52 protein-coding genes and 1 other RNA gene (2 of these 53 only partly in view) are annotated in these 57,671 nt (G+C 61.2%); 30 read left to right on the top strand and 23 right to left on the bottom strand.

Annotation, left to right across the window (positions count from 1 at the left end):
* From CAG46_RS04660 to CAG46_RS27715, 6 genes are all read left to right on the top strand, one after another.
* On the top strand, positions 1–82 hold the end of the coding sequence (locus tag CAG46_RS04660; protein ID WP_085614489.1) for a hypothetical protein. It extends 143 nt beyond the left edge of the window; only the last 82 of its 225 coding nucleotides appear in the window; its start codon lies beyond the left edge, outside the window; its stop codon occupies positions 80–82.
* Between the two features lie 238 nt (positions 83–320).
* Positions 321–896 (top strand): recombinase family protein, encoded by a 576-nt coding sequence (locus CAG46_RS04655; protein ID WP_085614490.1) that lies wholly within the window; start codon positions 321–323, stop codon positions 894–896.
* A 354-nt stretch (positions 897–1,250) separates the two neighbouring features.
* Positions 1,251–1,448 carry a hypothetical protein gene (locus CAG46_RS04650; RefSeq protein WP_085614491.1) on the top strand — a complete coding sequence of 66 codons (198 nt, stop codon included), beginning with the start codon at positions 1,251–1,253 and terminating at the stop codon, positions 1,446–1,448.
* Positions 1,449–1,501: 53 nt separating this feature from the next.
* Positions 1,502–2,230 carry a hypothetical protein gene (locus tag CAG46_RS04645; protein ID WP_085614492.1) on the top strand — a complete coding sequence of 243 codons (729 nt, stop codon included), beginning with the start codon at positions 1,502–1,504 and terminating at the stop codon, positions 2,228–2,230.
* A 237-nt stretch (positions 2,231–2,467) separates the two neighbouring features.
* Positions 2,468–4,708 carry an NACHT domain-containing NTPase gene (locus tag CAG46_RS27720; protein WP_143493347.1) on the top strand — a complete coding sequence of 747 codons (2,241 nt, stop codon included), beginning with the start codon at positions 2,468–2,470 and terminating at the stop codon, positions 4,706–4,708.
* A 54-nt stretch (positions 4,709–4,762) separates the two neighbouring features.
* Positions 4,763–4,996, top strand: coding sequence for a hypothetical protein (locus tag CAG46_RS27715; RefSeq protein ID WP_256575049.1), 234 nt, complete (start codon positions 4,763–4,765; stop codon positions 4,994–4,996).
* A 211-nt stretch (positions 4,997–5,207) separates the two neighbouring features.
* On the opposite strand, the gene CAG46_RS04635 is transcribed toward CAG46_RS27715, so the two are convergent.
* From CAG46_RS04635 to CAG46_RS04605, 7 genes are all read right to left on the bottom strand, one after another.
* The gene (locus CAG46_RS04635) at positions 5,208–5,924 is read right to left on the bottom strand and encodes an HNH endonuclease (RefSeq protein WP_085614494.1); all 717 of its coding nucleotides are present in this window, start codon (positions 5,922–5,924) and stop codon (positions 5,208–5,210) included.
* Between the two features lie 110 nt (positions 5,925–6,034).
* Positions 6,035–6,586 (bottom strand): hypothetical protein, encoded by a 552-nt coding sequence (locus CAG46_RS04630; protein WP_085614495.1) that lies wholly within the window; start codon positions 6,584–6,586, stop codon positions 6,035–6,037.
* Between the two features lie 249 nt (positions 6,587–6,835).
* Positions 6,836–6,932: signal recognition particle sRNA small type (ffs, locus tag CAG46_RS04625), an RNA gene on the bottom strand.
* A 329-nt stretch (positions 6,933–7,261) separates the two neighbouring features.
* Entirely contained in the window at positions 7,262–9,592 is a 2,331-nt protein-coding gene (gene ligA / locus CAG46_RS04620) for an NAD-dependent DNA ligase LigA (protein WP_025340021.1), read from the bottom strand.
* Positions 9,593–9,831: 239 nt separating this feature from the next.
* Positions 9,832–10,722, bottom strand: a complete 891-nt coding sequence (zipA, locus tag CAG46_RS04615; RefSeq protein ID WP_015271153.1) for a cell division protein ZipA — start codon at positions 10,720–10,722, stop codon at positions 9,832–9,834.
* Positions 10,723–10,927: 205 nt separating this feature from the next.
* Complete coding sequence (gene smc / locus CAG46_RS04610) at positions 10,928–14,416, bottom strand: chromosome segregation protein SMC (RefSeq protein WP_085614496.1); 3,489 nt, start codon at positions 14,414–14,416, stop codon at positions 10,928–10,930.
* Between the two features lie 3 nt (positions 14,417–14,419).
* Positions 14,420–15,079, bottom strand: coding sequence for a GntR family transcriptional regulator (locus tag CAG46_RS04605; protein ID WP_015271155.1), 660 nt, complete (start codon positions 15,077–15,079; stop codon positions 14,420–14,422).
* A gap of 268 nt (positions 15,080–15,347) precedes the next feature.
* On the opposite strand from CAG46_RS04605, the gene xdhA reads away from it, so the two are divergent.
* The 4 genes from xdhA (at position 15,348) to guaD (ending at position 21,525) form a co-directional block, all read left to right on the top strand.
* Complete coding sequence (gene xdhA, locus CAG46_RS04600) at positions 15,348–16,802, top strand: xanthine dehydrogenase small subunit (protein WP_025340024.1); 1,455 nt, start codon at positions 15,348–15,350, stop codon at positions 16,800–16,802.
* Positions 16,795–19,194 carry a xanthine dehydrogenase molybdopterin binding subunit gene (gene xdhB / locus CAG46_RS04595; protein ID WP_085614497.1) on the top strand — a complete coding sequence of 800 codons (2,400 nt, stop codon included), beginning with the start codon at positions 16,795–16,797 and terminating at the stop codon, positions 19,192–19,194. Before xdhA ends, xdhB begins: the two co-directional genes overlap by 8 nt.
* A gap of 170 nt (positions 19,195–19,364) precedes the next feature.
* Complete coding sequence (gene xdhC / locus CAG46_RS04590) at positions 19,365–20,210, top strand: xanthine dehydrogenase accessory protein XdhC (RefSeq protein WP_085614498.1); 846 nt, start codon at positions 19,365–19,367, stop codon at positions 20,208–20,210.
* A gap of 10 nt (positions 20,211–20,220) precedes the next feature.
* Positions 20,221–21,525 carry a guanine deaminase gene (guaD, locus tag CAG46_RS04585; RefSeq protein WP_085614499.1) on the top strand — a complete coding sequence of 435 codons (1,305 nt, stop codon included), beginning with the start codon at positions 20,221–20,223 and terminating at the stop codon, positions 21,523–21,525.
* Here guaD and aqpZ read toward each other — a convergent pair.
* Complete coding sequence (gene aqpZ / locus CAG46_RS04580) at positions 21,522–22,220, bottom strand: aquaporin Z (protein ID WP_025340028.1); 699 nt, start codon at positions 22,218–22,220, stop codon at positions 21,522–21,524. The two genes, guaD and aqpZ, sit on opposite strands and share 4 nt — an antisense overlap.
* Before the next feature lie 232 nt (positions 22,221–22,452).
* The gene (locus CAG46_RS04570; protein ID WP_003259493.1) at positions 22,453–23,208 is read right to left on the bottom strand and encodes a GntR family transcriptional regulator; all 756 of its coding nucleotides are present in this window, start codon (positions 23,206–23,208) and stop codon (positions 22,453–22,455) included.
* Positions 23,209–23,490: 282 nt separating this feature from the next.
* Between CAG46_RS04570 and CAG46_RS04565 the strand changes: the two genes are divergently transcribed.
* The gene (locus CAG46_RS04565; RefSeq protein ID WP_013973528.1) at positions 23,491–24,840 is read left to right on the top strand and encodes an NCS2 family permease; all 1,350 of its coding nucleotides are present in this window, start codon (positions 23,491–23,493) and stop codon (positions 24,838–24,840) included.
* 244 nt (positions 24,841–25,084) lie between these two features.
* On the opposite strand, the gene uraH is transcribed toward CAG46_RS04565, so the two are convergent.
* On the bottom strand, positions 25,085–25,438 hold the full coding sequence (gene uraH / locus CAG46_RS04555) for a hydroxyisourate hydrolase (RefSeq protein ID WP_003259496.1): 354 nt from the start codon (positions 25,436–25,438) through the stop codon (positions 25,085–25,087).
* Between the two features lie 399 nt (positions 25,439–25,837).
* Between uraH and puuE the strand changes: the two genes are divergently transcribed.
* The 7 genes from puuE to CAG46_RS04520 all read left to right on the top strand — a co-directional run bounded on the left by puuE (position 25,838) and on the right by CAG46_RS04520 (position 32,849).
* On the top strand, positions 25,838–26,764 hold the full coding sequence (gene puuE / locus CAG46_RS04550) for an allantoinase PuuE (protein WP_025340029.1): 927 nt from the start codon (positions 25,838–25,840) through the stop codon (positions 26,762–26,764).
* Positions 26,764–27,279 carry a 2-oxo-4-hydroxy-4-carboxy-5-ureidoimidazoline decarboxylase gene (gene uraD, locus CAG46_RS04545; RefSeq protein ID WP_025340030.1) on the top strand — a complete coding sequence of 172 codons (516 nt, stop codon included), beginning with the start codon at positions 26,764–26,766 and terminating at the stop codon, positions 27,277–27,279. Before puuE ends, uraD begins: the two co-directional genes overlap by 1 nt.
* A 56-nt stretch (positions 27,280–27,335) precedes the next feature.
* A complete protein-coding gene (locus tag CAG46_RS04540) occupies positions 27,336–27,839 on the top strand; it encodes an ureidoglycolate lyase (protein ID WP_085614501.1) in 504 nt (167 codons plus the stop codon).
* Positions 27,840–27,898: 59 nt separating this feature from the next.
* Positions 27,899–29,227, top strand: coding sequence for a urate hydroxylase PuuD (locus CAG46_RS04535; protein ID WP_013973534.1), 1,329 nt, complete (start codon positions 27,899–27,901; stop codon positions 29,225–29,227).
* A 209-nt stretch (positions 29,228–29,436) separates the two neighbouring features.
* Positions 29,437–30,792 (top strand): nucleobase:cation symporter-2 family protein, encoded by a 1,356-nt coding sequence (locus tag CAG46_RS04530; RefSeq protein WP_085593158.1) that lies wholly within the window; start codon positions 29,437–29,439, stop codon positions 30,790–30,792.
* A 136-nt stretch (positions 30,793–30,928) separates the two neighbouring features.
* Positions 30,929–31,714, top strand: a complete 786-nt coding sequence (locus CAG46_RS04525) for an outer membrane protein OmpK (protein ID WP_025340032.1) — start codon at positions 30,929–30,931, stop codon at positions 31,712–31,714.
* Positions 31,715–32,066: 352 nt separating this feature from the next.
* Positions 32,067–32,849, top strand: coding sequence for an outer membrane protein OmpK (locus CAG46_RS04520; protein WP_025340033.1), 783 nt, complete (start codon positions 32,067–32,069; stop codon positions 32,847–32,849).
* Between the two features lie 137 nt (positions 32,850–32,986).
* On the opposite strand, the gene CAG46_RS04515 is transcribed toward CAG46_RS04520, so the two are convergent.
* Complete coding sequence (locus CAG46_RS04515) at positions 32,987–33,901, bottom strand: DUF808 domain-containing protein (protein WP_085614502.1); 915 nt, start codon at positions 33,899–33,901, stop codon at positions 32,987–32,989.
* Positions 33,902–34,033: 132 nt separating this feature from the next.
* Here CAG46_RS04515 and CAG46_RS04510 point away from each other — a divergent pair, with 132 nt between their 5' ends.
* Positions 34,034–34,645 (top strand): TetR/AcrR family transcriptional regulator, encoded by a 612-nt coding sequence (locus tag CAG46_RS04510; protein WP_015271167.1) that lies wholly within the window; start codon positions 34,034–34,036, stop codon positions 34,643–34,645.
* A 128-nt stretch (positions 34,646–34,773) separates the two neighbouring features.
* Here the strand turns inward: CAG46_RS04510 and CAG46_RS04505 are convergent, their stop codons facing one another.
* Entirely contained in the window at positions 34,774–35,214 is a 441-nt protein-coding gene (locus CAG46_RS04505; protein WP_013973539.1) for a heme-binding protein, read from the bottom strand.
* Positions 35,215–35,471: 257 nt separating this feature from the next.
* On the opposite strand from CAG46_RS04505, the gene gcl reads away from it, so the two are divergent.
* From gcl to CAG46_RS04475, 6 genes are all read left to right on the top strand, one after another.
* A complete protein-coding gene (gene gcl, locus CAG46_RS04500; RefSeq protein ID WP_015271168.1) occupies positions 35,472–37,247 on the top strand; it encodes a glyoxylate carboligase in 1,776 nt (591 codons plus the stop codon).
* Positions 37,248–37,315: 68 nt separating this feature from the next.
* On the top strand, positions 37,316–38,098 hold the full coding sequence (gene hyi, locus CAG46_RS04495; RefSeq protein ID WP_085614503.1) for a hydroxypyruvate isomerase: 783 nt from the start codon (positions 37,316–37,318) through the stop codon (positions 38,096–38,098).
* Positions 38,099–38,269: 171 nt separating this feature from the next.
* Entirely contained in the window at positions 38,270–39,163 is an 894-nt protein-coding gene (locus CAG46_RS04490) for a 2-hydroxy-3-oxopropionate reductase (RefSeq protein WP_025340037.1), read from the top strand.
* 243 nt (positions 39,164–39,406) lie between these two features.
* Positions 39,407–40,681, top strand: a complete 1,275-nt coding sequence (locus tag CAG46_RS04485; RefSeq protein WP_025340038.1) for a glycerate kinase — start codon at positions 39,407–39,409, stop codon at positions 40,679–40,681.
* Positions 40,678–42,093, top strand: coding sequence for a pyruvate kinase (gene pyk, locus CAG46_RS04480; protein WP_025340039.1), 1,416 nt, complete (start codon positions 40,678–40,680; stop codon positions 42,091–42,093). Before CAG46_RS04485 ends, pyk begins: the two co-directional genes overlap by 4 nt.
* Before the next feature lie 187 nt (positions 42,094–42,280).
* A complete protein-coding gene (locus CAG46_RS04475; protein WP_085614504.1) occupies positions 42,281–43,156 on the top strand; it encodes an urea transporter in 876 nt (291 codons plus the stop codon).
* A 26-nt stretch (positions 43,157–43,182) separates the two neighbouring features.
* Here the strand turns inward: CAG46_RS04475 and CAG46_RS04470 are convergent, their stop codons facing one another.
* Both CAG46_RS04470 and CAG46_RS29280 read right to left on the bottom strand, forming a co-directional pair.
* On the bottom strand, positions 43,183–43,878 hold the full coding sequence (locus CAG46_RS04470; RefSeq protein ID WP_085614505.1) for an RHS repeat-associated core domain-containing protein: 696 nt from the start codon (positions 43,876–43,878) through the stop codon (positions 43,183–43,185).
* A 167-nt stretch (positions 43,879–44,045) separates the two neighbouring features.
* On the bottom strand, positions 44,046–44,738 hold the full coding sequence (locus CAG46_RS29280; RefSeq protein ID WP_371917535.1) for an RHS repeat-associated core domain-containing protein: 693 nt from the start codon (positions 44,736–44,738) through the stop codon (positions 44,046–44,048).
* 175 nt (positions 44,739–44,913) lie between these two features.
* On the opposite strand from CAG46_RS29280, the gene CAG46_RS04460 reads away from it, so the two are divergent.
* Both CAG46_RS04460 and CAG46_RS04455 read left to right on the top strand, forming a co-directional pair.
* Positions 44,914–45,735: an ion transporter gene (locus CAG46_RS04460; protein ID WP_085614507.1), complete on the top strand. Its 822-nt coding sequence runs from the start codon at positions 44,914–44,916 to the stop codon at positions 45,733–45,735.
* Positions 45,736–45,951: 216 nt separating this feature from the next.
* A complete protein-coding gene (locus CAG46_RS04455; RefSeq protein ID WP_015271174.1) occupies positions 45,952–46,953 on the top strand; it encodes a sulfate ABC transporter substrate-binding protein in 1,002 nt (333 codons plus the stop codon).
* Between the two features lie 124 nt (positions 46,954–47,077).
* On the opposite strand, the gene CAG46_RS04450 is transcribed toward CAG46_RS04455, so the two are convergent.
* Together CAG46_RS04450 and CAG46_RS04445 are read right to left on the bottom strand one after the other, a co-directional pair.
* Entirely contained in the window at positions 47,078–48,004 is a 927-nt protein-coding gene (locus CAG46_RS04450; RefSeq protein ID WP_085593517.1) for a class I SAM-dependent methyltransferase, read from the bottom strand.
* Between the two features lie 145 nt (positions 48,005–48,149).
* Positions 48,150–49,046 (bottom strand): DMT family transporter, encoded by an 897-nt coding sequence (locus CAG46_RS04445; RefSeq protein ID WP_024087447.1) that lies wholly within the window; start codon positions 49,044–49,046, stop codon positions 48,150–48,152.
* A 134-nt stretch (positions 49,047–49,180) separates the two neighbouring features.
* On the opposite strand from CAG46_RS04445, the gene CAG46_RS04440 reads away from it, so the two are divergent.
* From CAG46_RS04440 to CAG46_RS04430, 3 genes are all read left to right on the top strand, one after another.
* Positions 49,181–49,618, top strand: a complete 438-nt coding sequence (locus CAG46_RS04440; RefSeq protein WP_075047026.1) for an Lrp/AsnC family transcriptional regulator — start codon at positions 49,181–49,183, stop codon at positions 49,616–49,618.
* A 558-nt stretch (positions 49,619–50,176) separates the two neighbouring features.
* Complete coding sequence (locus CAG46_RS04435; RefSeq protein ID WP_085614508.1) at positions 50,177–51,709, top strand: NCS1 family nucleobase:cation symporter-1; 1,533 nt, start codon at positions 50,177–50,179, stop codon at positions 51,707–51,709.
* A 16-nt stretch (positions 51,710–51,725) separates the two neighbouring features.
* Positions 51,726–52,454, top strand: a complete 729-nt coding sequence (locus CAG46_RS04430) for an aspartate/glutamate racemase family protein (RefSeq protein ID WP_085614509.1) — start codon at positions 51,726–51,728, stop codon at positions 52,452–52,454.
* A 204-nt stretch (positions 52,455–52,658) separates the two neighbouring features.
* Here CAG46_RS04430 and CAG46_RS04420 read toward each other — a convergent pair whose 3' ends face one another.
* From CAG46_RS04420 to ccmI, 7 genes are all read right to left on the bottom strand, one after another.
* Positions 52,659–53,321, bottom strand: a complete 663-nt coding sequence (locus tag CAG46_RS04420; RefSeq protein ID WP_075045897.1) for a histidine phosphatase family protein — start codon at positions 53,319–53,321, stop codon at positions 52,659–52,661.
* 239 nt (positions 53,322–53,560) lie between these two features.
* A complete protein-coding gene (locus tag CAG46_RS04415) occupies positions 53,561–53,899 on the bottom strand; it encodes an FKBP-type peptidyl-prolyl cis-trans isomerase (protein ID WP_085614511.1) in 339 nt (112 codons plus the stop codon).
* Positions 53,900–54,011: 112 nt separating this feature from the next.
* Entirely contained in the window at positions 54,012–54,419 is a 408-nt protein-coding gene (locus CAG46_RS04410) for a GFA family protein (RefSeq protein WP_085614512.1), read from the bottom strand.
* A 181-nt stretch (positions 54,420–54,600) separates the two neighbouring features.
* Positions 54,601–55,389, bottom strand: coding sequence for a PhzF family phenazine biosynthesis protein (locus CAG46_RS04405; RefSeq protein ID WP_085614513.1), 789 nt, complete (start codon positions 55,387–55,389; stop codon positions 54,601–54,603).
* A gap of 50 nt (positions 55,390–55,439) precedes the next feature.
* Positions 55,440–56,378, bottom strand: coding sequence for a 2-hydroxyacid dehydrogenase (locus CAG46_RS04400; RefSeq protein ID WP_085614514.1), 939 nt, complete (start codon positions 56,376–56,378; stop codon positions 55,440–55,442).
* Positions 56,379–56,590: 212 nt separating this feature from the next.
* Positions 56,591–57,007 (bottom strand): hypothetical protein, encoded by a 417-nt coding sequence (locus tag CAG46_RS04395; protein ID WP_025340051.1) that lies wholly within the window; start codon positions 57,005–57,007, stop codon positions 56,591–56,593.
* A 12-nt stretch (positions 57,008–57,019) separates the two neighbouring features.
* Positions 57,020–57,671, bottom strand: the 3' portion of a protein-coding gene (gene ccmI, locus CAG46_RS04390) for a c-type cytochrome biogenesis protein CcmI (RefSeq protein ID WP_085614515.1). Its footprint extends 539 nt past the window's final position; the window shows 652 of its 1,191 coding nt (coding positions 540–1,191); its start codon lies beyond the right edge, outside the window — the gene reads right to left on this strand; the stop codon is at positions 57,020–57,022.

Below are 57,671 nucleotides of genomic sequence, written 5' to 3'. Positions count from 1 at the left end.
CATGCACACCCTCGACACCAATGCCGAAGCCATCGCCTCAGGCATCGAGTCTCTACGCTCTACAGATATGCGGCCAGAGTGATTCGCTACGTCATCCATGACCTTTCAATGTTGCGACTGGAAAGAAGGCATCAGGAGCAGATGGTGGTTTACAAGGTCGTGGTTCTAAAGCAGATAGAGCAAACCTGCTAGCTCATTAAACGGACGTTTTACGACCCTAGCGGTAAGTGGGCTCATAAGGTATCAACAAATATGATTTTCTTTTTATGATACCACTGATATTATGACACCACACTAAGTGACCCTACCGAGCACGCCCAATGTCCCGCACCTTCGTTTATGCCCGCGTCTCCACCAACGATCAAACTACAGACAACCAACTGCTTGAGGTGAAGGGGGCAGGTTTCCATGTAGAGCCACACCGTGTCATAACCGAGACAATCAGCGGCAGCACACAAGCAAGCGACCGTCCGGGCTTCCAGAAGCTGCTAGAGCGAATGGAAAAAGGTGATGTGTTGATCGTCACCAAGCTTGACCGTCTTGGTCGTAACGCAATGGATGTACGCACCACTGTAGAGAAGCTGGATTCCGCAGGCATCAAGGTGCACTGCATCGCCCTTGGTGGTGTAGACCTCACCAGTGCAGCAGGCAAGATGACAATGCAGGTGCTGAGTGCTGTGGCAGAGTTTGAGCGTGACCTGCTGATCGAACGCACCCATGCAGGCATCAACCGTGCAAAAAACGAAGGCAAGAAACTGGGCCGTCCCGAAGCGGTGGGTACTACCAAGGATGTGCAGGAATGCAAAGCGGATGGTCTGAGCCAAAGCCAAACGGCTGAGAAGCTTGGTATCAGCCTGGCCACCATCAAGCGTCATTGGAACAAGTCAGCAGCGTGAAGAGAGCAGCAATAGGGAGCTTCACCTATCAACCTATAGCCACCAATACAAACCACTCAATCGCCTTGCTATGGCTCTCTCAGGGGCTGTAGTGCGGCGTTTTTGTTACTAGCTACGATGCCTGAGCATCACAGCTTATTTTCAACAATAAACGGTTTTCATTCCCCTCCTCTCGCGTCCTGCCAAGAAGCCCGGGCAATCCACCAGATTATTTTGCCAGCCTGATTTTCAAATCACTCTCAGAGCGCTCAGGAAATTTTCGACGGGGATAGTTTTTCTGACATTCGCCCTCTAGAAATGCAGGTATAGGATGATGGTACAGTGGTAGCTCCTTCACCGCGGAGCGTTGAAACCATGCCCATCCGTAGAACAGGAAATCTCGATCTAGGTGTCGAAGTTGTAAAACTCACGCAAGACAGGCTAGCAGGCTTCCTCAGTGAAGAGGAGCTAGCTCAGACGAAAGTAAAAATTGTGGATGGCAAGCTTTCATTCACCGCACCCGAATCGGTGCTCAAGAGAATTATACAAAATTTCGGCCAACCCGCTGGTTGACGTATAGGTGATATGCCCATGCTGACGCGTGGGCATTGTTGAGGGGAAGTTAAGTGGGAGAGACGGATACACCAGACTTCAACAAAGCAAGAAGCTACCTGATAGGCTTTTCCACTGTCGTGCTTCTGCTGTGGTATTTCGGTACAGACCTTTCGACCTTCAAGCTGCTCGGGAACGAGATCAAGCTCAAGGAAAATGTGCAAAACGTTTGGATGGTTCTGGCAGGGATCAACACCTACCTATGGGTGAGGCTATATCAGCGAACCCCCGAGGGTAGCTTTCGGTTTGATCTTGCAATGCACGAACTGTACGACAAAACACTTGTCGCGGTAATGAGGCGACTACAGAAGAAGCAGATGCGAAGCCATGCTATGAAGCTCATCACTAGGACGCCCGGCACTGTTGAAGGTAAGGTCAACCTTCTGAGCTTCAATCCGAAAGGCAAGATGACCTACGCGGATAGACAGCCGCCTCCCGGGGCAGAACCGCCAGATAAGCTGACCGTGATTCGAAAGCTAGATAGCAACACGAGAAACGAGATTCGCTATACCTTTTACATTCACTACACCGTGGGCAATAGCGACCATCATCAGCACGGCGGTGAGGCCTTCACCACAACGCCTTCCGGTCTCGTTGCAAGACTCGTCAAATGGTACGTTTTTGCTAGAGGAGCGATTGTCTCCCCTTGGTTCTTCGATCATGTCACCCCTTTCTTATTGGGCTGCATGAGCATAGGTGTAGCTCTGTTCAACTGGTATCAGATCAATTTTCCACACGCATAAACGCATGCTCAAGGGAGGCCGCTCGGGATAGGTTAAGGCCCGAGGTTCTGACACGCATGCCCACAAAGCAAGGCACTTTACGACTTTTGAATCCTGCTCTGTAGCCGATCACCTAACTCGATGATATCATTTCAGCATCACTCGGACCTGACACACGGTAACCAATACCGCATGCTTTCTGCCGAACATCTTGACATTCAGCCAAGATTAAAATGCGGTATCTGATAGGAAGTTTAGATGAAAAGCTGGAAGCAACTCGAAGAGCACACGCGAAATCTGGCATCAATAATATGGAAAAGGCAAGCCATACCCGAAAGAATACATGGCGTTAACTTTGATGCAGTTTTGCGTATTTCGGAAGAAGAAATAGTTTTAATTGAGATCACGGAAGAATCTAACTTAGAAAAAGTTAGAACCGACATCGCGAAAATCGCTGCCGTGAAATTAAATTTCATGATTGAAGGCGTACTCGCCAAGGCTTACATAGTATTGAGCCGAGAGCCAAGCCCCGGCATGATCGATCTCGCCAAGGCATCGAAGATATCTATAACATCCATTAGAAACTTTATTAAAGAAGCGTTTGACTACCAATCCTATAGTACGCTCAGGAGGGCGGTGGCATTTGGCAGCGCGATAAATCCGACGACCGGAGAGCCAGACAAGCACGACTATATTCCCGTCATCTATACAGATGAAAGTGAGAGAAAAAAATACAAGATCAAAGATATCTGTGTAAAACTCGAACGCGGCGACAAGATAATACTCTTAGGCGATTATGGAACAGGCAAGAGCAGGTGCACCAAGGAAGTATTTGAGTATTTTTCAACCTCGACTGAATCAGGAAGAAATTTCTTACTATCAATTAACCTACGCGAGCACTGGGGCGCAACTACCGCAATTGAAATAATCGCCGGCCACCTACAACGCCTAGGGATGTCAGAAGCCGTTGACAGAACGATGCAACTTTTACGATCTGGCCATATCACTTTAATTCTTGATGGCTTTGATGAAGTTGGCTCTCAAACATTTGGCACCAATCAGGACCGAAGAGCATCCATCAGGAAAACGGCACTACAAGGAATTAGAGAGCTCATTTCTGCTACACCTGCAGGCGTTCTTATCACAGGTCGCCCACATTACTTTAACAGCCATCAAGAAATGTACGAAAGCCTTGGTATCAGCACTCGAATTCAAGGAGACACTTTAATAAAGTGCGCCACTGAATTTAATGTTGATCAAGCCAAAGAATATCTGAAAAACATCGGATTGAGCTCTGTCGTTCCTCAATGGCTCCCTCGAAAGCCACTGATGTTCCAGATACTTGCGGAAATCGAAGCATCGGAAGCTGATCGAATTCTCTCAGCCTCGTCCGGTGAAATTGGTTTCTGGGGCCAGTTCATTGACACAGTGTGTGTCAGGGAAGCGAAAATTCATTCTTCCATTGATCCAACTTCGGTTCGAGAAGTACTTACTAATCTGGCCAGCTATACACGGTCAGGCGATCGAGAACTAGGCAGATTAAGCCCAAAAGATGTCAATAAAGCTTATGAGGCTGCGACCGGGATGGTTCCTGATGAGTCTGGGCAACTCATGCTCAGCCGTCTATGCACTTTAGGGAGAATTGAGCCAGAATCACCTGACCGTCAGTTTGTTGATCCATATATTGTTCAGCTATTATTTGCCGAGAGCTTAGCCGAAGATATATCAAACAAAAATTACGATATACTCTCCCTTCATTGGCGACAGTCAATCCAGCAAATTGGACTTTTATTCCTCGCACAATGGATAGAGCTCTACGATCTCGAAAAAGAGGCACTATCCATGATTCACCGTGTAGCCAACCCTGTAAACGGACAAGCTGTCGGAGAGCTGGTGGCCGCATTGACACTTATGCATCAAGGGGAATTAGACCTAGGAGGGCTTAGAGTTCAGGATGCCGAAATCTGCACCCTTCACCTCGGCCATATCGAATTGCAAAACGTAACATTTATAAATTGTTTATTTGGCACGCTTGCATTTGATTCTTGCAAAATCAACGAGAATTCTAGAGTAGAAATACATAAATCTTATGCCGCAATGGCTACGGGACTTACATCTAAAGATGCTTTGCCCAGCTGGGTAACCAGCACAATCATTGAGGAAACCCAGAGCGCGTCCAACGCTTCAAGAATAAAATCTAGTAATCTGCCGCCAGCGCAAAAGCTATTCCTATCAATAATCCAAAAAATCTTCTTCCAAAGGGGCGGCGGAAGAAAGGAGAGCTCTTTGTACAAGGGTGGATTCGGTGAGCAGTACGACCGAAAAACCATTGATCAAATATTGGCAATACTGGTTAACGATGGCTTCGTCGAAAAAAGCAAGGACAACTCTGTCTTTATCTACAACCCTAAGCGTGAATACACGCCACGAATGAGGGCAATCAGAGATCAATTAGGTCTCAGCAAAGATGCACTCTGGTTAAAGATATCAACACTTTAATCTCCATCCCCTCACTGACCTCGACCGAGGCTCAGTGGGGGAGCTTTTAATAACATGTTTCTCGTCATGCTGCTTATAGCTGCACATAAGAACTATGAAGACCGTCGCCGTCGTCAGGCTGAGGATATCGAGAATGCCAAAGCCAGAGATGTTTATAAAGGCCGACACGTCGATCAGGCACTTCATAACCGCATCAAAGAATGTCTGGATGCTGGTAAAAGCATCCGTAAGACTGCCGAGATTGTCGGCTATGCAGTATCTACTATGCAACGAGCGAAGACAGCGTAACGCAACTCAGGCGCCAGCCACGCCCTTGCCACTCAAGTCAAGGGCTAACGCCTCACTACCCCAACTTATTTCTGAATCAACAACGACTCCTATTACCCACCTCGCACTTTGCTTAGCACTTCAGAAAAGAATCTGAAATTATTTTCACCAGCAAAGAAGCCAAACGCATGCCGTAGTGCGGCAACTATTTCGCAGCGGAGTAATTCGTCCGTCAACTAAAGAAGCTCTTCTTAGCCTCTTCAATAGTAAGCCATCGCTTACTAGCAACCATAGCCCTATGCAGCAAACGATGACAGCTAGCACAGAGCAGCGCCACATCCTTGACTTTAGTTTTAATCTCACCAGTCACACTGAGAGGCACGATATGATGACATTCAAACATTGACTCCCTAATTTTCAGATCGACGTTAGAGCCATCAGTTTTACAGAGATCGCATGATAGTACCCCGACCTTTAGGCGACTGGCGATCAATTCTTTTCGTAGCTTTGCACTACGCTCACGCCGAATGTGCACCATGGTCGCGGCCTTACCCTCTGCAAACACCTCTTCATCATCAAAGTTGGGGAGAAGGTCGACAACCTCTAAACTATGGCGGATGAGACCGGCCAATTCACTTGTGAGCTGAGGCTCTTTACCAAATTCGGACCACACCTCCCGGTCAGTCTTTGAAGTATTGTTAAGGCCAACCCCAATATGAACCGCACGAAGATTTTGCAGCTTAAACGCCACACCATCCGGATTTCTGAAGGACGGCTGGCGAGCGGCCTGTGCATGGTGAGGGAATGATCTTAACTCTTCTGATAATTTACGAACCCTATCGTCAGTCGGACCCGGAATCTGACCATAACAACTCTGGTAAAGCTCCAAGGCGAGAATGACCTCATCCCGTGTCCAGCTTGGATTACCGTGCCCTTTAGTAACCGCCATACACAACTCCGTAAAGACTTACCAAAACGCCAACAGATCAAGCATACCACCCAATGCTGGGTACAGTAGCAGAGTATTAACGTGATCTGTTGATTGCGCGGCTAGGCGACTCAGAGCACGCCGTTATAGACTATTGGACTTTTATCAATTCCAACATCGTCACGGATAGCATTGAGAAGACAAAGAGCTTTGACACGGACCGTAGCCCATTCGTAGCTGACAGTTCCGTTGGCAATTTGTAGAAGGAGATCAATCAGATCATCTTGGGCGTCCATAACAGATTGAGGTGCCAGCATTGCGAGATACCCATAAACCCTAAGTCGTTGCTCATTGAACTCATCGAAGCGGGCCCCAGCTTCATTGGCCACCAATCTCCCACTTTCGTGAGAGTCAAGCGAGGCAAGCAGTAGGGCGACCACTTCTATAGCTGCACGATATGTAAGTAATTTGTCGTTTTGGAAGCGAAGGGTGGTCTGCATAACAACGTCGAGCTCTCGCTTGGTCGACTCAAGCTGAGCAGCAAGTAGATGTGTCTGTTTGGCCAACATTTTTTCGGCCCAAATTCTCCCGAACCAAGTGGACAGACCCAGCACTACTACGCCACCACCTCCGATTGACAGGAGGCCGGCAGAGAAAATTTTGAAGGCATCTTCCCAAGTCATAGGCAGCACCATCGAGCCAAAAGCTAAGTATGGTTGAAATCAGGACCACCCAAGGAAGGCTCTTTAGAATCTGAAGGAAATGACTGCGAATGCATTCCGACCTCACGAACGGAGGGGCTTGGAGACAAGAAATTCGATGATAGAATGCCAAGCACAGTGCACCACTTAGGTGTACCTAAACGCTGTCACACTTCGAGATTTTTGAGCAAGAAACCCTTGAGAACTCAAAGGGTTGCGTAATGGAGGCGGCCCCACCAGCCACACCCCGGCACTCGATGTTCCCGCTATGGCTGCTCCCTTCCGGGCCTGACCAGGTTAACGGGTAATCAATGCGGGGGGACCGATGGGGCCACCACTACAAGGCTCGCTGAACAGCGAGTGGCGCCATTGTACCGGTCTTGGGGGCAGATACAACCTCTGGAGGAGAAAAAGTCATCATTTCTCAATGACTTGTCCGGGTCGGGGTGGCCTGGAGCTGCCAAATAGCGGGTGAACCCGCTCCTACAGGGTTAGCGCTGACAGCAAGACCAGCGCAGGACCTGTGGGAGCGGGCGTGTCGAGGCGTCGAACCGCCGCGAAGCAGGCGCCGCGGTGGATGGCACGGGCTTCGCCCGTGTTCGCGGGCATGCCCGCTCCCACAAGGACCGCGCAAGCCACAGGGGATTGCGCAGGGCGTTAGACAGCGATGCCCTGCTCGCCCAGGAAGGTGACGAAGGCATCTTCATCAAGTACCTTCACCCCCAACTCGCTGGCCTTGGCCAGCTTGGACCCCGCCCCCGGCCCCGCCACCACGCAGTGGGTCTTGCCGGAAACCGAACCCGCAACCTTGGCCCCAAGGCTTTCCAGCTTTTCCTTGGCGATATCACGACTCATGCGCTCCAGGGTGCCGGTCAGCACCCAGGTCTGGCCGGCCAGCGGCAAGCCTTCGGCGACTTTCTTCTCGCTGCTCCAGTGCATGCCGAACGCCAGCAACTGTGCCTCGATGTCCCGGGCCAGTTTCTGATTGGCTTCATCCTTGAAGAACTCGCGCACGGCTTCGGCCTGCTTGGCCGCCAGGGCCTGGCGCAGGTCGATACCGTCGGCGGCGATGATCTTGTCCAGGCTGTCGAGCTTGGCCACCAGCTTCTCGGCACCGGTCGGGCCAACCGAGGCGATGTCGAGCTTGGCGATCATGCCGGCCAGGGTGGTGCTGGCGGCGAATTCGGCAGCCAGCTCGCCTTCGTCCTGCAGTTGCATGCCGCTGTCGAGCAACTGCTTGATGACCTTGCGGTTGTGCTCGTCCTCGAAGAAGTTGTGGATCTCGTACGCCACCTCCAGGCCGATGTCCGGCAGGTAGGTGAGCACTTGCGGCAGCGCTTGCTGCACGCGCGCCAGGCTACCCAGCGAGCGGGCCAGCACCTTGGCGGTCTCCTCGCCTACGTCCGGGATGCCCAGGGCGTAGATGAAGCGCGCCAGGCCCGGGCGCTTGCTGGCTTCGATGGCATCCAGCAGCTTCTTGCTGGACACTTCGGCAAAACCTTCCAGGCCGACGATCTGGTCGAATTCCAGCTTGTACAGGTCGGCCGGCGAGCCGATCAGGCCTTCGTCCACCAGCTGCTCGACGCTCTTCTCGCCCAGGCCGTCGATATCCATGGCGCGGCGTGACACGTAGTGGATGATCGCCTGCTTGAGCTGGGCGCCACAGGCCAGGCGACCGACGCAGCGGTACACCGCGCCCTCGCTGGTGGTTTCCTTGCCCTTGCTACGCTTGACCAGCTGGGTACGCTCGACCTGCGAGCCGCATACCGGGCATTCGCTAGGCACCTGCACCGGGCGCGCATCTTCCGGGCGGCGCTCCAGCACCACCTGCATCACCTGCGGAATCACGTCACCGGCGCGGCGGATGATCACCGTGTCGCCAATGCGCAGGCCCAGGCGGGCGATTTCGTCCATGTTGTGCAGGGTGGCGTTGGACACGGTCACACCGGCGACCTTGACCGGCTTCAGGCGTGCCACGGGCGTTACCGCGCCGGTGCGGCCGACCTGGAACTCGACATCCAGCACCTCGGTCAGCTCTTCCATGGCCGGGAACTTGTGGGCGATCGCCCAGCGCGGCTCACGGGCGCGGAAGCCCAGTTCGCGCTGGGCAGCCAGGCTGTTGACCTTGAACACCACGCCGTCGATTTCGTAGGGCAGGCTGTTGCGTCGCTCGCCGATGTCGCGGTAGTAGGCCAGGCATTCTTCGATGCCAGCGGCATGCTTGAGTTCGCGGCTGATCGGCAGGCCCCAGGCCTTGAGCTGCTCGAGGATGCCGATGTGGCTGTCGCCGATGCTCGCGGACACCTGGCCGACACCATAGCAGCAGAATTCCAGCGGGCGGCTGGCGGTGATTTTCGAATCCAGCTGACGCAGGCTGCCGGCGGCGGCGTTGCGCGGGTTGGCGAAGGTCTTGCCACCGGCTTCGGCCTGGGCGGCGTTGAGCCGATCGAAACCGGCCTTGCTCATGTACACCTCGCCGCGCACCTCCAGTACCGCCGGCCACCCCTCGCCTTGCAGCTTGAGCGGGATGTTGCGCACGGTACGCACGTTGGCACTGATGTCTTCGCCAGTGGTGCCGTCGCCACGGGTGGCGCCCTGCACCAGCTGGCCGTCGCGGTACAACAAGCTTACGGCCAGGCCGTCGAGCTTGGGTTCGCAGCTGTAGTCGACCGCACCGGGCTGGTCGAGGCCGTCTACCACGCGGCGGCCGAACTCACGCAGGTCGGCTTCTTCGAAGGCGTTGCCCAGGCTGAGCATGGGCACTTCGTGGCGTACCTGGCTGAACGCGGCCAGGGCTTCGCCACCAACGCGCTGGGTGGGCGAGTCGGGGGTTACCAGGTGCGGGTGTTCGGCTTCAAGCGCCTTGAGCTCGTTGAACAGGCGGTCGTATTCGGCATCGGGCACGCTTGGCTCATCGAGCACGTAGTAGCGGTAGTTGTGCTGGTCGAGCTCGGCACGCAGTTCGTGGATACGGGTTTCGGCGGTCATGGGATTTGTCTTCTCTTGCAAAGCAAAAGAGCAGACTGGGGGTGGGTGCCGGGGGCTTGAGGTATTTATTGCCTGTGCCGGCCTCTTCGCGGGTAAACCCGCTCCCACAGGGACATCACAGCCCTTGAGGTTTGTGGTGTCCCTGTGGGAGCGGGTTTACCCGCGAAGAGGCCGGCACAGGCGATAACAACACCCGAACCGACCAGCACGCCCTCAGGCTGCTCTTTCGTCTGGATCTGTCAGCGCTTCTGGGTCAGCGCACGGCGCTCGAACTCGACGATGCGCTGGCGGTAGTGCTCGATGGTCTGGGCGGTCAGCACGCTGCGCTGGTCGTCCTTGAGCTCACCGTTCAGTTCGTGCGCCAGCTTGCGCGCCGCAGCCACCATCACGTCGAAGGCCTGCTTCGGATGACGTGGGCCCGGCAGGCCGAGGAAGAAGCTCACCGCGCGGGTGCTGAAGTGGTCGATGTCGTCCAGGTCGAACACGCCGGGCTTGACGGCGTTGGCCATGGAGAACAGCACCTCGCCGTGACCGGCCATGCTCTCGTGACGGTGGAAGATGTCCATTTCGCCGAAGCGCAGGCCGCTTTCCAGAATGTTCTGCAGCAGCGCCGGGCCCTTGAAGCCACCCTCGTCGCGGGAGATGACGCTGATCACCAGCACTTCCTCGGCCGGCGGCAGCTCCTTGACGCTGCTGCTGGCAGGCGCCGCACCGTTGCTGCGGGTGTTTTCCGCGGCAAAGTCGTCATCGCTGTCGGCAAACAGGTCGGGCTCGCGTGGCTCGGCGCTCAGGTTCAGGTCGCCCTGCTGTGCATCCGCAGCAGCGGTGGCGCGCTTGCCGCGCTTGGCAGCCTTGGCCGGCTTGGGCTCACGCTCGCGATCACGCGCAGAAGCACTGAGCGACGGCAGGTCGCTTTCGTCCAGCTCAGGCTCCTTGTGGGTATCCAGCACCCGCGAAGGGCCAAGCACTTCGGCATTGCCCTCTTCGTCCGGCAGGTTGGAATAACTGCGATCCAGACGGAATTTCAACTTGCCTTTCCCGCCGCGCATGCGGCGCCAGCCGTCGAAAAGAATCCCGGCAATGACAATGATGCCGATGACGATCAGCCACTCGCGCAGACCGATTTCCATGTAATCCCGTGCCTCTATAAAAATATGCTTGAAAACAAAGGGTTCAAAGCCCTTTAACACGTGGCGCCAACTCTATGTTCTGACAGGCGTTTTACCCACGCAAAAAACGAGTGACATTAAGCTAGCACGACCAAAGACAACTTTACACCGTCTGTCGCACATGGCGGGGGCATTTCGCTACGGAATATGCCCTTATCGTCGAGCATCAGGCATCGACCATGGCCATGGCCTCCTCCACATCGACGGCAACCAGACGTGAACAGCCCGGTTCATGCATGGTCACCCCCATCAATTGATCCGCCATCTCCATGGCAATCTTGTTATGGGTGATGTAGATGAACTGCACGCTTTCACTCATTTCCTTGACCAGACGGGCGTAGCGCCCGACGTTGGCATCGTCCAGCGGCGCGTCGACTTCGTCGAGCATGCAGAACGGTGCGGGGTTCAACTTGAAGATGGCAAACACCAGCGCCAATGCGGTCAGTGCCTTCTCGCCGCCGGACAGCAGATGGATGGTGCTGTTCTTCTTGCCCGGTGGCCGCGCCATGATCGTTACCCCTGTATCGAGTAGATCTTCGCCCGTCAGTTCCAGATAAGCGCTGCCACCACCGAAAACTTTTGGGAAAAGTGCCTGTAATCCGGCATTTATCTGATCAAAGGTATCCTTGAAGCGGTTGCGGGTTTCCTTGTCGATCTTGCGAATGACGTTTTCCAGGGTCTCCAGGGCTTCGACCAGGTCGGCGTCCTGGGCGTCCAGGTAGCGCTTGCGCTCGGACTGCTGCTCGTACTCTTCGATGGCCGCCAGGTTGATCGCCCCCAGGCGCTGGATACGCGCCTCGAGCTGCTCCAGCTCCTGTTCGGTGCCCTGCTCGCTGGCCTCGGCCTCCAGGGTGGCGAGCACGCCTTGCAGGTCGTAGCCATCGGCCAGCAACTGCTCCTGCAAGGTCTTGCGCCGCACATCCAGGCCCTGGCACTCCAGGCGCAGCTGCTCCAGCTGGCCACGCAGCAACTGGGCCTGCTGCTCGGCCTGGGTACGACGCTTTTCGGCGTCACGCAGTTCGCGGTCGGCTTCGTCCATGTGCAGGCGGGCCTGGCGCATTTCCTCGTCGACGCTCATGCGCCGCTCCAGCAGCTCTTCCAGCTTCAGGCGCAGTTCTTCCTGTGGGGCCTCGCCCTCCTCCAGGTTCAGGCTCAGTTGCTCCTGGCGCTCGGTCAGGCGCGCGGCCTGCTGCTCCAGGCGCTCCAGGGCCTGGCGGGTGGAATCATGCTGCGCGCGCAGCGAGCCCAGGCGCACAGCCAGCTGGTGAGCGTGATCCTTGTGCTGGCGGGCCTCCTGGCGCACGCGATCGAGGCTTTCGCGCAGGGTGTCGCGGCGAGCCATCAACTGCTCGCGCTGCTCGGTGTCCTGGGCCATCAGCTCCAGGGCTTCCTGCAGCAGCAGGCGGGCTTCGCCCAGCTGCTCATGCTCCAGGGCGCGCTGTTCTTCCAGTTCGGTCAGCTCTTCCTGCAGGCGCCGGCGGCGCAGCTCGACCTGCTCGGCACGTGCGCGGCCAGCCGACAGGTTGGCCTTCAGCTCGCCATGCAGGCGGTTTTCTTCCTGGGTGCGACGGCGCAGTTGTTCACGCTGTTCTTCAAGGTCCAGCTGCTGCTCGCGCAGGGCCTGCAGTTGCTGTTCCAACTGCTCCAGCGCCGCTTCCTGCTCCAGTTGCTCCTGGCCCAGGCGCTCGATCTCCTGGCCACGCGCTAGCACGCCGCCTTCGGCTTCGCCGCCACGGCGCACCCGCAGGAAGTGTCGGCCAACCCAGTAGCCATCGCGGCTGACCAGGCTCTGGCCTTCGCCGAGCGAGGCGCGCTGCGCCAGTGCCTGGGCAAGGTCCTCCACGGGTTTGACCTGGCCCAGCCAGGGCGCCAGGTCGACACGGCCTTCGACCTTTTCCAGCAGGCTGCCGGGCAGCGACGAGCCGGTACCGCTCGCCAGCAGCAAGCGCAACTCGCCCTGCTCCAGGCCGGCAAAATCGAGGTTAGTGAAGTCGTCCACCAGTACAGCCTGCAGGTCGGCGCCAAGCACGGTTTCTACCGCAAGCTCCCAGCCCGGCTCGACCCGCAACCCTTCAGCCAGCCGCGGCTGTTGCTCCAGGCCTTGGCCCTGCAGCCAGTGCGCAGCACCTGCACCCGGCTCCAGGGCGGCCTGCTGCAAGGCTTCGAGCGAGGCCAGGCGGCCACCCAGGCGTTGCAGGTCGCCCTGCGCCTGCTGTTGGGCTTGGGTGGCCTGCTGCAGTTGCTCACGCGCGCCTTCCAGGCGCTCGACCACCTGTTCTTCCGACAACTGCAACTCTTCCAGCAACATTTCGCTGCTGGCCAGCTGCTCGGCCAGTTCGAGCATGGCCGCATCCTGCGGGTCGCTGCCCAGCAGCTCACGCTCCTCACCCAGCTTGCGCTGGCGCTCGGCCTGGCGTTCCAGGCTGGCCTCCAGCTGTTGCAGGCGCGCCTGCTGCACTTCGGCCTGGCGGCGCGGCTCGGCGGAACGGCTGTTGAAGCTGTCCCACTGCTCCTGCCAGCCGTGCATGCCCAGCTCGGCCTCTTCAAGGGCGGCAGTGGCTTCTTCGGCAGCGGCCAAGGTCATTTCCTGTTCGGGTTCGAGCATGGCCAGCTCTTCGCCCAAGGTAGCCAGCAGGGTACGGTCGTGGCCCAGGTGCGACTCGGTTTCCAGGCGCGTGCGCTCGGCTTCCTTGAAGTCATCCTGCAACTGGCGCAGGCGCTGCTGGCCGTGCTGGATGCTCTGCTCGACCCGGGCGATGTCACCGGCCACCGAGTAGAAACGGCCCTGCACCTGGTTGAAGCGTTCGGACAATTCGTGATGGCCATCGCGCAGGCGCTCGATGCTGGCATCGGCATTGCGCTGCTCGGCCACCAGCGCCTCATGGGACACATCCTGGTCGCCGATCACCGCCTCGCGCTGGCGCACCCGGTCGTCCAGGTCGCGCCAGCGCAAGGCCGACAGGCGTGCCTTCAGCTGGCGTTCCTGGGCCTTGTATTCGCGGTACTTCTCGGCCGCCTGGGCCTGCCGGTGCAGGCGCTCCAGCTGGCGCTCCAGCTCTTCGCGCAGGTCGGTCAGGCGCGCCAGGTTTTCCTGGGTGCGGCGGATGCGGCTCTCGGTTTCACGGCGGCGTTCCTTGTACTTGGAAATGCCGGCGGCTTCCTCGATGAAGTTGCGCAGCTCCTCGGGCTTGGCCTCGATCAGCTTGGAGATCATGCCCTGTTCAATGATCGAGTAGCTGCGCGGCCCCAGGCCGGTACCGAGGAAGATGTCGGTGATATCGCGCCGGCGGCACTTGGTGCCGTTGAGGTAGTAGCTGTTCTGCCCGTCGCGGGTGACCTTGCGGCGGATCGAGATCTCGGCGTAGGCGGCATATTCGCCGACCAGGGTGGTTTCGCTGTTGTCGAACACCAGCTCGATGCTGGCCTGGCTGACCGGCTTGCGGCCACTGGAGCCGTTGAAGATGACATCGGTCATCGACTCGCCGCGCAGGTTCTTCGCCGAACTCTCGCCCATCACCCAGCGCACGGCATCGATGATGTTGGATTTGCCACAGCCGTTGGGGCCGACCACGGCCGCCATGTTGCTGGGGAAGTTGACCGTGGTCGGGTCGACGAACGACTTGAACCCGGCCAGGCGAATGCACTTCAGGCGCATCGGTCAGCCTCGGGCCAACGCCGCCAGCACCAGTTCGCAACTGCGCTGGCCATAGGCGGTGAGCACCTCGCGAATGCGCGGCAGGTCACGGGCGATCACGGCGTCGAGCAGGCGGGCGAACAGGTCCAGGTAATCGATCATGTTGGCCTGGCGCTGGTCCAGCGACAGGTAGTAGGCACGGCTCATCGCCGGCTGCAGGTTTTCCACGGTTTCCTGCAGGAACGGGTTGTCGGCGAACGGATAGGCCGCCCGCATGACCGCGAAGCTGTCGGCGACGAAGGCCTTGATGTCCAGCTGGTCATGGGCCCGCTGCAGGCGCTGCTGGATCTCCAGGAACGGGCGCAGGTCGGCATCGGTGCGCCATTTTTGCGCAACCGCGTTACCCAGCAGGATGTAGAACTCGCCCATCAGTGCGCACAGGCTGCGCACACTGCGCTCGTCGAGCTCGGTCACATGGGCACCCCGGCGCGGCAGGATCGCCACCAAGTGGCGGCGTTCGAGGATCAGCAGCGCCTCGCGCACCGAGCCGCGGCTGACGTTGAGAGCCTGGGTGACCTTCTGCTCCTGGATACGCTCGCCTGGCGCCAGCTCGCCGCGGATGATGCGTTCGGCCAGGTAATCGGCAATCTGCTCGGAGAGGCTGTCCGGGGCCTTGAACGTCATGGTTTTCCTTCAAAATCATTGAACTGGGCACAAGGAGCGGATTGTAGCGTACTTGGCCGGTAATCGCGCAGAGGGGCCTGGCGGTTTATTTGACCTGCAAGGCATCCAGGCGCCCGGCGCGATCTATGCTTGGGATATGGGCAATGTGTGCGGCCGGGCTTGGACATGAGCAATTTCTTGACCTTTGAGTCAGAAAAATATTGACCAGCTGGACAGCTCTTGCTTAGAGTCCGCCCAACAACAATAAAACCATTGCGAGGCCATCCCCGTGATTCAGTTTCTCGTCAACCAGGAGCTGCGTAGTGAGCATGCCCTGGACCCGAACATGACGGTGCTGCAGTACCTGCGCGAGCACCTGGGCAAACCTGGCACCAAGGAGGGCTGCGCCAGTGGTGACTGCGGCGCCTGCACCGTGGTGGTCGGCGAACTGACCCAGGACGACCAGGGCAACGACAGCCTGCGCTACCGCAGCCTCAACTCCTGCCTGACCTTCGTTTCGTCGCTGCACGGCAAGCAACTGATCAGCGTCGAAGGCCTCAAGCACCAGGGCCAGCTGCACAGCGTGCAACAGGCCATGGCCGATTGCCATGGCTCGCAGTGCGGCTTCTGCACCCCCGGCTTCGTCATGTCGCTGTTCGCCCTGCAGAAGAACAGCAGCGGCCCCGACCTGCACCAGGCCCAGGAAGCCCTGGCCGGCAACCTGTGCCGCTGCACCGGCTACCGGCCGATCCTCGACGCCGCCGAGCAGAGCTGCCGCCAGCCTTGCCGCGACCAGTTCGATGCCCAGCAGGCACAGACCATCAGCCGCCTCAAGGCCATTGCGCCAACCCAGACCGGCGAGCTGAACAGCGGCGACAAGCGCTGCCTGGTACCACTGACCGTGGCCGACCTGGCCGACCTGTACAGCTCGCACCCCGAGGCGCGGCTGCTGGCCGGCGGCACCGACCTGGCCCTGGAAGTCACCCAGTTCCACAAGACCTTGCCGGTGATGATCTACGTCGGCCATGTGGCCGAGCTCAAGCGCATCGAGAAAACCGCCAGCCACCTGGAAATCGGCGCCGCCACCCCGCTCACCGACTGCTACGGCGCACTGAACGAGGAATACCCGGACTTCGGCGCCCTGCTGCACCGCTTCGCTTCGCTGCAGATCCGCAATCAGGGCACCCTGGGCGGCAATATCGGCAACGCTTCGCCAATCGGCGACTCGCCACCCCTGCTGATTGCCCTGGATGCGCAGATCGTCCTGCGCCAGGGCGAGCGCCAACGGGTGATGCCACTGGAAGACTACTTCATCGACTACCGCATTACTGCCCGCCAGGACAGCGAGTTCATCGAGAAGATCATCGTGCCGCGCGCCACCAGCGATTGGGCGTTCCGCGCCTATAAAGTCTCCAAGCGCCTGGACGATGATATTTCCGCCGTGTGCGGCGCCTTCAACCTGAGCATCGAAGACGGCGTGGTCAGCGGTGTGCGCATCGCCTTCGGCGGCATGGCGGCAATCCCCAAACGGGCCCGTGCCTGCGAAGCGGCGTTGCGTGGCAAGCCGTGGAATCAGGCTGCCATCGAGCGTGCCTGCCAGGCCCTGGCGGAAGACTTCACCCCGCTCAGCGACTTCCGCGCCAGCAAGGAATACCGCCTGCTGACCGCGCAGAACCTGCTGCGCAAGTACTTCATCGAACAGCAAACGCCGTACATCGAAACCCGGGTGACCGCTTATGTCTAACCATCACGTAGCCAAGAGCCAGGCCGAGATGGCCGAACTGTTCAGCCAGGACCTGACCACCGGGGTCGGCCGCAGCGTCAAGCACGACAGCGCCGACAAGCATGTGTCCGGCGAGGCGGTGTACATCGACGACCGCCTGGAATTCCCCAACCAGCTGCACGTCTATGCACGCACCGCAGACCGCGCCCACGCGCGCATCCTGCGCATCGACACCACGCCGTGCTATGCCTTCGAGGGCGTGCGCATCGCCATCACCCACGAAGACATCCCCGGCCTCAAGGACATCGGCCCGGTGGTAGCCGGCGACCCGCTGCTGGCCATCGACAAGGTCGAGTTCTTCGGCCAGCCGGTGCTCGCCGTGGCCGCCCGCGACCTCGATACCGCACGCCGTGCGGCCATGGCCGCCATCGTCGAGTATGAAGACCTGGAGCCGGTGCTGGATGTGGTCGAAGCATTGCGCAAGAAGCACTTCGTGCTCGACAGCCACACCCACCAGCGTGGCGATTCCGCTGCTGCCCTGGCCAGTGCCCCGCACCGCATCCAGGGCACCCTGCACATCGGTGGCCAGGAGCACTTCTACCTGGAAACGCAGGTTTCCTCGGTGATGCCCACCGAAGATGGCGGCATGATCGTCTACTGCTCCACGCAAAACCCCACCGAAGTGCAAAAGCTGGTCGCCGAAGTACTCGACGTGCCAATGAACAAGGTGGTGCTGGACATGCGCCGCATGGGTGGCGGTTTTGGCGGCAAGGAAACCCAGGCCGCCAGCCCGGCGTGCCTGTGCGCCGTGGTCGCGCGCCTGACCGGCCAGCCGACCAAGATGCGCCTGCCACGGGTCGAAGACATGACCATGACCGGCAAGCGCCACCCGTTCTACGTCGAGTACGACGTGGGCTTCGACGACGACGGGCGCCTGCACGGCATCAACTTCGATCTGGCCGGCAACTGCGGCTACTCGCCCGACCTGTCCGGTTCGATCGTCGACCGCGCCATGTTCCACTCCGACAACGCCTACTACCTGGGCGATGCCACCGTGCACGGCCACCGCTGCAAGACCAACACCGCCTCCAACACCGCCTACCGCGGCTTCGGCGGCCCGCAGGGGATGGTCGCCATCGAGCAGGTGATGGACCACATCGCCCGCCACCTGGGCCGCGACCCGCTGGCGGTGCGCAAGGCCAACTACTACGGCAAGACCGAGCGCAACGTCACCCACTACTACCAGACCGTCGAGCACAACATGCTCGAAGAGATGACCGCCGAACTGGAAGCCAGCAGTGACTATGCCGAGCGCCGCGAGTCGATCCGCCGCTTCAACGCCAACAGCCCGATCCTGAAGAAGGGCCTGGCGCTGACCCCGGTCAAGTTCGGTATCTCGTTCACCGCCACCTTCCTCAACCAGGCCGGTGCGCTGATCCATATCTACACCGACGGCAGCATCCACCTGAACCACGGTGGCACCGAGATGGGCCAGGGCCTGAACACCAAGGTGGCGCAGGTGGTGGCGCAGATCTTCCAGGTCGATTTCAGCCGTATCCAGATCACCGCCACCAACACCGACAAGGTGCCCAACACCTCGCCGACCGCAGCCTCCAGTGGTGCCGACCTGAACGGCAAGGCGGCGCAGAACGCTGCCGAAATCCTCAAGAAGCGCCTGACCGAGTTCGCCGCGCGGCACTACCAGGTGACCGAGGAAGACGTCGAGTTCCGCAACGGCCATGTGCGCGTGCGCGACCAGATCGTCAGCTTCGAGCAGCTGGTGCAGCAGGCCTACTTCGCCCAGGTGTCGCTGTCCAGCACCGGCTTCTACCGCACGCCGAAGATCTACTACGACCGCAGCCAGGCACGTGGCCGGCCGTTCTACTACTTCGCCTTCGGCGCCGCTTGCGTGGAAGTGGTGGTCGACACCCTGACCGGCGAGTACAAGATGCTGCGTGCCGACATCCTGCACGATGTGGGTGATTCGCTGAACCCGGCCATCGACATCGGCCAGGTGGAAGGCGGCTTCATCCAGGGCATGGGCTGGCTGACCACCGAAGAACTGGTGTGGAACGCCAAGGGCAAGCTGATGACCAACGGCCCGGCCAGCTACAAGATCCCGGCAGTGGCCGACATGCCGCTGGATCTGCGGGTAAAGCTGGTGGAGAACCGCAAGAACCCGGAAGACACCGTGTTCCACTCCAAGGCCGTGGGCGAGCCGCCGTTCATGCTCGGCATCGCTGCCTGGTGCGCGATCAAGGACGCCGTGGCCAGCATCGCCGACTACCGCGTGCAGCCACAGGTGGATGCGCCGGCGACGCCGGAGCGGGTGTTGTGGGGTTGCGAGCAGATGCGCAAGGCAGTGGCTGCAGCGCAACATGCCGAGCCGGAGCTGGAAACCGTCACCCAGTAACACCGTCGCTCCGCTTTTTGTAGGAGCGGCCTTGTGTCGCGAAAGGGCCGCGCAGCGGCCCCAAAACTTGTACAGCAACATGGATTTCTGGGGCTGCTGCGCAGCCCTTTCGCGACACAAGGCCGCTCCTACACAAAGCGGACCGCGTTGTCCTGAAGAGGAATTGCATCATGCACCAATGGATCAACGCCCTCGCCGACCACCAGTCCCGTGGCGAAGCCTGCGTGCTGGTTACCATCATCGAGGAACGCGGCTCGACCCCGCGCAATGCCGGCTCGAAAATGGTCGTCAGCGCCAGCGGCCTGTTCGACACCATCGGCGGCGGCCACCTGGAATACAAGGCCCTGCACATCGCCCGGCAGATGCTCGAAGAGCACCGTAGCACCCCGCACCTGGAGCGCTTCAGCCTCGGTGCCAGCCTTGGCCAGTGCTGCGGCGGCGTCACGGTGCTGCTGTTCGAACCCATGGCCGCGGTGCAGGCGCAGATCGCGGTGTTCGGCGCGGGCCATGTCGGCCGGGCTCTGGTACCCTTGCTCGCCGCGCTGCCCTGCCGGGTGCGCTGGATCGATTCGCGCGAGCAGGAATTCCCTGCCCTGATCCCCGACGGGGTGACCAAGGTGGTCAGCGAGGAGCCGGTCGACGAAGTGGCAGACCTGCCGCCAGGCTGCTACTGCATCGTCATGACCCACAACCACCAGCTCGACCTGGAACTGACCGCCGCCATTCTCAAGCGCAACGACTTCACCTGGTTCGGCCTGATCGGCTCGAAGACCAAACGGGTCAAGTTCGAGCACCGCCTGCGCGAGCGCGGCTACGACGATGCCGTGATGGCGCGCATGCGCTGCCCGATGGGCCTGGCCGAGGTCAAGGGCAAGCTGCCCATCGAGATCGCCGTGTCCATCGCCGGTGAAATCATCGCCACCTACAACGCCTGCTTCGGCCAGCACGACGCTGCCGCCAATGCCGGCCCCATTGCCCAGTTGCTGCCGCCTTCCCGGCGCAGCCAAGCCATTTGACGAGTGTGTTATGACCGTTACCCGCAAAGCCTACCGTGCCGCCATCCTGCACAGCATCGCCGACCCGGCCGAGGTGGGCCTGGAGGCTTCCCATGAATACTTCGAGGACGGCCTGCTGGTAGTCGACGACGGCCGCATCCGCGCCGTAGGCCACGCCGCCGAACTGTTGCCGACCCTGGACGCCGATATCCCGGTCGAGCACTACCAGGACGCGCTGATCACCCCGGGCTTCATCGACACCCACATCCACTTCCCGCAGACCGGCATGATCGGCTCCTACGGCGAACAGCTGCTGGACTGGCTGAACACCTACACCTTCCCCTGCGAAAAGCAGTTCGCCGACAAGGGCCACGCCGACCAGGTGGCGAAGATCTTCCTCAAGGAATTGCTGCGCAACGGCACCACCACCGCCCTGGTGTTCGGCAGCGTGCACCCGGAATCGGTCAATGCCCTGTTCGAGGAAGCCGAGCGCCTGGACCTGCGCCTGATCGCCGGCAAGGTGATGATGGACCGCAACGCCCCGGACTACCTGACCGACACCGCCGAGTCCGGCTATGCCGAAAGCAAGGCACTGATCGAGCGCTGGCATGGCAAGGGCCGCCTGCATTATGCAGTCACCCCGCGCTTCGCCCCGACCAGTACGCCTGAGCAGCTGACGCTGGCAGGCCAACTGCTCAAGGAGCACCCGGGCGTGTACATGCACACGCACCTGTCGGAAAACCTCAAGGAAATCGATTGGGTCAAGTCGCTGTTCCCCGAGCAGAAGGGTTACCTGGACGTATACGACCACTTCGAGTTGCTGGGCGAACGCTCGGTATTCGCCCATGGCGTGCACCTGTGCGATGACGAATGCCAGCGCCTGGCCGAAACCGGCTCGGCCGTGGCCTTCTGCCCCACCTCCAACCTGTTCCTCGGCAGCGGCCTGTTCAACCTGCCGCAGGCCGAGCGCTTCAAGGTCAATGTGGGCCTGGGCACCGACGTTGGCGCCGGCACCAGCTTCTCGCTGCTCAACACCCTCAACGAAGCGTACAAGGTGATGCAGCTGCAGGGCGCGCGCCTGCACCCGTACAAGTCACTGTACCTGGCCACCCTCGGCGGCGCCCGCGCGCTGCGCCTGGACGACCGCATCGGCAGCCTGCGCCCGGGCAACGATGCCGACTTCGTGGTACTGGACTACAAGGCCACGCCACTGCTGGACTACCGCATCCAGCAGTCCAAAAGCATCGAGGAAACCCTGTTCGTGCTCACCACCCTCGGCGACGACCGCACCGTGCGTGAAACCTACGCCGCAGGGCGTTGCGTGCACCAGCGTTAAGGTTCTTTTGCCAGGCCCCGGTACAGTGCGCCGCCGATCGCAGCACCAATCAGCGGCGCCACCCAGAACAGCCACAGCTGTTGCAGGGCCCAGCCACCGACGAACAAGGCCGGCCCCGTGCTACGCGCGGGGTTGACCGAGGTATTGGTCACCGGGATCGAGATCAGGTGGATCAGGGTCAGGGCCAGGCCGATGGCGATCGGTGCAAAGCCCGCCGGTGCCCGGGCGTCGGTGGCGCCCATGATCACCACCAGGAACATCGCCGTCATCACTACTTCACTGACAAAGCCCGCCCCGAGCGTGTAGCCGCCGGGCGAGTGGTCGGCGTAGCCGTTCGAAGCCAATCCCGCAGACAGCTCGAAACCTGCCTTGCCGCTGGCAATGAGGTAGATCACACCTGCCGCCAGGATGGCGCCGATCACCTGGGCGATCACGTAGGGCAACAGCTCTTTGGCCGGGAAGCGCCCGCCCACTACCAGCCCGAACGACACGGCGGGGTTGAGGTGGCAGCCGGAGATATGGCCGATGGCGAAGGCCATGGTCAGCACGGTGAGGCCGAAGGCGAAGGCGACGCCGAGTACACCGATGCCGATGGGGGAACTGGCGGCGAGTACCGCACTGCCACAGCCGCCAAGCACCAGCCAGAAGGTGCCGAGAAGCTCGGCACCCATGCGTTTACCGAGGGACATGCTCATGAGTCCATTCCTCAAGAAGTTGAACGCAACGAATGCGCAAGCCCAACTGCTTGATGAAGGTTTGCTCACAAGAATTTAGCAGACCTTTGATCAATGACCAGACATGGCCGTGCTTCTTGTGGGAGCGGGTTTACCCGCGAAGAAGGCAACACGGTGTATGGCACCGGCTGCGCCGGTGTTCGCGGGTGAACCCGCTCCCACAACGGCGCACTACGTTCACTTAGGCAAACGATCAACCCTTGACCGACACCTTGGGCTTTTTCAGCAGATGCGAAAACACCGCATGCAGATCGTCCGAGGCACTCTCCTCGTCCAGGTTCAGCTTGCTGTCGATGTGGTCCATGTGGTGCATCATCAGGCTCACCGCCTGCTCGGCGTCGCGCGCCTCGATGGCATCGATCAGCTGCATGTGTTCGTCATACGAGCAATGCGAGCGGTTGCCGCTTTCGTACTGGGCAATGATCAGCGAGGTCTGCGACACCAGGCTGCGCTGGAAGCTGACCAACGGCGCATTACCTGCGGCCTCGGCCAGCTTGAGGTGGAATTCGCCGGAAAGACGAATGCCGGCACCGCGGTCGCCACGGGAGAAGCTGTCGCGCTCCTCGCGCACCATCTGCCGCAGCTCGTTGAGCTGCTCGAGGGTAGCGTGCTGCACGGCCAGTTCGGTGATGGCCCGTTCGACCATGCGCCGGGAGAAGAACACCTGGCGGGCCTCTTCCACCGTGGGGCTGGCCACCACCGCGCCGCGGTTCGGCCGCAACAGCACCACGCTTTCGTGGGCCAGGCGCGACAAGGCGCGGCGGATGATGGTGCGGCTGACGCCGAAGATCTCGCCCAGCGCTTCCTCGCTCAACTTGGTGCCCGGTGCCAGACGCTGCTCGAGGATCGCCTCGAAAATATGCGCGTAGACGATGTCGTCCTGGGTACCACTGCGGCCAGCCTTGCCGGTACGCGCAGGTTTCTTCAGAGGTTGCAGCTGTTCGTTCATGGGCTCTCGAGGCACGAAGGAAAGTATGGCGCCATTGTACACAGGCTGAGCCGTTTCTGCAGGTGGCCTTTTACCTATATAGCCGTTGTACGACGCATTGCGCACACAAAACATAAAACATTATTTGCATTCTTTGTACACAAAAGCATAATCCACCGAGCAACTTCTTGACCCACAAGTCAACAAACCGGTCAGACGTCTGCCTTCCCTCGCGGAGCCGCCAAGTGCATTGCTCAGGCCCCTGGCTCCATAACAACAAGAAAGACTTGAGGAGTACTCGCTGTGGAAAGCCGCAAATCCGAAGCCCCTACGCTGGATCTTGCCCCACCGCTCGAAACGAGCTGGCTGGAGCGGATTTTCAAACTCAAGCAACACGGCAGCACCGTCAGAACCGAAATGATCGCCGGGGTGACCACCTTCATCACCATGGCCTACATCATCTTCGTCAACCCCAACATCATGGCCGACGCCGGCATCGACCACGGTGCCGCCTTCGTCGCCACCTGCATCGCCGCCGCGCTGGGTTGCCTGCTGATGGGCCTGTACGCCAACTGGCCGGTAGGCCTGGCGCCGGGCATGGGGCTTAACGCCTTCTTCACCTACACCGTGGTCGGCACCATGGGCTACAACTGGGAAACGGCACTGGGCGCAGTCTTCGTCTCGGGTGTGCTGTTCATGTTCCTGACCTTGTCGAAAGTGCGCGAATGGTTGCTCAACAGCATCCCGGTCAGCCTGCGCCATGCCATGGGGGCCGGCGTCGGATTGTTTCTCGGGCTGATCGGCCTGAAGACGGCAGGCATCATCGTCGACAGCCCGGCCACGCTGATCAAGCTGGGCTCGCTGCATGAACCTGGGCCGCTGCTGGCCGCGGTGTGCTTCCTGCTGATCGCCATCCTCAGCTACAAGCGGGTATTCGGTGCGATCCTGATCAGCATCATTGGTGTCACCCTGGCCGGCTGGGGCCTGGGCCTGGTGAAATTCGGCGGGGTGATGTCGATGCCGCCAAGCCTGGCACCGACCTGGATGGCCATGGATGTGGCTGGCGTGTTCAACGTCAGCATGATCAGCGTGGTGCTGGCGTTCCTGTTCGTGCACATGTTCGACACCGCCGGCACCCTGATGGGCGTGGCGCAGCGGGCCAACCTGGTGGCACCGGACGGGCGTATCGAGAACCTGTCGAAGGCGCTGAAGGCTGACAGTGCTTCAAGTGTGTTCGGCGCCGTGGTCGGCGTGCCGCCGGTGACCAGTTATGTGGAAAGTGCTGCCGGTGTAGCCGCAGGTGGTCGTACCGGCCTCACTGCGGTGGTGGTCGGCCTGCTGTTCATCGCGGCGATGTTCTTCGCCCCGCTGGCCGGGATGATTCCGGCCTATGCCACCGCCGGTGCGCTGATCTACGTGGCGATGCTGATGATGGGCAGCATGGCGCATATCCACTGGGACGAAGCTACCGACAGCATTCCGGCGATCGTCACGGTGATCATGATGCCGCTGACTTTCTCGGTCGCCGACGGTATTGCCCTGGGCTTCATCAGCTATGTGGCATTGAAAGCAGGTACTGGCAAATACAAGGAAATCTCCGCCAGCCTGTGGGTGCTGTGCGCGATCTTCATTGCCAAGTTCGTGTTCCTCTGACCCCTGCTGCACCAACCAAGGGCGCCTCGGCGCCCTTTCTTTATTTCTACAGCCTGTACCGACCTCTTCGCGGGCTTGCCCGCTCCCACAGGATCACCACAGCCTTCAAACCCGGCGCCGTACCTGTGGGAGCGGGCAAGCCCGCGAAGAGGCCGGTGCAGGCGATACAAAAACAGCAGACGAAAAAAAGCCCGCCAGTGTGAGAGCGGGCCAAAGGACCTACGAAGATTCTTCTAGCGACCAACTAGCTTCCACGATAGGTCGAATAGCTGTACGGCGAGATCAGCAGCGGCACGTGGTAGTGCTCCTGCTGCTCGTCGATGCCAAAGCGCAGCACGACAACATCCAGGAACGCCTGGGCCGGCAGCTGTACACCGCGAGCGCGGTAGTAGTCGCCAGCGCTGAACTGCAACTGGTAGACGCCGGTACGGTAGTCGTCACCCTGCAGCAGCGGCGCGTCGACACGGCCATCGCTGTTGGTCAGGGCAGTGTTCACCAGCTCCAGCTGCTGGCCTTCGACACGGTACAGCTCGACCTTGATCGAGCTGCCCGGGCAGCCATGCGCGGCATCCAGTACGTGTGTGGTCAAACGTCCCATTGCTTGTCGCCTCTTGTTCAATCTGTGGGCAAAAAATACACGGCCATCATCACGCCAAAGGGCCTGAGATGTGCGGGAATGACGCCATTAAGACATTCCATCGCCAAATTGTACACAATTTTTTGAGCCCTTCTGTCGTACCTGCCGTTTCTTGCCCATAAACGACCCATCGGTCGCAAATACAGGCGCCGTAAAGACGCCAACGTCATTAGCTGACCAATCAGGCAGGTTTCTTGCACTGTTTTTCCAGGTCGCTGCGAGGCGACAAAAGGGAAGAAATGCGGAAAAACAGGCTTACAAAAGATTTCAGAAGTTGTATACAATCAGCCCATCCGGTGGTGCGACATACCGACGCGGCCCGCCCACCCCCCGCACTAACGCACAAGAAGGAAGACTGCAGTGAGCGCTGACTACCCTCGCGACCTGATCGGTTACGGCAACAACCCTCCTCACCCGCAATGGCCGGGCAACGCTCGCATCGCGCTGTCTTTCGTCCTCAACTACGAGGAAGGTGGCGAACGCAACATCCTGCACGGTGACAAGGAGTCCGAAGCATTCCTCTCGGAAATGGTCGCCGCCCAGCCACTGCAGGGCGTGCGCAACATGAGCATGGAATCGCTGTACGAATATGGCAGCCGCGCCGGTGTGTGGCGCCTGCTGAAGCTGTTCAAGGACAGCGGCGTGCCACTGACCATCTTCGCCGTGGCCATGGCCGCCCAGCGCCACCCCGACGTGATCCGCGCCATGGCCGAGGCCGGCCATGAAATCTGCAGCCACGGCTACCGCTGGATCGACTACCAGTACATGGACGAGGCCCAGGAGCGCGAGCACATGCTCGAAGCCATCCGCATCCTCACCGAAATCACCGGCGAGCGCCCGCTGGGCTGGTACACCGGCCGCACCGGCCCGAACACCCGTCGCCTGGTGATGGAGGAAGGTGGCTTCCTGTACGACAGCGACACCTATGATGACGACCTGCCCTACTGGGAGCCGAACAACTCTACCGGCAAGCCGCACCTGGTGATCCCCTACACCCTCGATACCAACGACATGCGCTTCACCCAGGTACAGGGCTTCAACTGCGGCGAGCAGTTCTTCCAGTACCTGAAGGACGCCTTCGATGTGCTGTACGCCGAAGGCGCCGAAGCACCGAAAATGCTGTCCATCGGCCTGCACTGCCGTCTGGTCGGCCGCCCGGCACGCCTGGCCGCACTGAAGCGCTTCGTCGACTACGCAAAAAGCCATGACCAGGTCTGGTTCGCCCGTCGCGTGGACATCGCCCGCCACTGGCACGCCACCCACCCGTACAAGAAAGAGAACGCCTGATGACCGCCTTCAACACCCTCAAGCCATCCGCCCTGGGCCGTGACGCCTTCGTCAAGGCATTCGCCGACATCTACGAGCACTCGCCGTGGGTAGCCGAAAAAGCCTACGACCTGGGCCAACTGGGCGAGCTGGACGAGATCGAGGCGCTGCACCAGCGCATGAGCGACATCCTGCTCAGCGCCAACCACGCCGACCAGCTGGCGCTGATCAACGCTCACCCGGACCTGGCCGGCAAGGCCGCCATCCAGGGCGAGCTGACCGAATCGAGCACCAACGAGCAGGCCGGCGCCGGTATTCACCAGTGCACCGCCGAAGAGTTCGCCCGTTTCACCGAGCTGAACGACGCCTACAAGGCCAAGTTCCAGTTCCCGTTCATCATGGCGGTAAAAGGCAGCAACCGGCACCAGATCCTCGCCTCCTTCGAAAAACGCATCCACAACGATGCCGATGCCGAATTCAAGGAAGCCCTGGCGCAGATCAACCTGATCGCCCTGTTCCGCCTGCTGCAGCTGTAAAGCCGCCGCAACGCTTGAGCCTTATCCAGAACAACGAACATAGAAGAGATATCCGCATGCGCACCCTGATGATCGAGCCCCTGACCAAAGAAGCCTTCGCCCCTTTCGGAGACGTGATCGAAACCGACGGCAGCGATCACTTCATGATCAACAACGGCTCGACCATGCGCTTCCACAAGCTCGCCACGGTCGAAACCGCCGAGCCTGAAGACAACGCGATCATCAGCATCTTCCGCGCCGACGCGCTGGACATGCCGCTGACCGTGCGCATGCTGGAACGCCATCCGCTGGGCAGCCAGGCTTTCATCCCGCTGCTCGGCAACCCCTTTCTGATCGTGGTCGCGCCAGTTGGCGATGCACCTGTATCAGGTTTGGTCCGAGCCTTCCGCAGTAATGGCAGGCAGGGCGTCAATTACCATCGCGGCGTCTGGCACCACCCGGTGCTGACGATCGAAAAGCGGGATGACTTCCTGGTGGTTGATCGCAGTGGTTCCGGCAACAACTGCGACGAGCATTACTTCACCGAGGAACAGATGCTGGTCCTCAATCCCCACCAATAAGAAAAGGTCGGTCATTCAAGGGCAATGCCCGAGCGGGTGACCGGCAAGAGGTACATACTGTGGAAGCACACCTTCACGAATGGCTGAACCTGAGCATTCGCTGGGTTCACATGATCACCGGTGTCGCCTGGATCGGTGCATCGTTCTACTTCGTCTGGCTGGAGAACCACCTGAACCGAAGCAACCCGCGCGATGGGTTGTCGGGTGATCTCTGGGCAATTCACGGCGGTGGTATCTACCACCTGGAGAAATACAAGCTCGCACCCCCGAAAATGCCCGAGAACCTGCACTGGTTCAAATGGGAAGCCTACTTCACCTGGATGTCCGGTATCGCCCTGCTGTGCGTGGTGTTCTACTGGAACCCGACCCTGTATCTGCTGGCCCCTGGCAGCACCCTTAGCGGTGCCGAAGGCGTGGCCATCGGTATCGGCTCGCTGATCGCCGGCTGGTTCATCTACGACTTCCTGTGCGACTCGCCCCTGGGCAAGAAGCCAGCGCTGCTCGGTGCTGTACTGTTCGTGCTGATCATCGCCGCGTGCTGGGGCTTCAGCCTGGTGTTCAGCGGCCGTGGTGCGTACCTGCACACCGGCGCGATCATCGGCACCATCATGGTCGGCAACGTGTTCCGCATCATCATGCCGGCCCAGCGCCAGCTGGTGGCTGCGATCGAGAACAACCAGACCCCCGACCCGGTACTGCCGGCCAAGGGCCTGCTGCGCTCGCGCCACAACAACTACTTCACCCTGCCGGTGCTGTTCATCATGATCAGCAACCACTTCCCGAGCACCTACGGTAGCCAGTACAACTGGCTGATCCTGGCCGGTATCGCAGTAGCCGCGGTCCTGATCCGCCACTACTTCAACACCCGCCACGACAGCAACAAGTACGCCTGGACCCTGCCGGTCGGCGCCCTGGCGATGATCTGCCTGGCCTACGTCACCGGTCCGAAACCGATGGCCGTCAGCCCTGAGCAAGCCGCGGCGAAGGTCGAGTACCAGCCACTGCCTGCAACCGCTGTAGGTGGCAAGACCGCTGCCGAGCAACGCGCCGAGGACGCCGCCAAGGCTGCCGCAGCGCCTGCCGCGCCGGCCGAAGCCCCTGCCCAGGCCACGGCCCAGGCTGGCGGCGAGAGCTTCGACAAGATCCACAATGTCATCCAGGAACGCTGCACCGTGTGCCACTCGTCCAAGCCGACCAGCCCACTGTTCAGCGCCGCCCCTGCCGGCGTGATGTTCGACACCCCGCAGCAGATCCAGGCCCAGGCCGCGCGCATCCAGGCGCAAGCGGTCGCCAGCCAGATCATGCCGCTGGGCAACATCACCCAGATGACCACCGAAGAGCGCAAGCTGGTCGGTGACTGGATCGCCAAAGGCGCCCCGGTCAACTGAAACACAATTGTCGGGATAACACCGCCCCCTGTGGGAGCGGGTTCACCCGCGAAGAGGCCGGCACTCCCGGCCTCTGTTTCAAGACATACGCAACAAGCAAGCATCGAGCGTTCAGCCTCAAGCGGGAACCTCAGGCTCTCTTAACCGGAAGCCTGCCGCCTGAGGCCGGCGCTTGGATCCGAGAATAAAAACAAAACTCGAGGTGCTGCATGTCCGAGTCACGCAAGGCGTACATCCCTGTTGCGCCGCCGCGCGAGCCCTTGCCCCTGTTCCAACTGATCCTGGTTGGCCTGCAACACGTTCTGCTGATGTACGGTGGCGCCATCGCCGTGCCATTGATCATCGGCCAGGCCGCCGGGTTGTCCCGTGAAGAAGTCGCTTTCCTGATCAACGCCGACCTGCTGGTCGCTGGCGTCGCTACCATCATCCAGTCCTTCGGTATCGGCCCGGTGGGCATCCGCATGCCGGTAATGATGGGTGCCAGTTTCGCTGCCGTCGGCAGCATGGTGGCCATGGCCGGCATGCCCGGCGTGGGCCTGCAGGGGATCTTCGGCGCGACCATCGCCGCCGGGTTCTTCGGCATGCTGATCGCGCCGTTCATGTCCAAGGTCGTACGCTTCTTCCCGCCACTGGTCACCGGCACGGTGATCACCTCGATTGGCCTGTCGCTGTTCCCGGTGGCAGTCAACTGGGCCGGTGGCGGCCACCAGGCAGATACCTTCGGCTCGCCGATCTACCTGCTGGTGGCCGGCCTGGTGCTGGCGGTAATCCTGCTGATCAACCGTTTCATGCGCGGTTTCTGGGTCAACGTGTCGGTGCTGGTGGGTATGGGCCTGGGCTACATCCTGGCCGGCTCCATCGGCATGGTCGACCTGTCGGGCCTGAACGACGCGCCGTGGCTGCAAGTGGTGACCCCACTGCACTTCGGCATGCCGACCTTCAGCCTGGCACCGATCCTGTCCATGTGCCTGGTGGTGGTGATCATCTTCGTCGAGTCCACCGGCATGTTCCTGGCCCTGGGCAAGGTGACCGATCGTGAAGTTACCCCAGGGATGCTGCGCCGCGGCCTGCTGTGCGATGCCGGCGCGTCGTTCATCGCCGGCTTCTTCAACACCTTCACCCACTCCTCGTTCGCCCAGAACATCGGCCTGGTGCAGATGACCGGGGTGCGCTGCCGCTATGTCACCATCGTGGCCGGTGCACTGCTGATTCTGCTCAGCCTGCTGCCCAAGGCGGCCTTCCTGATTGCCTCGATCCCGCCTGCGGTACTGGGCGGCGCGTCCATCGCCATGTTCGGCATGGTCACCGCCACCGGGATCAAGATTCTCCAGGAGGCGGACATCGGCGACCGTCGCAACCAGCTGCTGGTTGCGGTGAGCGTCGGCTTCGGGTTGATCCCCGTGGTGCGTCCGGAGTTCTTCGCCCAGATGCCCCAGTGGATGGAACCCATCACCCACAGTGGCATCGCCATGGCCACGGTCAGTGCCCTGGTGTTGAACGTGCTGTTCAACATCCTTGGTGGTGCCGACCGCGCGGTGCACAACGAAGCCTGTCACCAGCATTGAGCAAGGGGGGCGGCGCACTGCCGCCCCGCCTCGAATTCGCCGTAAACGCTACACCGTCGGCCCGCCGGAATGGGCCGTCCGGGGCGCCTGCGCGCCAAAAAAACCCAACAAAAACAATAAGTCCGGGAACCACAACATGAAACGCATCACCTCGTCCCTCTTGCTGGGCAGCAGCCTGCTGGCCACCCTCCCCGCCCACGCTGGCGAATGGCTGCAGTGGCATGGCGAAAGCCTGACCTACCTGTACGGCAAGGATTTCAAGGTCAACCCACGCATCCAGCAGACAGTGACCTTCGAGCACGCCAACAAATGGAAGTACGGCGATACCTTCATGTTCGTCGACAAGGTCTTCTACAACGGCAAGCCCGACCCGGGCAAAGGCGTGACCAGCTACTACGGTGAGTTCAGCCCGCGCCTGTCGTTCGGCAAGATCTTCGACCAGAAGCTGGCGTTCGGCCCGATCAAGGATGTGCTGCTGGCCATGACCTACGAGCGTGGCGAGGGCGACAACGAGGCCTACCTGATCGGCCCCGGCTTCGACCTGGACATCCCCGGCTTCAACTACTTCACCCTCAACTTCTACCTGCGCAACACCGAAGGCAGCCGCCCCGGTGACAACGTCTGGCAGATCACCCCGGCCTTCTCGTACACCGTTCCGGTGGGCAAATCCGACATTCTGATCGACGGTTACATGGACTGGGTGGTCGACAACGACCAGACCCGCCGTGGTACCTACCACGCCAACCTGCAGTTCAACCCACAGGTCAAGTACGACCTGGGCAAAGCCCTGAACCTGGGCGCCAAGCAGCTGTACGTGGGCATCGAGTACAGCTACTGGAAGGACAAGTACGGCATCGACAGCCAAGGCAATATCGACAGTAACCAGAGCGTCACCAGTGCCCTGATCAAGGTGCACTTCTAGAAAACTGACCAAACGCACAAGTTTGTACCACACTGCTCCAGGACGGAGCACTTGAGGCAAGGCGCGCAAGCCAGTAATCTGCGCGCCCCCTCGATCAGGGCAGAAGGGATTCTGCCTGCGTTTACTGACCGCTCAGTCAATGAATTCGGGCGGTTGGCCAACGTGTTGCCAGCCTGAAAGACCCTTTTCATCCGTTCAGAACGAAGTCGAGCAGGAAGGTTTTGCCAGCCCAGGAAAGTTGGCTCAACCCTTGCCAAACAGCTGTGGCCTATCGAAAAAAGCTGACTCAAAAGACAAAAAAGCGCCAACAACGAGCGCTGACAATAGATCAATCAAGGGAGCGACACTCGCAATGCGTACCATCAACAGCCTGATCCTCGCCGGCGGCCTGCTGGCCTGTGGCACCACCTTCGGCGGCGACCTGCTGCAATGGCAGAACAACAGCCTGACCTACCTGTGGGGCAAGAACTTCAAGGTCAACCCGTCGATCCAGCAAACCGTGACCTTCGAGCACGCTGATGGCTGGAAGTACGGCGATAACTTCATCTTTGTCGACAAGATCTTCTACCAGGGCCAGAAAGATGAGGGCAATGGCCCGAACACCTACTACGGCGAAATCAGCCCGCGCCTGTCGTTCGGCAAGATCTTCGACCAGAAGCTGGCCTTCGGCCCGGTCAAGGACGTGCTGCTGGCGATGACCTACGAGTTCGGCGAAGGTGATACCGAGTCGTACCTGATCGGCCCTGGCTTCGACCTGGACATCCCTGGCTTCGACTACTTCCAGCTGAACTTCTACAACCGCACCACCGACGGCAGCCGCGCCGGCGACAACGTGTGGCAGATCACCCCGGTGTGGTCGTACACCATTCCGGTCGGTTCGTCCGATGTGCTGATCGACGGTTTCATGGACTGGGTGGTGGACAACGACGAGAACCGCCGCGGCACCTACCAGGCCAACCTGCACTTCAATCCGCAGATCAAGTATGACCTGGGCAAGGCCTTGCACCTGGGCGAGAAGCAGCTGTATGTGGGTGTGGAGTACGACTACTGGAAGAACAAGTACGGCATCAAGGATTCCGATGCCTTCACCACCGACCAGAACACCATGAGCTTCCTGCTCAAGGTTCACTTCTGATCTGAGTACAGGGGCCGCCTTGCGGCCCATTCGCGGGTAAACCCGCTCCCACAGGCTCCGCACCGGATTCATGGCAGACGCTATACATGTGGGAGCGGGTTCACCCGCGAACCGGGGCAAAGCCCCGGCCATGCAACTCAGTTGGCCGGCCGAACCGCCCGCCACAGTTTCCCCGCAATGCCCACCACCGCCAGCACCACGGCACCGGCCACAACCCCGACACCGCCGTTCAGCAGCGCCACGGTCAACGCCCCGCCACGCCCTGCACTGAACGCCTCGATGGCGTGATGCAGCGGCCCGATGCCATGCACCAGGATCCCACCACCGACCAGGAACATGGCCGCCGTGCCGATCACCGACAGGCTCTTCATCATGTATGGCGCGGCACGCAGAATGCCGTTACCCACCGCCCTGGCCAGGCGTGATGCCTTGCGGGTCATCCACAGCCCCAGGTCATCGAGCTTGACGATACCCCCCACCAGCCCGTACACGCCGATGGTCATGACCACCGCGATACCCGACAGCACGACGATCTGCTGGGTCAACGGCGAGTCGGCAACGATGCCCAGGGTGATGGCGATGATTTCCGCCGAAAGGATGAAGTCGGTACGTACCGCGCCCTTGATCTTGGCTTTCTCGAACGCCACCAGGTCGACATTGGCATCGGCCACCGCCTCCTTGAGCGCTTCATGCTCGGCGTCAGTCTCGGCCTTGCTGTGCAGGAACTTGTGCGCCAGCTTCTCGAAACCCTCGAAGCACAGGTAGGCGCCGCCCAGCATCAGCAACGGCGTCACCGCCCAGGGGATGAACGCACTGATCAGCAGCGCCGCCGGCACCAGGATGGCCTTGTTCACCATCGAGCCCTTGGCCACAGCCCACACCACCGGGATCTCGCGCTCGGCACGCACCCCGGTGACCTGCTGGGCATTCAGCGCCAGGTCATCGCCCAGCACGCCTGCGGTCTTTTTCGCCGCCACCTTGGTCATCACCGAGACGTCATCAAGCACCGTGGCGATGTCGTCGATCAGTACCAGTAGACTGCTTCCTGCCATGTTTGCCTGTATCCAGAAGAGTGAGTGCCCAGGATTCTAGCCCAAAGCCGCTGCCTTGAGCGCCCGTCGAGCCCGGTGCTACCATGCCCGATCCCTCTTAGAGGTGGCCAGACACGAGGAAGATCCCTGACCATGAGCACCATTCGCGAGCGCAACAAGGAACTGATCCTGCGCGCGGCCAGCGAGGAATTCGCCGACAAGGGCTTCGCCGCCACCAAGACCAGCGATATCGCGGCCAAGGCCGGCCTGCCCAAGCCGAACGTGTATTACTACTTCAAATCCAAGGACAACCTCTACCGCGAGGTCCTGGAAAGCATCATCGCGCCGATCATGCAGGCGTCGACCCCGTTCAATGCCGACGGTGACCCGAAGGAAGTGCTGAGTGCGTACATCCGCTCGAAGATCCGCATTTCCCGCGACCTGCCGCATGCGTCCAAGGTGTTCGCCAGCGAGATCATGCACGGTGCCCCGCACCTGTCGCCGAACCAGGTAGCGCAGCTGAACGAGCAGGCACGGCATAACATCGAGTGCATCCAGCGCTGGATCGACCGCGGGCAGATCGCCCATGTGGATGCGCATCACCTGATGTTCAGCATCTGGGCAGCGACCCAGACCTATGCCGATTTCGACTGGCAGATCTCTGCGGTGACCGGAAAGGCCAAGCTGGCCGACAGCGATTATGACGCGGCGGCGGAGACCATCATCCGCATGGTGCTCAAGGGCTGTGAGCCTGAGCTAGCCTGACAGGGCCAGTGGGGCTGCCTTGCAGCCCATCGCGACACAAGGCCGCTCCCACAGGAGATTGCGTAACCCCTGTGGGAGCGGCCTTGTGTCGCGAAAGGGCCGCAAAGCGGCCCCAGCCATCTTCAGCCTTACGCCGCTACCCCGGCATCCGCCTTCAACCCCACCTCCTCGATCGCACTGATCGCGCACTGCTCGTCGATATCCGACGTATCCCCGCTGATCCCTACCGCACCCAGCACCTTGCCGTCCTGATCACGCACCAGCACGCCACCCGGCGCCGGCACCACCGGCCGCTCGCCCAACCCGTTCAGCGCGGCAAAAAATGCCGGCCGCTGCTGCGCGTCCAGCGCCAGCAGGCGCGAGCCCTTGCCCAGGGCAATCGCGCCCCAGGCCTTGCCGGTGGCCACCTCCGGCCGGATCAGGCTGGCGCCATCCTCGCGTTGTAGCGCCAGCAAGTGGCCGCCGGCATCCAGCACCGCCACGGTCAGTGGCGCGGCATTGATCTTGCGGCCCGCTGCCAGCGCGGCATTCACCAGGCTGACCGCGACTTTCAGGTTCAAAGCGTTCATGGAAAGGTCCTCTTCTTGTTGTGAGAAGCCCTGAGGGCAGTTGAAAACCGATAGAACAAATAGAACACAACGAAAGATATTTTTGTATACAATATTTTGAAACGATCGTATGCGATGGCGCAAACCTCCGTTTTCACGGGCGCTCGAACGAAAGCGACGTCCGCCGACGAAAACCCGTTGACCTAAGCGGCCAGCCGTGAATACACTCTGGCACAAAGCAAGTTGTATACAATTACAAAATCGATGAGGCACAAACCATGAGCAAAATGAGAGCAATCGATGCAGCCGTTCTGGTCATGCGCCGTGAAGGTGTAGATACCGCGTTCGGCATCCCGGGGGCTGCCATCAACCCGTTGTACTCGGCCCTGAAGAAAGTCGGTGGCATCGATCACGTCCTCGCTCGTCACGTCGAAGGCGCCTCGCACATGGCCGAGGGTTACACCCGTGCCAACCCGGGCAACATCGGCGTGTGCATCGGCACCTCCGGCCCAGCCGGCACCGACATGGTCACCGGCCTGTACAGTGCCTCCGCCGACTCCATCCCGATCCTCTGCATCACCGGCCAGGCCCCACGTGCCCGCCTGCACAAGGAAGATTTCCAGGCTGTCGACATCACCAACATCGTCAAGCCGGTCACCAAGTGGGCCACCACCGTTCTGGAGCCAGGCCAGGTGCCTTACGCCTTCCAGAAGGCCTTCTATGAAATGCGCACCGGCCGCCCAGGCCCGGTACTGATCGACCTGCCGTTCGACGTGCAGATGGCCGAAATCGAATTCGACATCGACGCCTACGAACCGCTGCCAGTGCACAAGCCGTCCGCCACCCGCGTACAGGCCGAAAAAGCCCTGGCCCTGCTCAATGACGCCGAGCGCCCGCTGCTGGTAGCCGGTGGCGGCATCATCAACGCCGACGCCAGCGACAAGCTGGTCGAGTTCGCCGAACTGACCGGTGTACCCGTAATCCCGACCCTGATGGGCTGGGGCACCATCCCGGACGACCACGCACAGATGGTCGGCATGGTCGGCCTGCAGACTTCGCACCGCTACGGCAACGCCACCCTGCTGAAATCCGACCTGGTGTTCGGTATCGGTAACCGCTGGGCCAACCGCCACACCGGTTCCGTCGACGTCTACACCGAAGGCCGCAAGTTCGTGCACGTGGACATCGAGCCGACCCAGATCGGCCGCGTGTTCACCCCGGACCTGGGTATCGTTTCCGACGCCGGCAAGGCTCTGGACGTGTTCCTCGAAGTGGCCCGCGAGTGGAAAGCCGCTGGCAAGCTGAAGTGCCGCAAGGCCTGGCTGGAAGACTGCCAGGAGCGCAAGGCCACCCTGCAGCGCAAGACCCACTTCGACAACGTGCCGGTCAAGCCGCAGCGCGTCTACGAAGAAATGAACCAGGTATTCGGCAAGGACACCTGCTACGTCAGCACCATCGGCCTGTCGCAGATCGCCGGCGCGCAGTTCCTGCACGTGTACAAGCCACGCCACTGGATCAACTGCGGCCAGGCCGGCCCGCTGGGCTGGACCATCCCTGCCGCCCTCGGTGTGGTCAAGGCCGATCCGAAGCGCAAGGTGGTCGCGCTGTCGGGTGACTACGACTTCCAGTTCATGATCGAAGAGCTGGCGGTGGGCGCACAGTTCAACCTGCCGTACGTGCACGTACTGGTGAACAACGCCTACCTGGGCCTGATCCGTCAGGCGCAACGTGGCTTCGACATGGATTACTGTGTACAACTGGCGTTCGAGAACATCAACTCGACCGACGCCGCCACCTACGGTGTCGACCATGTCGCCGTGGTCGAAGGCCTGGGCTGCAAGGCCATCCGTGTATTCGAGCCGGCCGAGATCGCCCCTGCCCTGCTCAAGGCACAGAAGATGGCCGAAGAGTTCCGCGTACCGGTGGTGGTCGAAGTGATTCTCGAACGTGTGACCAACATTTCCATGGGCACCGAGATCAACGCGGTCAACGAGTTCGAAGACCTGGCCCTGGTCGGCAACGACGCGCCAACCGCCATCTCGCTGCTGGACTGATCGCCTGACGCCCCCGTGCCGGCCCCTACCTGAGGGCGCCGGGGGCCTTCATCGCAAGGAGACACAACATGCCTCGCTTCGCTGCCAACCTGTCCATGCTGTTCACCGAACAGGACTTCCTGGCCCGCTTCAAGGCTGCCGCCGATGCTGGTTTCAGCGGCGTCGAATACCTCTTCCCGTACGACTTCAGCGCTGCCGAGATCAAGCAGCAGCTGGACGCCAACGGCCTGACCCAGGTGCTGTTCAACCTGCCGGCGGGCGATTGGGCCAAGGGTGAGCGCGGTATCACCTGCCACCCTGACCGCGTCGAGGAATTCCGCGTCGGTGTCGACAAGGCCATCGAATACGCCAAGGTGCTGGGCAACACCCAGGTCAACGCCTTGGCCGGCATTCGCCCACAAGGCCCGGACTGCGCCACCGTGCGCAAGACCTTCGTGGAAAACCTGCGCTACGCCGCCGACAAGCTGAAAGCCGCCGGGATCCGCCTGGTCATGGAAATGATCAACACCCGCGACATCCCCGGCTTCTACCTGAACACCACCAAGCAGGCCCTGGAAATCCAGGCCGAGGTTGGCAGCGACAACCTGTTCCTGCAGTACGACATCTACCACATGCAGATCATGGAAGGTGACCTGGCTCGTACCATGGAAGCCAACCTGAAACTGATCAACCACATCCAGCTGGCCGACAACCCCGGCCGCAACGAGCCAGGCACCGGCGAGATCAACTACCGCTTCCTGTTCGAGCACCTGGACCGCATCGGCTACCAGGGCTGGGTGGGCGCGGAGTACAAGCCGCTGACCACCACCGAAGCGGGCCTGGGCTGGCTGAAGACCCATAACGCAATCTGAACGGCTGAACGCTAGCCCCCTGTGAAACACGAAACCCTGTGGGAGCGGGCATGCCCGCGAACACCGGCATAGCCGGTGCCATCCACCGAGTCGCCTGTTTCGCGGGCATGCCCGCTCCCACAGGGATTGCGGTCTGCTTGAGACATCACAAATACAAAGAGGCACATTCTCATGGCTAAAATCGGTTTCATCGGCACCGGCATCATGGGCAAGCCCATGGCTCAGAACCTGCAGAAAGCAGGTCACAGCATCTTCGTCTCCACCCACCACGACGCTGCCCCGGCCGACCTGATCGCCGCCGGTGCCGTGGCCCTGGCCAACCCGAAGGAAGTTGCCCAGGAAGCCGAGTTCATCATCGTCATGGTCCCCGACACCCCGCAGGTCGAGAGCGTCCTGTTCGGTGACAACGGCGTGGCCGAAGGCGTGGGCCCGAACAAGGTCGTGATCGACATGAGCTCGATCTCCCCTACCGCTACCAAAGCCTTCGCCGAGAAAATCAAGGCCACCGGCGCTGCCTACCTGGACGCACCTGTGTCCGGCGGCGAAGTCGGCGCCAAGGCCGCGACCCTGAGCATCATGGTCGGTGGCTGCCCGAAAGCCTTCGAGCGCACCCTGCCGCTGTTCGAAGCCATGGGCAAGAACATCACCCGCGTCGGTGGCAATGGCGACGGCCAGACCGCCAAGGTGGCCAACCAGATCATCGTTGCCCTGAACATCCAGGCCGTTGCCGAAGCCCTGCTGTTCGCCGCCAAGAACGGCGCCGACCCGGCCAAGGTACGTGAAGCACTGATGGGCGGCTTCGCCTCGTCGAAGATCCTCGAAGTGCACGCCGAGCGCATGATCAAGGGCACCTTCGACCCAGGCTTCCGCATCAACCTGCACCAGAAGGACCTGAACCTGGCCCTGCAGGGTGCCAAGGAACTGGGCATCAACCTGCCCAACACCTCCAATGCCCAGCAAGTGTTCAACACCTGCCAGGCCCTGGGCGGCGGCAACTGGGACCACTCGGCGCTGATCAAAGGCCTGGAGCACATGGCCAACTTCTCGATCCGCGACGACAAGTAAGTAATTTTTAGCCTTCACCGGCCTCTTCGCGGGTGAACCCGCTCCCACAGGTTTTACGCCGTCTTCAGCCTCTGTGAGGTCCCTGTGGGAGCGGGTTTACCCGCGAAGAAGCCAACACCTTTGAACCTGCGACCACAGGCTCAAAGGTGGCACCGAGCAACACCCGCCCCTGGTTCGGCCTGCACGGAGGCAGTTCCAGGGGCGTTTTTGATTCTGCAGAACAACAATAATTGGGAGCCTGCCATGTCGGTCGATCCGCAAAAACTTCTCCGCGAGCTGTTCGACACAGCCATCGCCGCCGCCCACCCCCGTCAAGTCCTCGAACCCTACCTACCCGCCGACCGCAGCGGCCGGGTCATCGTCATCGGTGCCGGCAAGGCCGCAGCCGCCATGGCCGAAGTGGTCGAGAAAAGCTGGCAGGGCGAAGTCTCCGGGCTTGTTGTCACACGGTACGGTCACGGTGCCAACTGCCAGAAGATCGAGGTGGTCGAAGCTGCCCACCCGGTCCCCGATGCCGCCGGCCTGGCCGTGGCAAAACGCGTGCTGGAACTGGTCAGCAACCTCAGTGAAGACGACCGCGTCATCTTCCTGCTGTCCGGCGGTGGCTCGGCGCTGCTGGCCCTGCCCGCCGAAGGCCTGACCCTGGCCGACAAGCAGCAGATCAACAAGGCACTGCTGAAATCCGGCGCCACCATCGGCGAGATGAACTGCGTGCGCAAGCACCTCTCGGCGATCAAGGGCGGCCGCCTGGCCAAGGCCTGCTGGCCGGCCACGGTGTACACCTATGCCATTTCCGATGTCCCGGGCGACCTCGCCACGGTGATCGCCTCCGGCCCGACCGTGGCCGACCCGAGCACCTCGGCCGATGCCCTGGCCATCCTCAAGCGCTACAACATCGAAGCGCCCAAGGCCGTTATCGACTGGCTCAACAACCCAGCCTCGGAAACCGTCAAGGCCGATGACCCGGCCCTGGCCCGCAGCCACTTCCAGCTGATCGCCAAGCCCCAGCAGTCGCTCGAAGCTGCCGCGGTCAAAGCCCGCCAGGCCGGGTTCAGCCCGCTGATTCTCGGCGACCTGGAAGGCGAATCACGCGAAGTGGCCAAGGTGCACGCCGGTATCGCCCGGCAGATCGTCCAGCACGGCCAGCCGCTGAAGGCACCCTGCGTGATCCTGTCCGGCGGCGAAACCACCGTGACCGTGCGCGGCAATGGCCGTGGCGGGCGCAACGCCGAATTCCTGCTCAGCCTCACCGAAAGCCTGAAAGGCCTGCCGGGCGTGTACGCCCTGGCCGGTGACACCGACGGTATCGATGGCTCGGAAGAAAACGCCGGCGCCTTCATGACCCCGGCCAGCTACGCCCGTGCCGAAGCCCTGGGCCTGTCGGCCAGCGACGAGCTGGACAACAACAACGGCTACGGCTATTTCGCCGCCCTGGATGCGCTGATCGTCACCGAGCCGACCCGCACCAACGTCAACGACTTCCGCGCCATCCTGATCCTCGAGACTGCCCAATCATGACGCCTGATAAAAAAGTCAAAATCCTCGCCACCCTTGGCCCTGCGATCAAAGGCATCGACGACATCCGCCAACTGGTAGAAGCCGGGGTGAACATCTTCCGCCTCAACTTCAGCCACGGCGAGCACGCCGACCACGCCCTGCGCTACCAGTGGATCCGCGAAGTCGAGCAGCAACTGAACTACCCGCTGGGTATCCTCATGGACCTGCAAGGGCCGAAGCTGCGCGTCGGCCGCTTTGCCGACGGCAAGGTGCAGCTGCAACGCGGCCAGGCCCTGCGCCTGGACCTGGACAACACCCCAGGCGACAGCCGCCGGGTCAACCTGCCGCACCCCGAGATCATCGCCGCCCTCGAGCCGGGCATGGACCTGCTGCTGGACGACGGCAAGCTGCGCCTGCGCGTCACCGCCAAGCACAGCGACGCCATCGACACCGAAGTGCTGGCCGGTGGCGAGCTGTCCGATCGCAAGGGTGTCAACGTGCCGCAAGCGGTGCTCGACCTCTCCCCGCTCACCGAGAAAGACCGCCGCGACCTGGCCTTCGGCCTGGAGCTGGGCGTGGACTGGGTGGCCCTGTCGTTCGTACAGCGCCCCGAAGACATCACCGAAGCACGCCAGCTGATCGGTGACCGTGCCTACTTGATGGCGAAGATCGAAAAGCCATCGGCCGTCGAACAGCTGCAAGCCATCGCGGAGCTTGCGGATGCGATCATGGTGGCCCGTGGCGACCTGGGCGTGGAAGTACCGGCCGAAAGCGTGCCGCAGATCCAGAAACGCATCATCGGCACCTGCCGCCAGCTGGGCAAACCGGTGGTGGTGGCCACGCAGATGCTCGAATCCATGCGCTTCTCGCCAGCGCCGACCCGCGCCGAAGTCACCGACGTGGCCAACGCCGTGGCCGAAGGTGCCGATGCGGTGATGCTGTCGGCCGAGACTGCCTCGGGCGAGTACCCGCTGGAAGCCGTGCAGATGATGAGCAAGATCATTCGCCAGGTGGAGAACGGCCCGGACTACCAGGCCCAACTCGACGTTGGCCGGCCGAAGGCCGAGGCCACCGTGTCGGACGCCATCAGCTGCGCCATCCGCCGTATCAGCGGCATCCTGCCGGTGGCGGTGCTGGTCAACTACAGCGAGTCGGGCGCCTCGACCCTGCGCGCGGCCCGCGAGCGGCCACGGGCCCCGATCCTCAACCTGACGCCAAACCTGACCACAGCGCGCCGCCTGAGCGTAGCGTGGGGCGTGCACTCGGTCGTCAACGACCGCCTGCGCCAGGTGGACGAGGTTGTTTCCACTGCCCTGGAGATTGCCCAGGCACAAGGCATGGCCAGCCGTGGCGACACGCTGCTGATCACTGCCGGTGTGCCTTTTGGCAAGCCAGGGTCGACTAACACGCTGCGGATCGAGACCTTGATCTGACCGCATCGCCGGCAAGCCGGCTCCCACAGGGATCGCACCACTTCAAAGGCCTGTGCAATCCCTGTGGGAGCTGGCTTGCCGGCGATTGGAGGGCAAAGCCCTCCTTGTACACAGAAACACCAGACCTGCGGAAAACCCGAGGCCCAAAGAGGCCCACCGCTCCCCATCAACCTCACTGACTGCCCCGATGTACACCAAAAATTTCGTCAACCCGTGCCCCGACTGGGCCACGGCGTTACTCAACGGCTTCAGCCAGGTGCTGCTGCTGCGCAACCCCCTGTGCGGCCTGTGCTGCCTGCTGGCCATCCTGCTGACCGCCCCCGGCCTGGTCGGTGGCGCCCTGCTCGGCGCCCTGGCCGGCCTGCTCACCGCCCAGGCACGCGGCTACGACCGTGCCGACCGCCAGGCCGGGCTGTACTGCTACAACGGCGTGCTGATCGGCATCCTGATCAGCGCCGTGCTGCCCTGGTCGGTCATCTTGCCGCCACTGATCATCGCCGCTGGCGGCCTGTCCAGCATCATTACCCACCAGTGGCGCAAGCGCGGCGGCAAACTGCTGATCGCCTACACTGCACCCTTCGTGCTGCTGGGCTGGGCCGTATTGCTGATCGCCAGCCCCTCGCCCAGCGGCTTCGTCGAAGCCGACCCGCTGTACGCGTTGGCGCGCGGCGTGGGCCAGATCTTCCTGCTCGACCAGCCGCTGGCCGGCCTGCTGATCATCATCGGCATGTTCATCGCCAACCCTTATGCCGCAATGTGGGCAGTGATCGGCTCGGCCATCGGCGGCGGCGTGGCACTGTTCGCCGACCAGGCGCAAGCCGCCTGGCTGGGCCTGTACGGTTTCAACGCCGCGTTGGCGGCACTGGCGTTCAGCAGGCAAGGTGAAAAGCCGTGGGTGACACTGCTGGCCATTGCCCTGGCCCTGCTGCTGCAACCACTGTTCAAGCTGCTACCGGTGCCCGGCCTGACCGCGCCCTTCGTCGCCGCCTGCTGGCTGATGCATGTGGCTGATCACCTGGCTCACAGAAAACAGAGAAACAGCTCACATCAATTACCGAACTGATTGTTTGGCTCTCCGGACACTGATTCTTACGACTGCCGGATTGAAGTTGGGTTTACCGGACGATCAAGCTTTGGCGGAAGCGGAGGTGGAGGTAAAGGTGGACTGGTCGTTGAGTAACGCAAAGGTTGCATAGGCTTGGGAAGATGCATTTGCTCTTTCAGCGCTCTGACCTGCGCTTCAAGGTCCGCCGCCTTTTTTTCTAACTCCGAGTTCCTCGATTTTAGGAGCGCACTCTCAATTTGAGCCTTTTTCAATTCCCTATGGGTGTCACCCAAACCAAGAATTGGGGTCACTGTTAATCGCCCGTCTGATGCCTTGTCTATCAAATAACCTTTTGTACCCATACCAAAGTGATAAGAGGTTTCAGATGGGTTGCTCTTAAAATACCTCTTAACCGAACGTTTGAACTTCAGCGGTATTTTCCTGAGCTCAAACTGAGCCGTGAGCCCAGTGCCGGCCCGACCTGATGGGTCAGAACGGTTAATCGGATCGCCCTCGCAGTAGCAATAGGCATTGACCCCGCCCTTTCCAAAGGGGCTTAACGCATCCTCGCTGCAAAAGCGCATAAGCCTCGGGCTATAAAAACGATGCCCATTACCCAGTGCATAGGCGAGCAATAACCTGTCTATCAATTCGCCATTGAACCCCAGCGCGGCACCTGACATTGCCCGCAAATACCCATAAGCGGTGTACGAAGCTGTCTGCATCACCATTTCTGCCATAGCCGTTCGCTCAGTTTTGTATCCGCGTACTCAATTTTGCTATGACCTGAACGCTGCAGGTAACTAGCACTTTTACCAGTTCACTCGTTGCACCCTTCAACAAAGGCTCTCTAGGCTTACTGCTTCACCCTCGGAAAATGCACTGGTGTGACACTGTTTATACTCTGCTAAGCCTCAGAAGAATCACCCGGGTGGAGACTCGAGCCAGATCTTAAATTGAGCACTGCAGGGGCTGGTTGAGAAATTACCGGAAGGATCGCAGGTGTTTCGACAACTCTCGCTGAACTCACATGGTCCATTTTCGATGAAAAACCTCTGTCAGGCCGTATCAGGGGAACTTCCTGGAGACTCACTACAATGCCATGTTTCTGGTATCGAGCAGCTTCCGACAATAAATCGAAACCTATTTTAGACTCATATGTAAAGCTTCCATTCTTCACATTCACCTCAATGTAAGATGAACCTACCTTTGCCGTAAACCTATACGACCCCTCCTGCTCTGCAATTGCCTGCATCGGCTCGCGTAAATATCTTTTGGCTCTCTTCCGATGCGCCAAGTCTATATTGTTCTTTTTCATGAACTTACCGAATCCGGTTTTCACGATCGTTTTCCCTGAAGGGTCAATATGGTTCACAGGATCACCACCGCAATACATGTAGGCATTCACGCCGCCTCTGCCAAACGGACTCAACGCATCCGGACATAGAAACCGCATCAACGCAGGGAGATAAAAGCGATGTCCATTGCCCAACGCATAGCCCTGCGTGACACCATCGCGCAACTCACCGTTGAACCCCACCCCGGCAGTCACCATTGCCGGCAAATGCCCATAGGCTGTGTACGACAGCACCTGTTGCATCAATCCCCGCTGCTTAGCTGCTTTCCTCATGATCGCGCCCGCACCAATGTTCGTACGCCGCCATTTTGCGACCTGCGCATACGTCTAGAAAACTGGCACTTTTACCAGTTCCCCCTGTTGCAGGGCCAAGCATTGACCTTCTAGGCTTGCTGCTTACGCACTCGGAACACAAGCCATGCAAACCTCGCAATCCGTACGCGAACGCCTCTACATCATGGTCTTCCAGACCGATACCGTGGCTGGAAGACGCTTCGACAAGATCCTCCTGCTGATCATCCTGGCCAGCCTGGTTACCGTCATCCTCGACAGCATCGACGAAGTGCACCAGGGTTACGCCGGCCTGCTGGCGGGTGTCGAGTGGGGCTTTACCGCGATCTTCCTGGCCGAGTACCTCACCCGCCTGTACTGCTCGCCAAAGCCTTTGCGCTATGCCTTCAGCTTTTATGGCCTGGTCGATCTGCTGGCGATCGTGCCGGGGATCATCGCGCTGTACTACAGCGACGCCCAGTACCTGCTGATCATCCGCGTGATACGGATGCTGCGGATCTTCCGTGTGCTCAAGCTCAGCCCGTACCTCAAGCAGGCCCATTACCTGATGGAGGCGCTGCGCGGCAGCAAGCAGAAGATCATCGTGTTCCTGGTGACGGTATCGACCCTGGTGACGGTGTTCGGCACCTTGATGTATGTGATCGAAGGGCCTGAGCATGGCTTTACCAGCATTCCCAAGGGTATCTACTGGGCCATCGTTACCCTGACGACGGTGGGCTTCGGCGACATCGTGCCGAAGACCCCGCTGGGGCAGGTGCTGTCGTCGCTGGTGATGATTACCGGTTATTCGATCATCGCCGTACCGACCGGGATCTTTACCGCCGAGCTGGCCAATGCCATGCGCGGGGAGCAGCTGCAGCATGATTGCCCGACCTGCAGCAAGAAGAGCCATGAGCATGGCGCGGCGTTCTGTTCGCGGTGCGGGAATGTGCTGTTTCCCAAGCAATGATTCCGCCTGTTCCGGCCCTTTCGCGGGTAAACCCGCTCCCACAGGATCACCACATACCCGAACCGTGCGCGGTCCCTGTGGGAGCGGGTTTACCCGCGAAAGGGCCAGAACAGGCAGAAGCATAACCAAAGTGTTTTTTGTTCTTTAACCCCCACAAACCCACCCGCTATAGTCGCAGGCAAACTGCCAACACCTTCTCGATAACAAGGAAGCAACGTGAAAAAACTCTTCACCGCCTCGCTGCTCGCCGCAGGCCTTGCCCTGGGCAATTTCGCCCAGGCCGCCCCCACCCTGCTCAACGTTTCCTACGACGTGATGCGGGACTTCTACAAGGACTACAACCCGGCCTTCCAGAAGCACTGGGAAGCCGAGCACAACGAGAAGGTCAACGTGCAGATGTCCTTCGGCGGCTCGAGCAAGCAGGCGCGAGCGGTGATCGATGGCCTGCCGGCCGATGTCATCACCATGAACATGGCCACCGACATCAACGCCCTGGCCGACAACGGCAAGCTGGTGCCGGACAACTGGGTAACCCGCCTGCCAAACAACAGCGCGCCGTTCACCTCGGCCACTGTGTTCATCGTGCGCAAGGGTAACCCCAAGGCGCTGAAAGACTGGCCCGACCTGCTCAAGGATGGCGTACAGGTGATCGTGCCCAACCCCAAGACCTCGGGTAACGGCCGCTACACCTACCTGTCGGCCTGGGGCTATGTGCTAAAGCAAGGCGGTGATGAAAACAAGGCCAAGGACTTTGTCGGCAAGCTGTTCAAGCAGGCGCCGGTATTGGACACCGGTGGCCGTGCCGCCACCACCACCTTCATGACCAACCAGATCGGTGACGTGCTGGTGACCTTCGAGAACGAAGCCGAAATGATCGCCCGCGAGTTCGGCCGCGACCAGTTCGAAGTGGTCTACCCGAGCGTGTCGGCCGAAGCCGAGCCGCCGGTCAGCGTGGTCGACAAGGTGGTGGCGAAGAAAGGCACCCAGGCCGCGGCCGAGGAATACCTGAAGTACCTGTGGTCGCCAGCCGCTCAGGAAATCGCCGCACAGAACTACCTGCGCCCGCGTGATGCGACGGTACTGGCCAAGTACACCGACCGCTTCCCGAAAGTGGACTTCCTGTCGGTAGAGAAGACCTTCGGTGACTGGCGCACCGTGCAGAAGACCCACTTCAATGATGGTGGGGTGTTTGACCAGATCTACACCAACAATCAGTAATTGATGTAAGCCTTACCGGCCTCTTCGCGGCTAAAGCCGCTCCCACAGGAACCCCACAGCCCTCAGGTTTTGCACTGTACTTGTGGGAGCGGGTTTACCCGCGAAGAGGCCAGCAAGGGCAACATCAGACCTGACGGAATACCAGGGCCTTCAAGCCCCCCGCCGGGTCCACGTCAGGAAACTCCGGCGGGTTCTCCAGCCGCTCGACGAATGCCAGCGACGGCGCCTGCTCCGCCATCCCCTCGATCAGGAACTCCGGCCCGATGCCCGGGTCGTTCACGCACGCCAGCACCGTCCCGCCCTCGCTCAACAACTCCGGCAAGCGCCGCAGGATCTTCGCGTAATCCTGGGTCAGCACAAAGCTGCCGCGCTGGAAGGTCGGCGGGTCGATGATGATCAGGTCATAAGGCCCGTACTTGCGCACCTTGCCCCAGGACTTGAACAGCTCGTGCCCCAGGTACGCCACGCGCGACGCATCGTGGCCATTGAGGCGGTGGTTGTCGCGGCCCCGGGACAACGCCGACTTGGCCATGTCCAGGTTCACCACCTGCTCGGCGCCACCGGCAATCGCCGCCACCGAGAATCCGCAGGTGTAGGCGAACAGGTTCAGCACGCGCTTGCCCGCCGCCTGCTCGCGCACCCAGCGCCGACCATAGCGCATGTCGAGGAACAGGCCATTGTTCTGCCGCACGCCCAGGTCCAGCAGGTAGGTCAGCCCGTCCTCGACCACCTCGCGCTGCTGGCACGGTTCGCCCAGCAACCACTGGCCCGGGCTGTCGGGCAGGTAGCGATGCTGGAGAAGGATGGCCTGGCCAGCCCACTGCGGGCGCTCGGCGAGAGTACGCAGCATGGCCTCCAGTTCGGCCAGCTGGCCTTGCGCCGGCTCGCGGAACAGAGCGACCGACAGCACGCCTTGCAGCCAGTCGACGGTGACCTGCTCCAGGCCCGCCCAGCAGCGGCCGCGGCCGTGGAACAGGCGGCGGGTTTCCTGCGGGGCAGGGTCGAGGGCGGCGAGCAGGTGTTGCTCCAGAGTCTGGATCGGCGAAGTCATCATGGGTCGCAAGCTGGTAAAAGCGGCATTCTACCTTGCGGGCCCTTTCGCGGGTAAACCCGCTCCCACAGGATCACCACAGGCCCGAACCGTGTGCAGCACCTGTGGGAGCGGGTTTACCCGCGAAAGGGCCCGCAAGACCACCTCATTCCTCTGCCACAACCCGCGCTGGCCTGAACCACCACCCCTGCTGCATCCCCGCCGCCGCCAGCAGGATCAACGCCACCCCCAGCCACTGCAACGGTGCCAGCCGGTGCCCGAACGCCACCCAGTCCACCAGAATCGCCGCAATCGGGTAGATGAACGACAGTGCCCCGGTCAGCGCCGTGGGCAAGCGCTGGATGGCGCTGTACAGCAACACATACATCAAGCCGGTGTGCACCATGCCCAAGGTCACCAGGCTGGCCAGCGCCGGCACTTCACCCGGCAACCCGCCAAGCTTGACCCACGGCGCCAGCAACAGCACACCCGTGGCCACCTGGATCAGCGCGATCAGGTGCGGTGGCGTGCCACTCAGGCGCTTGATGATCAACGCCGCGATGGCATACAGGAAGGCCGCCCCCAGCGCCAGCGCAATGCCCAGCAAATAGTCCTCACCGCCACCCTGCCCTGCGCCATGGGCACTGACGATGGCCAGCATGCCGAGGAACGCCACGCTCAGCCAGGTGACCTTGGCCAGGGTGATCTTCTCGCCCAGGAATACTGCCGCCAGCCCCACCAGCATGAACGGCTGCACGTTGTACACCGCCGTGCCGATGGCAATCGACGCCCGCGAGTAGGAGGCGAACAGCAGCACCCAGTTGCCGACGATGGCCACACCGCTGGCAATCGCCAGCAGGAACGCCGTGCGGCTGATCACGCCCGGCCGCAGGAAGCCGAACCCCGCGCAGATCGCCAGCAAGGTCACGGCACCGAACACGCAGCGCCAGAACACCACCTCGAGCACCGGCTGGCCGGACACCAGCACGAACCAACCGATGGTCCCGGAAATCAGCATGGCAGCGACCATTTCCAGCGAGCCACGACGCAATGAACTGTCCATCTCACACCTCCTGTTGAAGACGGCAACAGTATGCAAAGGTTGCTGGCCGCCCTTCCAGCGGATAACGAAGGAAGATTGGCATGTTTGCCTTTACTATCAAGGCAAATCACGCGAACTACCTGATTGAGGTGACCATGACCGATGCCATCGACCAACTGCTGATCAACGCGCTCATGGAAGACTCGCGCCGCTCGCTCAAGGCCCTGGCGCAAATCAGCGGGCTGTCGGCGCCCAGCGTCAGCGAACGCCTGCGCCGCCTGGAGGAACGCGGCGTGTTGCGCGGTTACACCGTAGAGGTCGACCCGCGCGCCTTTGGCTACCAGCTGCAGGCTATCGTGCGCATCCGCCCGCTACCCGGGCAGCTGCAGGAGGTGGAACGGCAGATCGTCGCCATTCCCGAGTTCACCGAGTGCGACAAGGTTACTGGCGAGGATTGCTTCATCGCTCGGCTGCATGTGCGCTCGATGGAGCAGCTGGATACCCTGCTCGACCGCATCAATGTGCTGGCCGAGACCAACACCGCCATCATCAAGAAAAGCCCGGTGAAGCGGCGGTTGCCGCCGATGGATTGAGTTTTGCCTGTACGCGCCCCTTCGCGGGTAAACCCGCTCCCACAGGATCTCGAAGGGCCTGAATGCTGTGGCGTACTTGTGGGAGCGGGTTCACCCGCGAAGAGGCCGACCCAGGAAAAAGCTGACTAATTTTTGTACACAAGAATGTCACCATAAGTGCCGTTTTTGTGTGCACTTTCCAAGATCACGCCCCAATACGTTACACACTTCCCACAACTTATTCTGACCAAATGATCAACTAAATCATCCTCGAAAAATTTAAACCTGTTCATTTGGTCAACTTATATCCCCTTCATTTCATCAACTTATATTTCAATAAGATAGATTCGAAATGATAGCCAGCTGAAGTTTGCTTTTTCCTTGGCATGGAACTCGCTTTTGTGTGTTCGTGTTTTGTATACAAACCAAGCAAAACATAAATACACAAGAACCCGCGACGCCGACCCAACATCGGCCGCCGCGCCCCAAACCCTGAGATGCCAACGCTGCACCGACGAGATGGCGAGCCCGTGCGCATGCCCGCTCATCGCAGTCCACGTGCATCAGGAGCCCGCCGGAATGAGTACCAGCCTCGACCTTGCCCCTGAACTATCCGTCGCCAGCACCCACCCCGCTTCCCCTCTCGCCGGCAGCCAGCCGGAACTTGCCCTGAGCCCGCGCCTGCATAACCGCGACCTCGCCCCGACGCGCATCGAAGGCCGCCGCTGGGGCGGCTACAGCATCTTCGCGCTGTGGACCAACGATGTGCACAACATCGCCAACTACTCGTTCGCCATGGGCTTGTTCGCCCTCGGCCTGGGTGGCTGGCAGATCCTGCTGTCGCTGGCCATCGGCGCGGCGCTGGTGTACTTCTTCATGAACCTGTCCGGCTACATGGGGCAGAAGACCGGCGTGCCGTTCCCAGTCATCAGCCGCATCGCCTTCGGCATCCACGGCGCGCAGATCCCGGCGCTGATCCGCGCGGTCATCGCCATCGCCTGGTTCGGCATCCAGACCTACCTGGCTTCGGTGGTGCTGCGCGTGCTGCTCACCGCCGTATGGCCGCAAATGGCAGCCTATGACCATGACAGTATCCTCGGCCTGTCGAGCCTGGGCTGGGCATGCTTCGTGTCGATCTGGCTGGTGCAGCTGGTGATCCTGGCCTACGGCATGGAGATGGTGCGCCGCTACGAGGCCTTTGCCGGCCCGGTGATCCTGCTGACCGTCGCCGCCCTGGCAGTGTTCATGTACTTCAAGGCCGACGCCCGCATCGCCTGGTCGGTGGCCGAACCGCTGACCGGCTACGAGATGTGGCGCAACATCTTTGCCGGCGGCGCGCTGTGGCTGGCGATCTACGGCACCCTGGTGCTGAACTTCTGTGACTTCGCCCGCTCCTCGCCATGCCGCAAGACCATCCGCGTCGGCAATTTCTGGGGCCTGCCGGTGAACATCCTGGTGTTCGCCGTGATCACCGTGGTGCTGTGCGGCGCGCAGTTCCAGATCAACGGCCAGATCATCGACAGCCCTACCCAGATCGTCGCCGCCATCCCCAGCACAGCGTTTCTGGTACTGGGCTGCCTGGCCTTCCTGATCGTCACCGTGGCGGTGAACATCATGGCCAACTTCGTCGCCCCGGCCTTCGTCCTCAGCAACCTGGCACCGCGTCACCTGAACTTCCGCCGCGCCGGGCTGATCAGCGCCACCCTGGCAGTGCTGATCCTGCCGTGGAACCTGTACAACAGCCCGCTGGTGATCGTGTATTTCCTGTCCGGCCTGGGTGCCCTGCTCGGCCCGCTGTACGGGGTGATCATGTCCGACTACTGGTTGCTGCGCAAAGGCTGCATCAACGTGCCGCAGCTGTACAGCGAAGACCCGACCGGCGCCTACCACTACACCAAGGGCATCAACCTGCGCGCGGTGGCCGCCTTCGTGCCGGCCGCACTGCTGGCCATCGTCCTGGCCCTGGTGCCCAACTTCCATGGCGTGGCGCCGTTCTCCTGGCTGATCGGTGCCGGCATCGCCGCCGCCCTGTACCTGCTGATCGCCCCACGCAAACGCCAATACCACGACGTCAGCGGCGAATGCATCGCCGTTGACCACAGCAGCCATTGACCAGGGAGGACTACCCATGCGCATTCTGATCGCCAACGTCAACACCACCGAAGCCATCACCGAAGCCATTGCTGAACAGGCCCATACGGTGGCCGCACCCGGCACCGAAATCATCGGCCTCACCCCATGGTTCGGTGCCGAGTCGGTGGAAGGCAACTTCGAAAGTTACCTGGCCGCCATCGCAGTGATGGACCGGGTGCTGGCCTACGAAGGCCCTTACGACGCCGTGATCCAGGCGGGTTACGGCGAACATGGCCGCGAAGGCCTGCAGGAACTGCTGAACGTGCCGGTGGTGGACATCACCGATGCCGCCGCCAGCACGGCGATGTACCTGGGCCATGCCTACTCGGTGGTGACCACCCTGGACCGCACCGTGCCGCTGATCGAGGACCGCCTGAAGCTCTCCGGCCTGTATGACCGCTGCGCATCGGTACGCGCCAGCGGGCTGGCGGTGCTGGAGCTGGAAGCCGACCCACAGCGCGCCGTGGAGGCGATTGTCGAGCAGGCAGAACGCGCCGTGCGCGACGACAAGGCCGAGGTGATCTGCCTGGGTTGCGGCGGCATGGCCGGTTTGGACGAGCAGATCCGCCAGCGCACCGGCGTGCCGGTGGTGGATGGTGTGAGCGCGGCGGTGACCATAGCCGAATCGCTGGTGCGCATGGGCTTGAGTACCTCCAAGGTACGTACCTATGCCACGCCACGGGCGAAGAAAGTGGTGGGTTGGCCGGTGCGGTTCGGGCGTTAGGCATCTTTCGCCTGACCTGGCCTCTTCGCGGGTAAACCCGCTCCCACAGGGACCGCATTGCTCTCAGGGCCTGAGCAGTACTTGTGGGAGCGGGTTTACCCGCGAAGAGGCCGGTCCTGCCGAAGTATCATTCTGGCCAACCGCTGTGTACTCAACTTCATCGTCACTCTGTTCAGGGTTTCCTGGCAGAACAGTACCAGCGGATCAGGTCGGGCAGCTATGCGCACCATCATTCAGGCCCTGACGCACGTTGCGGCTGAGCAGGCTGGCCTTGCCGTCGTGCCAGGTCAGGGTCAGGACGTAGAGGGTGTCGAAGTCGTCGCCGCTCCAGTCCTCGGTGATCACCCGCTCTTCACCGAGGGCCTTGCCAGCCACGGTATTGATCAGGTCAGGGAGGTAGCCATGCGACCAGGCGGTGTACACGGTCGCGTTACGGTACTTGTCGCGCAGCAGCTCTTCGGCCAGTGCGTCGGTGTCGTTGGCGCCGTAGTCGATGTTTACCGGCAGGCCCAGGCGAATGGCGCTGGGGCTGATGGTCATCAGCGGGCGAATGTAGCTGTAGCTTTCGTCCTTGCTGCCTTCCTCGACATGCCGCGAGGGGTTGGCAGCGAACACGTAGTCGGCCTTGCCAAAGCGCTCGGGCAGCACGGTAGCCAGGTCCAGCGCACGGTTGAGGCCCTGGCAGTTCAACTGGCCCAGCCCCTCGCCCGGCTTCTCGGCGTGGCGCAGGAACACAAGGGTCTGGGTGCCATCCACCGGTTGCGCCCGGCTTTCGACAGCTTCCAGCGCCAGCGGTACGGCTATGGCTGTAAGCGTCAGGCTCAGCAACCAGTGACGACGACGGCGGAAGAATGTTGGCAACTTCATCAAGACAGGCCCATGTGGCAGAAAGAATCGGGTAGACCCGCCACATCACCCCGCCAACAGCACCGCGGGGCATCCTTGTAGTGAATGCCGTCCATGGCAACGAGTGAGGGTGAGAGTGCCCTGAACCCGTTTGGTTCCTCCCTGGAGGTGGATGCCGTTCCCTAGGCAAGGCTTAGATTAGAGGATGGGTGTTGCTGAAATGTGTAGGGCGCAAGAACATCGGGTTGCAGTACGGCCACTCAATCATCCCGCGTCAGCACTTCCAGCAATTCGATCTCGAAGGTCAAATCCGAGTTCGGCGGAATCGCCCCCACGCTGCGTTCGCCATAGCCCAGGTGGGCCGGTACCAGCAGCTTGCGCTTGCCGCCAACGCGCATGCCCATCAGGCCTTGATCCCACCCCTTGATTACCCGACCCGTGCCGATCACGCACTGGAACGGCTTGCCGCGCGACCAGGACGAATCGAACTCGCTGCCGTCGGCCAGCCAGCCGGTGTACTGGGTGGTGATCAGGGCGCCTTTGACGGCGGCTTTGCCATCCCCCTCCACAAGGTCGATGATCTGCAGTTCTTGGTTCACGGGGCATACTCCAACGCTGGAAACAAAGCCGCCCTTTTCTCAGGAATGCACCGGTTTGGCAAGTTCGCGTGGCGTTTCGTGCTGGCGCATCGATCACAGCACGCCGCCTGAATCAGCCGAGCTGCTCGAAGGCTTCCTGGCCAGTCAGTTCCTTGGTCTGGTTGGCGAAGCAATACCAGGCGGGTTTCTGTTCGACGAAGATTTGCAAGTCGAAATGCCATTCCTGGTCGCCGTCGAGCAGGCCGACCGGCACGGCGTGGAAGTCATTGGCCTTGAGCCGGTAGTACAGGTGCGTGCCGCACTGGCCGCAGAAGCCGCGCTGGGCCCAATCGGAAGACTCATAGACGCTGGGCGCGCGCCCTTCGATCACCGGTGGCTGGCTGCAATGCACCACCAGCAATGGGCCGCCGGTCCATTTGCGGCACATGCTGCAGTGGCAGGCGCTGATATGGTTGTTGTCGACGGTGACCTTGAGCCGGGTGGCGCCGCACAGGCAGGTGCCTTGTTTTTCCAGGGCCATGGCTGGCTCCTTGAGCAAGGGATGGGCAGACCAGTATAGGTGCTCGATTCCTGTAGGAGCGGCCTTGTGTCGCGATGGGCTGCAAAGCAGCCCCGGGTCTATGCAGTGTTACCGACATCGATGGGCCGCGTTGCGGCCCATCGCGACACAAGGCCGCTCCTACAGGGCATCGCGTAAGCTTCTAGATGAAAATGGTACCGCGCAGGTACAACGCAGCCCGCCCGCTGATGATCACCCGGCCATTACCCGGCACTTCGCACTGCAGCTGCCCTTTGCGCACCCCACCCTGCTCGCAGCTCAGCACGTTCCTACCCAGACGCTCTGCCCATATCGGCGCCAGCGAGGTGTGCGCCGAGCCAGTCACCGGGTCTTCGTTCACGCCGACCCGTGGGCCGAACCAGCGGGTGACGAAATCAAAGCCACGGCCTGCTGCGGTAACGGCGATACCGCGCACATCGAAAGCCGACAGGGCAACGAAATCCGGCTTCAGGGTGTCGAGCAACAGGGCGTCATCGATCACCACCACATAGTCGTCACTGCGGTACAGCGCCTGTGCCTGGCCAAGGCCCAGCGCCTGCAACAGGCCCGGCAGCATGTCCACGGCGACTGGCTGCTTGGCCGGGAAGTCCATGGCCAGCAGCCCGTCAGCATTGCGGCTGACCCGCAGCTCGCCACTGCGGGTGTTGAAACGCAGCACCTGCACCTGCTCGCCCAGCTGTTCGAACAGCACAGAGGCCGAGGCCAGGGTGGCATGGCCGCACAGGTCCACTTCCACGGTCGGGGTGAACCAGCGCAGGTCGAAGGTTTCGCCGTTGCGCACGAAGTAGGCGGTTTCCGACAGGTTGTTCTCTTCGGCAATGCGCTGCAGCACGTCGTCCGGCAGCCAGCTTTGCAGCGGGATCACTGCCGCCGGGTTGCCCCCGAACGGTTCGGCGGAAAACGCATCGACCTGGAAGATTTCAAGTTGCATGCACACACTCCTTGTTGCCCGATCGCTGCCAGGCAGATGTATGAAAAGGGTTACTGGCGTACCGGGGTCAACACGGCTTCGCCGGCAAAGAACGCCTGTAGGTTGCGCAGCACCAGGGTCACCGTATCGCGCGCCGCCTCCGGCGACTGGCCGGCCACGTGGGGGGTGAGCACGGTGTTGCCAAGGGCCTTGAGGGCATCGGGTACAGCCGGCTCGTCGTCGAACACATCCAGTGCCGCACCAGCCAGTTGGCCATGCTGCAGCGCGGCGACCAGGGCCTGGGTGTCGACCACGCTGGCACGCGCGATGTTCACCAGGTAGCCCTCGGCCCCCAGGGCCTCGAGCACCTGTGCATCGACCAGATGGCGAGTGTTGGCACCGCCGGGGGTTGCCACCACCAGGATGTCGACGGCATCGGCCAGGTGCAGCGGGCTGTCGTACCAGGTGTAGGGCACATCCTGGCGCGGCGTGCGGCTGTGGTAGCTGACGGGCATGGCGAAGCCCAGATGGGCGCGCCTGGCGATGGCCATGCCCACCGCACCAAGGCCGAGAATGCCCAGGCGCTTGCCACTCACCGAGGGGCTGATCACCCGGTTCCATTCGCCCCGGCGGGTACTGGCATCGGCGCGGGGAATGTCGCGCAACAGCGCCAGCAGCAGGGCAAGGGTGTGGTCGGCGACTGCCTCGGCATTGGCCCCGGCGCCGTTGGTAACCGTGATGCCGCGCGCAGCGGCGGCGGCCAGGTCGACCTGCTCGTAGCCGGCACCGATCACGCAGATGATCTGCAGTTTGGACAGCGTGTCGATTTCGCTGGCAGTCAGGCCCAGCGGGCCGCGGGTGAGCACGGCATCGATTTCATGGGCATGGCGCTGGATGGCCTCGGCCCGCAGTTGCGGCGAAGGGGCGCGGATCAAACGGTAGCCGGCCTGCTCCAGCATGGGCAGGTAATCATCGACGGTTTCCACCAGCACCAGGACTGTCTTGTGCATGCCACCTCCTTATTCTTGAAGGGGCATTATGCGGAATCACAGCACAGTACAGTCAATCGGTAATTGCGGAAAAACTGTACTGTATTGGTTGCCTGTCCCGGCCCCTTCGCGGGTAAACCCGCTCCCACAGGGATATCACAGCACTTGAGATTTGTGACGTACCTGTGGGAGCGGGTTTACCCGCGAAGGGGCCGGGACAGGCAACCAACCCACTACTGGGCGAACGCACGCCCCAGACCACCCGGCACACCGCTGCTGTCAGTCTCCTGCCACGGCCCATCCGGGCTCAGCGACCAGCTCCAGCCGTTGTCGAAGCGGTAGTAGGTCCGCTGGCGGTAGAAGGTATTGGGTTTCTTCTCCAGCACATACACACCCAGCTTCGGGTCCCAATGGCTCGCCCCGCCAGGTGGCGGCGCGAAGCTGGCCGAGGTGCGTGGCATCGGCTTGGGCGTGGCCGCAGGCTTGCTCGGCGCGGGGGCCGGTTGCCTGTCCGGCAAGGGCTTGACCGCCGGCCCCGGCGGCGGCAGGCGCTCGATCGGTGGTTCGGGCTGCTCGTACGGCTCATGCACCGTACACGCAGACAAACCCAGGGCCAGGGTGATCAGGGTCAGGCGGACGATGCTGTGCATGGCATTGCTCTCTTACGGGTCGGGACTGTCGATGGTCAGGTGCTGGATGGCCTGGGTGGCGCTGGGCAGTGGCGTGCCCTGGCCAATCCACTCGCCATGGGTTGGCTGGCCAGCGCGTGATACACGTGCAACGAGTTGGACTTCGGCAAAGTCCGACAGTTTCATCTGCGGCATCATGGCGTCAGCATCGGACAACTCCACCTCGATCGGCAACTGCGCCACGGTCACCCGCTTGGCTGCCAGCGGCATGGGTGGGCCATTGCTGGCGCGGGCGAAGATGAACACCGTGTCGTCCGGCTTGACCTTGTCCTTCAACGCCGCCGCCAGCTCCACGCGCACCTTCAAGCGAGCCGCCACGGGCGCCGCAGCCTGCCCCGGCGAACCACCCAGGCGCTCGGCGGCGCGGTCGATACCGCCCTGCAGCGCCGCACGCGAGGTATCACCTTCCGGCAACTGCGCCAGCAGGCGCTTCCAGTAATCGATAGCTTCCTGGTAACGCTCGCCCTCGAAGGCAGCGATACCACGCAGGCCCAGGCTGGTCACTTCGTTGGGGTCGGCTTTCAGCGCCTCGTCAGTCAGCGCCTGCAGCTGCGGGCTCCACTTCTTGTCGGCAGCGAAGTACAGCGCCTGGGCCCACTGCCCGAGCAATTCGGGCTGGCGATCG

It is taken from the genome of Pseudomonas sp. B23(2017), assembly GCF_002113725.1.
GTDB lineage: Bacteria > Pseudomonadota > Gammaproteobacteria > Pseudomonadales > Pseudomonadaceae > Aquipseudomonas > Aquipseudomonas putida_Z.
Note: the sequence above shows the minus strand (reverse complement) of the source record. Positions and strands in the feature narration are given on the sequence as shown.

What these genes read in the sequence shown, in the direction of transcription:
- CAG46_RS04470 (WP_085614505.1), bottom strand. Translation starts at nt 43,878, where the DNA reads ATGGCAGAAATGGTGATGCAGACAGCTTCGTACACCGCTTATGGGTAT.
- CAG46_RS04420 (WP_075045897.1), bottom strand. Translation starts at nt 53,321, where the DNA reads ATGAAGTTGCCAACATTCTTCCGCCGTCGTCGTCACTGGTTGCTGAGC.
- CAG46_RS04515 (WP_085614502.1), bottom strand. Translation starts at nt 33,901, where the DNA reads ATGGCAGGAAGCAGTCTACTGGTACTGATCGACGACATCGCCACGGTG.
- CAG46_RS04395 (WP_025340051.1), bottom strand. Translation starts at nt 57,007, where the DNA reads ATGCACAGCATCGTCCGCCTGACCCTGATCACCCTGGCCCTGGGTTTG.
- CAG46_RS04485 (WP_025340038.1), top strand. Translation starts at nt 39,407, where the DNA reads ATGTCGGTCGATCCGCAAAAACTTCTCCGCGAGCTGTTCGACACAGCC.
- aqpZ (WP_025340028.1), bottom strand. Translation starts at nt 22,220, where the DNA reads ATGAGCATGTCCCTCGGTAAACGCATGGGTGCCGAGCTTCTCGGCACC.
- CAG46_RS04435 (WP_085614508.1), top strand. Translation starts at nt 50,177, where the DNA reads ATGAGTACCAGCCTCGACCTTGCCCCTGAACTATCCGTCGCCAGCACC.
- CAG46_RS04445 (WP_024087447.1), bottom strand. Translation starts at nt 49,046, where the DNA reads ATGGACAGTTCATTGCGTCGTGGCTCGCTGGAAATGGTCGCTGCCATG.
- CAG46_RS04405 (WP_085614513.1), bottom strand. Translation starts at nt 55,389, where the DNA reads ATGCAACTTGAAATCTTCCAGGTCGATGCGTTTTCCGCCGAACCGTTC.
- CAG46_RS04505 (WP_013973539.1), bottom strand. Translation starts at nt 35,214, where the DNA reads ATGAACGCTTTGAACCTGAAAGTCGCGGTCAGCCTGGTGAATGCCGCG.
- CAG46_RS04510 (WP_015271167.1), top strand. Translation starts at nt 34,034, where the DNA reads ATGAGCACCATTCGCGAGCGCAACAAGGAACTGATCCTGCGCGCGGCC.
- CAG46_RS04475 (WP_085614504.1), top strand. Translation starts at nt 42,281, where the DNA reads ATGTACACCAAAAATTTCGTCAACCCGTGCCCCGACTGGGCCACGGCG.
- CAG46_RS04520 (WP_025340033.1), top strand. Translation starts at nt 32,067, where the DNA reads ATGCGTACCATCAACAGCCTGATCCTCGCCGGCGGCCTGCTGGCCTGT.
- uraH (WP_003259496.1), bottom strand. Translation starts at nt 25,438, where the DNA reads ATGGGACGTTTGACCACACACGTACTGGATGCCGCGCATGGCTGCCCG.
- CAG46_RS04570 (WP_003259493.1), bottom strand. Translation starts at nt 23,208, where the DNA reads ATGAACGAACAGCTGCAACCTCTGAAGAAACCTGCGCGTACCGGCAAG.
- CAG46_RS04630 (WP_085614495.1), bottom strand. Translation starts at nt 6,586, where the DNA reads ATGACTTGGGAAGATGCCTTCAAAATTTTCTCTGCCGGCCTCCTGTCA.
- smc (WP_085614496.1), bottom strand. Translation starts at nt 14,416, where the DNA reads ATGCGCCTGAAGTGCATTCGCCTGGCCGGGTTCAAGTCGTTCGTCGAC.
- CAG46_RS04430 (WP_085614509.1), top strand. Translation starts at nt 51,726, where the DNA reads ATGCGCATTCTGATCGCCAACGTCAACACCACCGAAGCCATCACCGAA.
- CAG46_RS04530 (WP_085593158.1), top strand. Translation starts at nt 29,437, where the DNA reads ATGTCCGAGTCACGCAAGGCGTACATCCCTGTTGCGCCGCCGCGCGAG.
- ligA (WP_025340021.1), bottom strand. Translation starts at nt 9,592, where the DNA reads ATGACCGCCGAAACCCGTATCCACGAACTGCGTGCCGAGCTCGACCAG.
- CAG46_RS04650 (WP_085614491.1), top strand. Translation starts at nt 1,251, where the DNA reads ATGCCCATCCGTAGAACAGGAAATCTCGATCTAGGTGTCGAAGTTGTA.
- CAG46_RS04400 (WP_085614514.1), bottom strand. Translation starts at nt 56,378, where the DNA reads ATGCACAAGACAGTCCTGGTGCTGGTGGAAACCGTCGATGATTACCTG.
- CAG46_RS04450 (WP_085593517.1), bottom strand. Translation starts at nt 48,004, where the DNA reads ATGACTTCGCCGATCCAGACTCTGGAGCAACACCTGCTCGCCGCCCTC.
- CAG46_RS04605 (WP_015271155.1), bottom strand. Translation starts at nt 15,079, where the DNA reads ATGACGTTCAAGGCCCCGGACAGCCTCTCCGAGCAGATTGCCGATTAC.
- CAG46_RS27720 (WP_143493347.1), top strand. Translation starts at nt 2,468, where the DNA reads ATGAAAAGCTGGAAGCAACTCGAAGAGCACACGCGAAATCTGGCATCA.
- guaD (WP_085614499.1), top strand. Translation starts at nt 20,221, where the DNA reads ATGACCGTTACCCGCAAAGCCTACCGTGCCGCCATCCTGCACAGCATC.
- CAG46_RS04460 (WP_085614507.1), top strand. Translation starts at nt 44,914, where the DNA reads ATGCAAACCTCGCAATCCGTACGCGAACGCCTCTACATCATGGTCTTC.
- CAG46_RS04440 (WP_075047026.1), top strand. Translation starts at nt 49,181, where the DNA reads ATGACCGATGCCATCGACCAACTGCTGATCAACGCGCTCATGGAAGAC.
- gcl (WP_015271168.1), top strand. Translation starts at nt 35,472, where the DNA reads ATGAGCAAAATGAGAGCAATCGATGCAGCCGTTCTGGTCATGCGCCGT.
- CAG46_RS04410 (WP_085614512.1), bottom strand. Translation starts at nt 54,419, where the DNA reads ATGGCCCTGGAAAAACAAGGCACCTGCCTGTGCGGCGCCACCCGGCTC.
- CAG46_RS04540 (WP_085614501.1), top strand. Translation starts at nt 27,336, where the DNA reads ATGCGCACCCTGATGATCGAGCCCCTGACCAAAGAAGCCTTCGCCCCT.
- CAG46_RS27715 (WP_256575049.1), top strand. Translation starts at nt 4,763, where the DNA reads ATGTTTCTCGTCATGCTGCTTATAGCTGCACATAAGAACTATGAAGAC.
- hyi (WP_085614503.1), top strand. Translation starts at nt 37,316, where the DNA reads ATGCCTCGCTTCGCTGCCAACCTGTCCATGCTGTTCACCGAACAGGAC.
- CAG46_RS29280 (WP_371917535.1), bottom strand. Translation starts at nt 44,738, where the DNA reads ATGCAACAGGTGCTGTCGTACACAGCCTATGGGCATTTGCCGGCAATG.
- xdhB (WP_085614497.1), top strand. Translation starts at nt 16,795, where the DNA reads ATGTCTAACCATCACGTAGCCAAGAGCCAGGCCGAGATGGCCGAACTG.
- uraD (WP_025340030.1), top strand. Translation starts at nt 26,764, where the DNA reads ATGACCGCCTTCAACACCCTCAAGCCATCCGCCCTGGGCCGTGACGCC.
- CAG46_RS04525 (WP_025340032.1), top strand. Translation starts at nt 30,929, where the DNA reads ATGAAACGCATCACCTCGTCCCTCTTGCTGGGCAGCAGCCTGCTGGCC.
- CAG46_RS04655 (WP_085614490.1), top strand. Translation starts at nt 321, where the DNA reads ATGTCCCGCACCTTCGTTTATGCCCGCGTCTCCACCAACGATCAAACT.
- CAG46_RS04490 (WP_025340037.1), top strand. Translation starts at nt 38,270, where the DNA reads ATGGCTAAAATCGGTTTCATCGGCACCGGCATCATGGGCAAGCCCATG.
- CAG46_RS04635 (WP_085614494.1), bottom strand. Translation starts at nt 5,924, where the DNA reads ATGGCGGTTACTAAAGGGCACGGTAATCCAAGCTGGACACGGGATGAG.
- xdhC (WP_085614498.1), top strand. Translation starts at nt 19,365, where the DNA reads ATGCACCAATGGATCAACGCCCTCGCCGACCACCAGTCCCGTGGCGAA.
- zipA (WP_015271153.1), bottom strand. Translation starts at nt 10,722, where the DNA reads ATGGAAATCGGTCTGCGCGAGTGGCTGATCGTCATCGGCATCATTGTC.
- pyk (WP_025340039.1), top strand. Translation starts at nt 40,678, where the DNA reads ATGACGCCTGATAAAAAAGTCAAAATCCTCGCCACCCTTGGCCCTGCG.